The sequence below is a fragment of the Telluria antibiotica genome (assembly GCF_011682055.1).
Taxonomy (GTDB): Bacteria; Pseudomonadota; Gammaproteobacteria; order Burkholderiales; family Burkholderiaceae_D; genus Telluria; species Telluria antibiotica.
Window position 1 is genome coordinate 223,311 of sequence record NZ_JAAQOM010000010.1, and the last position, 43,678, is coordinate 266,988.

Annotated in this window: 44 protein-coding genes, 2 tRNA genes and 1 pseudogene (1 of these 47 running past the window's edge); 23 read left to right on the top strand and 24 right to left on the bottom strand. The window is 67.2% G+C overall.

Annotated features, from left to right (window positions below; all coding sequences use genetic code 11):
• Positions 1-7 carry the end of a DUF885 domain-containing protein gene (locus tag HAV22_RS17735; protein WP_166860818.1) on the top strand. Its footprint begins 1,805 nt before the window's first position, so the window shows 7 of its 1,812 coding nt (coding positions 1,806-1,812); its start codon lies beyond the left edge, outside the window; its stop codon occupies positions 5-7.
• 80 nt (positions 8-87) lie between these two features.
• Entirely contained in the window at positions 88-1,398 is a 1,311-nt protein-coding gene (locus HAV22_RS17740; RefSeq protein ID WP_166860820.1) for an NRAMP family divalent metal transporter, read from the top strand.
• Positions 1,399-1,402: 4 nt separating this feature from the next.
• Here HAV22_RS17740 and HAV22_RS17745 read toward each other — a convergent pair whose 3' ends face one another.
• The 5 genes from HAV22_RS17745 to HAV22_RS17765 form a co-directional block, all read right to left on the bottom strand.
• Positions 1,403-2,518: a TIGR03118 family protein gene (locus HAV22_RS17745; RefSeq protein ID WP_229421290.1), complete on the bottom strand. Its 1,116-nt coding sequence runs from the start codon at positions 2,516-2,518 to the stop codon at positions 1,403-1,405.
• Positions 2,519-2,600: 82 nt separating this feature from the next.
• Positions 2,601-3,308, bottom strand: a complete 708-nt coding sequence (locus tag HAV22_RS17750; RefSeq protein ID WP_166860823.1) for a TorF family putative porin — start codon at positions 3,306-3,308, stop codon at positions 2,601-2,603.
• Positions 3,257-4,579 carry a S8 family peptidase gene (locus tag HAV22_RS17755; protein WP_166860825.1) on the bottom strand — a complete coding sequence of 441 codons (1,323 nt, stop codon included), beginning with the start codon at positions 4,577-4,579 and terminating at the stop codon, positions 3,257-3,259. Before HAV22_RS17755 ends, HAV22_RS17750 begins: the two co-directional genes overlap by 52 nt.
• Positions 4,576-5,307 carry a zf-HC2 domain-containing protein gene (locus HAV22_RS17760; protein ID WP_166860827.1) on the bottom strand — a complete coding sequence of 244 codons (732 nt, stop codon included), beginning with the start codon at positions 5,305-5,307 and terminating at the stop codon, positions 4,576-4,578. The genes HAV22_RS17755 and HAV22_RS17760 overlap by 4 nt, the downstream gene beginning before the upstream one ends.
• On the bottom strand, positions 5,304-5,891 hold the full coding sequence (locus HAV22_RS17765) for an RNA polymerase sigma factor (protein WP_371869675.1): 588 nt from the start codon (positions 5,889-5,891) through the stop codon (positions 5,304-5,306). Before HAV22_RS17765 ends, HAV22_RS17760 begins: the two co-directional genes overlap by 4 nt.
• 183 nt (positions 5,892-6,074) lie before the next feature.
• Here HAV22_RS17765 and HAV22_RS17770 point away from each other — a divergent pair, with 183 nt between their 5' ends.
• Positions 6,075-6,452, top strand: coding sequence for a hypothetical protein (locus tag HAV22_RS17770; protein WP_166860829.1), 378 nt, complete (start codon positions 6,075-6,077; stop codon positions 6,450-6,452).
• 81 nt (positions 6,453-6,533) lie between these two features.
• Here the strand turns inward: HAV22_RS17770 and HAV22_RS17775 are convergent, their stop codons facing one another.
• Complete coding sequence (locus HAV22_RS17775; protein WP_166860831.1) at positions 6,534-7,472, bottom strand: LysR substrate-binding domain-containing protein; 939 nt, start codon at positions 7,470-7,472, stop codon at positions 6,534-6,536.
• A gap of 118 nt (positions 7,473-7,590) precedes the next feature.
• Here HAV22_RS17775 and HAV22_RS17780 point away from each other — a divergent pair, with 118 nt between their 5' ends.
• A complete protein-coding gene (locus HAV22_RS17780) occupies positions 7,591-8,793 on the top strand; it encodes a urate hydroxylase PuuD (RefSeq protein WP_166860833.1) in 1,203 nt (400 codons plus the stop codon).
• 182 nt (positions 8,794-8,975) lie between these two features.
• Here the strand turns inward: HAV22_RS17780 and HAV22_RS17785 are convergent, their stop codons facing one another.
• From HAV22_RS17785 to HAV22_RS17795, 3 genes are all read right to left on the bottom strand, one after another.
• Positions 8,976-11,345, bottom strand: coding sequence for a S9 family peptidase (locus HAV22_RS17785; protein WP_208296244.1), 2,370 nt, complete (start codon positions 11,343-11,345; stop codon positions 8,976-8,978).
• A gap of 161 nt (positions 11,346-11,506) precedes the next feature.
• Positions 11,507-11,677: a hypothetical protein gene (locus HAV22_RS17790; RefSeq protein ID WP_166860837.1), complete on the bottom strand. Its 171-nt coding sequence runs from the start codon at positions 11,675-11,677 to the stop codon at positions 11,507-11,509.
• A 23-nt stretch (positions 11,678-11,700) separates the two neighbouring features.
• Positions 11,701-11,949: a hypothetical protein gene (locus HAV22_RS17795; RefSeq protein WP_166860839.1), complete on the bottom strand. Its 249-nt coding sequence runs from the start codon at positions 11,947-11,949 to the stop codon at positions 11,701-11,703.
• A gap of 221 nt (positions 11,950-12,170) precedes the next feature.
• Here HAV22_RS17795 and HAV22_RS17800 point away from each other — a divergent pair, with 221 nt between their 5' ends.
• The 7 genes from HAV22_RS17800 to HAV22_RS17830 all read left to right on the top strand — a co-directional run bounded on the left by HAV22_RS17800 (position 12,171) and on the right by HAV22_RS17830 (position 22,524).
• Positions 12,171-12,812: an ANTAR domain-containing response regulator gene (locus HAV22_RS17800; RefSeq protein WP_166860841.1), complete on the top strand. Its 642-nt coding sequence runs from the start codon at positions 12,171-12,173 to the stop codon at positions 12,810-12,812.
• A gap of 14 nt (positions 12,813-12,826) precedes the next feature.
• Positions 12,827-14,002 (top strand): CmpA/NrtA family ABC transporter substrate-binding protein, encoded by a 1,176-nt coding sequence (locus HAV22_RS17805; protein ID WP_166860843.1) that lies wholly within the window; start codon positions 12,827-12,829, stop codon positions 14,000-14,002.
• Between the two features lie 301 nt (positions 14,003-14,303).
• A complete protein-coding gene (locus HAV22_RS17810) occupies positions 14,304-15,599 on the top strand; it encodes an MFS transporter (RefSeq protein WP_166860845.1) in 1,296 nt (431 codons plus the stop codon).
• Positions 15,600-15,635: 36 nt separating this feature from the next.
• Entirely contained in the window at positions 15,636-18,173 is a 2,538-nt protein-coding gene (gene nirB, locus HAV22_RS17815; protein ID WP_166860846.1) for a nitrite reductase large subunit NirB, read from the top strand.
• Positions 18,174-18,206: 33 nt separating this feature from the next.
• Positions 18,207-18,554, top strand: coding sequence for a nitrite reductase small subunit NirD (nirD, locus tag HAV22_RS17820; RefSeq protein WP_166860848.1), 348 nt, complete (start codon positions 18,207-18,209; stop codon positions 18,552-18,554).
• A complete protein-coding gene (locus HAV22_RS17825; RefSeq protein WP_166860850.1) occupies positions 18,555-19,796 on the top strand; it encodes an NAD(P)/FAD-dependent oxidoreductase in 1,242 nt (413 codons plus the stop codon). It abuts the gene before it with no gap.
• 13 nt (positions 19,797-19,809) lie between these two features.
• Positions 19,810-22,524 (top strand): nitrate reductase, encoded by a 2,715-nt coding sequence (locus tag HAV22_RS17830; RefSeq protein ID WP_166860852.1) that lies wholly within the window; start codon positions 19,810-19,812, stop codon positions 22,522-22,524.
• Positions 22,525-22,757: 233 nt separating this feature from the next.
• Here HAV22_RS17830 and HAV22_RS17835 read toward each other — a convergent pair whose 3' ends face one another.
• On the bottom strand, positions 22,758-23,666 hold the full coding sequence (locus HAV22_RS17835) for a LysR family transcriptional regulator (RefSeq protein WP_308789223.1): 909 nt from the start codon (positions 23,664-23,666) through the stop codon (positions 22,758-22,760).
• A gap of 140 nt (positions 23,667-23,806) precedes the next feature.
• Here HAV22_RS17835 and HAV22_RS17840 point away from each other — a divergent pair, with 140 nt between their 5' ends.
• Positions 23,807-25,021: an MFS transporter gene (locus HAV22_RS17840; protein WP_208296245.1), complete on the top strand. Its 1,215-nt coding sequence runs from the start codon at positions 23,807-23,809 to the stop codon at positions 25,019-25,021.
• Between the two features lie 82 nt (positions 25,022-25,103).
• Here the strand turns inward: HAV22_RS17840 and aroQ are convergent, their stop codons facing one another.
• The 5 genes and pseudogenes from aroQ to ispB all read right to left on the bottom strand — a co-directional run bounded on the left by aroQ (position 25,104) and on the right by ispB (position 27,691).
• Entirely contained in the window at positions 25,104-25,562 is a 459-nt protein-coding gene (gene aroQ, locus HAV22_RS31220) for a gamma subclass chorismate mutase AroQ (protein WP_229421300.1), read from the bottom strand.
• A gap of 12 nt (positions 25,563-25,574) precedes the next feature.
• Positions 25,575-26,342 (bottom strand): annotated as a pseudogene (locus tag HAV22_RS31225) (transporter substrate-binding domain-containing protein); the annotation flags it as partial.
• 119 nt (positions 26,343-26,461) lie between these two features.
• Positions 26,462-26,538, bottom strand: a tRNA-Pro gene (locus HAV22_RS17850).
• Between the two features lie 34 nt (positions 26,539-26,572).
• A tRNA-Pro gene (locus tag HAV22_RS17855) sits at positions 26,573-26,649 on the bottom strand.
• A 52-nt stretch (positions 26,650-26,701) separates the two neighbouring features.
• Positions 26,702-27,691 (bottom strand): octaprenyl diphosphate synthase, encoded by a 990-nt coding sequence (gene ispB / locus HAV22_RS17860; protein ID WP_166860860.1) that lies wholly within the window; start codon positions 27,689-27,691, stop codon positions 26,702-26,704.
• A gap of 254 nt (positions 27,692-27,945) precedes the next feature.
• Between ispB and rplU the strand changes: the two genes are divergently transcribed.
• The 5 genes from rplU (at position 27,946) to proB (ending at position 31,449) form a co-directional block, all read left to right on the top strand.
• Positions 27,946-28,257: a 50S ribosomal protein L21 gene (gene rplU / locus HAV22_RS17865; RefSeq protein ID WP_036230184.1), complete on the top strand. Its 312-nt coding sequence runs from the start codon at positions 27,946-27,948 to the stop codon at positions 28,255-28,257.
• 41 nt (positions 28,258-28,298) lie between these two features.
• Positions 28,299-28,571, top strand: a complete 273-nt coding sequence (gene rpmA / locus HAV22_RS17870) for a 50S ribosomal protein L27 (RefSeq protein WP_166860862.1) — start codon at positions 28,299-28,301, stop codon at positions 28,569-28,571.
• Positions 28,572-28,777: 206 nt separating this feature from the next.
• A complete protein-coding gene (cgtA, locus tag HAV22_RS17875) occupies positions 28,778-29,890 on the top strand; it encodes an Obg family GTPase CgtA (protein ID WP_166860864.1) in 1,113 nt (370 codons plus the stop codon).
• A gap of 3 nt (positions 29,891-29,893) precedes the next feature.
• Complete coding sequence (locus tag HAV22_RS17880) at positions 29,894-30,334, top strand: hypothetical protein (RefSeq protein WP_208296246.1); 441 nt, start codon at positions 29,894-29,896, stop codon at positions 30,332-30,334.
• Positions 30,331-31,449, top strand: coding sequence for a glutamate 5-kinase (proB, locus tag HAV22_RS17885; RefSeq protein WP_166860866.1), 1,119 nt, complete (start codon positions 30,331-30,333; stop codon positions 31,447-31,449). Before HAV22_RS17880 ends, proB begins: the two co-directional genes overlap by 4 nt.
• A gap of 18 nt (positions 31,450-31,467) precedes the next feature.
• Here proB and HAV22_RS17890 read toward each other — a convergent pair whose 3' ends face one another.
• Together HAV22_RS17890 and HAV22_RS17895 are read right to left on the bottom strand one after the other, a co-directional pair.
• Positions 31,468-32,010 (bottom strand): hypothetical protein, encoded by a 543-nt coding sequence (locus HAV22_RS17890; protein WP_166860868.1) that lies wholly within the window; start codon positions 32,008-32,010, stop codon positions 31,468-31,470.
• Positions 32,011-32,112: 102 nt separating this feature from the next.
• Positions 32,113-32,520: a VOC family protein gene (locus tag HAV22_RS17895; RefSeq protein WP_166860869.1), complete on the bottom strand. Its 408-nt coding sequence runs from the start codon at positions 32,518-32,520 to the stop codon at positions 32,113-32,115.
• Positions 32,521-32,706: 186 nt separating this feature from the next.
• Here HAV22_RS17895 and HAV22_RS17900 point away from each other — a divergent pair, with 186 nt between their 5' ends.
• Genes HAV22_RS17900 through HAV22_RS17910 form a run of 3 tightly spaced genes read left to right on the top strand, consistent with a single transcriptional unit; the run spans position 32,707 to position 35,235 of the window.
• Positions 32,707-33,408 (top strand): MotA/TolQ/ExbB proton channel family protein, encoded by a 702-nt coding sequence (locus tag HAV22_RS17900; protein ID WP_166860871.1) that lies wholly within the window; start codon positions 32,707-32,709, stop codon positions 33,406-33,408.
• A complete protein-coding gene (locus tag HAV22_RS17905) occupies positions 33,398-33,817 on the top strand; it encodes an ExbD/TolR family protein (RefSeq protein ID WP_166860873.1) in 420 nt (139 codons plus the stop codon). Before HAV22_RS17900 ends, HAV22_RS17905 begins: the two co-directional genes overlap by 11 nt.
• 2 nt (positions 33,818-33,819) lie before the next feature.
• Positions 33,820-35,235 carry a hypothetical protein gene (locus HAV22_RS17910; protein ID WP_166860874.1) on the top strand — a complete coding sequence of 472 codons (1,416 nt, stop codon included), beginning with the start codon at positions 33,820-33,822 and terminating at the stop codon, positions 35,233-35,235.
• A gap of 6 nt (positions 35,236-35,241) precedes the next feature.
• Here HAV22_RS17910 and nth read toward each other — a convergent pair whose 3' ends face one another.
• Positions 35,242-35,889 (bottom strand): endonuclease III, encoded by a 648-nt coding sequence (nth, locus tag HAV22_RS17915; protein ID WP_166860877.1) that lies wholly within the window; start codon positions 35,887-35,889, stop codon positions 35,242-35,244.
• A gap of 7 nt (positions 35,890-35,896) precedes the next feature.
• Positions 35,897-36,583, bottom strand: coding sequence for an electron transport complex subunit RsxB (rsxB, locus tag HAV22_RS17920; protein ID WP_166860879.1), 687 nt, complete (start codon positions 36,581-36,583; stop codon positions 35,897-35,899).
• Between the two features lie 244 nt (positions 36,584-36,827).
• On the opposite strand from rsxB, the gene HAV22_RS17925 reads away from it, so the two are divergent.
• Together HAV22_RS17925 and HAV22_RS17930 are read left to right on the top strand one after the other, a co-directional pair.
• Positions 36,828-37,244, top strand: coding sequence for a VOC family protein (locus tag HAV22_RS17925; protein WP_166860881.1), 417 nt, complete (start codon positions 36,828-36,830; stop codon positions 37,242-37,244).
• Between the two features lie 43 nt (positions 37,245-37,287).
• Complete coding sequence (locus HAV22_RS17930; RefSeq protein WP_166860883.1) at positions 37,288-37,671, top strand: YfeK family protein; 384 nt, start codon at positions 37,288-37,290, stop codon at positions 37,669-37,671.
• Positions 37,672-37,750: 79 nt separating this feature from the next.
• Here HAV22_RS17930 and HAV22_RS17935 read toward each other — a convergent pair whose 3' ends face one another.
• The 4 genes from HAV22_RS17935 to HAV22_RS17950 form a co-directional block, all read right to left on the bottom strand.
• Positions 37,751-38,986: a polyhydroxyalkanoate depolymerase gene (locus HAV22_RS17935; RefSeq protein WP_166860885.1), complete on the bottom strand. Its 1,236-nt coding sequence runs from the start codon at positions 38,984-38,986 to the stop codon at positions 37,751-37,753.
• 234 nt (positions 38,987-39,220) lie between these two features.
• Positions 39,221-40,312, bottom strand: coding sequence for an NAD(P)/FAD-dependent oxidoreductase (locus HAV22_RS17940; RefSeq protein WP_166860886.1), 1,092 nt, complete (start codon positions 40,310-40,312; stop codon positions 39,221-39,223).
• 137 nt (positions 40,313-40,449) lie between these two features.
• Positions 40,450-40,773, bottom strand: coding sequence for a ferredoxin FdxA (fdxA, locus tag HAV22_RS17945; protein WP_166860887.1), 324 nt, complete (start codon positions 40,771-40,773; stop codon positions 40,450-40,452).
• A 217-nt stretch (positions 40,774-40,990) separates the two neighbouring features.
• Positions 40,991-42,571, bottom strand: a complete 1,581-nt coding sequence (locus HAV22_RS17950) for a gluzincin family metallopeptidase (RefSeq protein ID WP_229421291.1) — start codon at positions 42,569-42,571, stop codon at positions 40,991-40,993.
• A gap of 160 nt (positions 42,572-42,731) precedes the next feature.
• Between HAV22_RS17950 and HAV22_RS17955 the strand changes: the two genes are divergently transcribed.
• Positions 42,732-43,013: a polyhydroxyalkanoic acid system family protein gene (locus HAV22_RS17955; RefSeq protein ID WP_166860889.1), complete on the top strand. Its 282-nt coding sequence runs from the start codon at positions 42,732-42,734 to the stop codon at positions 43,011-43,013.
• On the opposite strand, the gene HAV22_RS17960 is transcribed toward HAV22_RS17955, so the two are convergent.
• The gene (locus HAV22_RS17960) at positions 43,014-43,271 is read right to left on the bottom strand and encodes an acyl-CoA-binding protein (protein WP_166860890.1); all 258 of its coding nucleotides are present in this window, start codon (positions 43,269-43,271) and stop codon (positions 43,014-43,016) included.
• Positions 43,272-43,678 lie beyond the last annotated feature (407 nt).

Genomic DNA, 43,678 nt, shown 5'->3' on the forward strand with positions numbered 1-43,678 from the left:
GAAGTGATCCTCTGCTGATCATTACGGGCCGTGCACTGTGTGCGCAGGCGTACATATCGTCTGCGTGCACGGGTGCATGATGGCCTCATGGACAAGCATGACAACAAGGATGCCGACGGCACCATCGCCGCGCCGTCGCCGGAAGCCTCGACCTGGCTGTCGAAGCTGGGCCCGGGACTGATCACGGGCGCCGCGGACGACGACCCGAGCGGCATCGCCACCTATTCGCAGGCCGGCGCGCAGTTCGGGTTCAACCTGCTGTGGACCCTGCTGCTGACGTATCCGCTGATGGCCGCGATCCAGGTCATCAGCGCGAACATCGGCCGCGTGACGGGGCGGGGCCTCGCGACGAACCTGCAACGCTACGCGCCGCGCCAGGTCGTGTGGGCGATCGTCGGCCTGCTGCTCGTCGCGAACATCATCAACATCGCGGCCGACGTGGCGGCGATGGGCGAGGCGATGTCGCTCGTCGCGCCCGGCCGCGCGCACTGGTACGCCGTCGGCTTCGGCATGCTGTCCGTGCTGCTGCAGGTGTTCGTGCCTTACCAGCGCTACGTGAACCTGCTCAAGTGGCTCACGCTCGTGTTGCTCGCGTACGTGGCCACCGTGTTCGTCGTCCACGTGCCGTGGCACGACGTGCTGAAGTCCACCGTGTGGCCGCACATCGCGTGGAACAAGGATTATCTGACCACCATCGTCGCCGTGTTCGGCACGACGATCAGCCCTTACCTGTTCTTCTGGCAGGCGTCGCAGGAAGTCGAGGAACTGCGCGCGGACGATGCCGCCCAGCCGCTGCGCAAGGCGCCCGAACAGGCCGTGCGCCAGCTCAAGCGCATCCGCTTCGACACGTGGGTGGGCATGGGCGTGTCGAACGCCGTCGCCTTCTTCATCATGCTGACGACGGCCGCCACCTTGCACACGCAGGGCGTGCGCGACCTGCAGTCGGCCGCGCAGGCCGCATCGGCGCTGAAGCCCGTCGCGGGCGAGTTCGCGTTCATCCTGTTCGCGCTGGGCATCGTCGGCACGGGCCTGCTGGCGATCCCCGTGCTGGCAGGATCGGCCGCGTACGCGATGGCCGGCACGTTCCACTGGAAGAGCAGCCTGGGTGCCGAATTCTCGGCCGCGCGCAAGTTCTACGCGATCATCATCGTCGCCACCCTGGCCGGCGTCGGCATCAACTTCATGCCGCTCGACCCCATCAAGGCACTGTACTGGAGCGCCGTGCTGAACGGCGTCATCGCCGTGCCCGTGATGGCGATCATGATGCTCGTCGCGATGAGCAAGCGCATCATGGGCGACCTCACGATCGTGCCGCGCCTGTCCGTGCTGGGCTGGTTGTGCACGGGCGTGATGGCGGCGGCGACGATCGCGATGTTCGCGTCCTTCCTGCCGGGGTGACCGCTTACTGCAGGTCGATGCGCCCGTACAGCCCGTGCGCCTCGTCGCCCGGCCCGGCCGTGTAGAACAGCGTGTTGGTCGGCTGGTTGTTCACGCCGTTGCCGAACGCGATGCCCCACAGGCCGTCGATGACGATGGGCGTCTTGTCGGCCTTGGACAGGGTGCCGACGAACGCGCCCGTGGTCGGGTTGTATGCATTGATCTTGCCGTCGCCGAAGTTGGCGACGAGGATGTCGTTGCTGAAATCGCCAAAGTTTGCCGGTGCCATCGCGATGCCCCACGGTGCGTTCAGCGCGCCGCCGCTCGTCAGGCGCTTGACCATCGTGCCGCCCGTGTCGTACACGTCGACGACGCCCAGGCCCGCGCCTTTGACTTCGTCGTTCCCGGCCGTTTCACGCTGCGCGTACGCCACGTAGATGCGGTCGCCGATGGCCTGGATGCCGAACGGCGCATAGCCCGTGGGCAGGCCCGGGTCCGTGAAGCTGCCGGGCAGCGTGGCTTTTTGCCAGTTGGCGTCGTAGACGTCGACCTTGTTGTTGTGGAAGTCGGCGGCGTACAGGTAGTTCGCGCCCGCGTAGCTGGCGATCGCGACGCCCTTGTAGACGGCATTCCCGCCCGTGTCCACCGCCGTCACGGCGTTCGTGCGGTTGACGGTGGGCGACCACCCGGACACGGTGCCGGCCTCGCCGACGAAGATGAACGGGCTGGCGCCCGTCACGCCGTTCTGCGTGACCTTGAAGTCGGTGCTGCCGTTGTAGACGATACCCGTCGGGGCAGCGGCGCCGGCGGTGCCGGCCGGAATCGCGACGATGAGCGTCTGTGGCACGCCGTTGCCGTCGTACAGCGTCGACGTCGAGGTACCGTTGTTCGCGACCCAGACGAACGCGGTCGGGTTGAATGCGAGGCCCCAGGCATTCACGAGTTTCGTGTCGGTATGCGCGGCGCCGGCCGTGCTCTGGTCGGAGACGAGGGCCGTCGTCGCAAAGGCACTCGTCATCGTCGGTGGCGGGGTCATCGAATGGTCGCTGCCGCCGCCGCAGGCCGCGACGAAGGCGCCCAGCACGATGCTGGACAGGCCGGCCGCGAGCATGCGCACGGCCGCTTTCGGTTGCAGGTTCATGATTGCTCCTCTATGGACGCGTCGAAGGGACGACGTTAATGCCCCCGTCCGCGTGCAAGGTTCAATCGAATCGCAGGTGTTTTCAGAAGCGCACGCTGGCGCTGGCGAACAGGGCGCGGGCGCGCGGCCGTTCGTAGTCGGACGCGTGCATGAGCGTCTGCCAGCCGGCCTGCAGGCGCCAGTCGGACGTGTCGTACGCGAGCGCGGCGCGCAGGTCGGTGCGGTCGGGGCCGCTGCGGCGGTAATCGGCAAACGGGTGCAGGATGCCGCCGTGCAGCGCCAGCGAGACCCGCTCGCCCAGCGGCACCCCCGTGTTCACGTCGAGATAGGCGGTGCGGCCGGCGCCGAAATAGGCGGGCGAATAGGACAGGCGCGCACTGACGCGGTCGAGGGTCAGGCCGGCGTAGAACTCGTGGTAATCGACCTCGTGGTTGCGCAGGTAGATCGTGCGCGACACGCCCGCGTCCCACGACAGCCGCGACGTCAGCGGCGCCGCGCGTCCGCCGTAGACGATCAGCAGGCCCTGGCCGCGGCCGTACAGCTTGATGGGCGAGGCGAAGGCGCCCGTGTACCAGCCGCCGGCGGCGTCATGGTCGACGCGCAGCTGCAGGGCGGGATCGGGGTTTAGCGACATGCCGCGCATCGCATACCCCGATACGAGGGTGAGGTCGGCGCTGGTCTGGGCACAGGCGCCGCGCGCCAGCATGGCGGCGGCAAGGAAGAGTGTACGCGCGCCCGTCAACGCGGGTGCGGGGCGGGAAGGCTGGCGGTCGTGGCAGTCGAAGGGCATAGGCAGAGACAGGTTCCGGCGGCGCGCGCAACGGCCGCGCAGGCGTCTATGCTACCAGCTTGTCGAGCTCCCGACGCCAGCGCGGCGGGCAGGATGCGTGCGCCGCCCGCGAGGTCGGCCTTCAACCGGGCCGGGGGAGTGTCCGGGCGCAGCTCCAGCATCAGCGCGGCCAGGCCCGCCACGTGGGCCGCCGCGTACGACGAACCGGACACCATCCCCCAACGCGCGCCCGGCAACGACGTGGGCACGTCCGTGCCAGGCGCCCGCAGCGATCCCGGTGGAGGGGCCTGTTGCGTGTCCGACGCGACCGCGATCACGCCCGGGTGCGACGCGGGGAAGCCGCCGTCCGGCTGGTTCGGATCGGCCGCGCCGACGAGCGTCACGCCGCGCGCGAGGGCGGCGTCGAGCAGCGCCTGCAGCAGCCGGTCGCGCGGTCCGCCAAGACTCATGTTGATGACGCGCGCATCGCTCATCAGCGCGAAGTTGATCGCCTTGCCGAGCGTGAAGCTGTTGCAGCGCGCGGGCGGCCCTTCCGTTTCCCAGCAGGCGCGCAGGGCCAGCAGGCGCGCGTCCGGCGCGATGCCCGCGATGCCCAGGCCATTGCCTTCGCGCGCGGCGATGATGCCGGCGACGGCCGTGCCGTGGGCCTCGGCCGCATCGGGGTAGGTGTCGACGAAGTTGCGGCGCAGCTTGACCTGGCCGGCGAGGTCGGGGTGCTTCTCGTCGATGCCGCTGTCGACGACGGCCACCGTCACGCCCCGTCCCGTGCTGGCGCGGTGCAGCGACGTCAGCTGCCAGGCGCGCGCGGCCGGTTGCACGGGGAGCAGCGGGTCGCCGGCGTCGAGGCCCCGGTATTCCTGGATCGCCTGGGCCCATTCGACGCGCGGGTCGTGCGCCAGCGCATCGAGCAGCCGGTCGACGGGGCCGGCCCGTCCCGCCTGCGCTTCCTCCATCACGAAGCAGTCGATGCCGATGGCGGGCATCGGCCAGTCGTCGACGACGCGCAGGCCGTGCGCGGCCGCGAGTTCGCGCGCGACGCGGCGGCGCGCGGCGCGCGTGCCGTCGTCCGTGTAGCCGCCGCCGTAGGCGCCGTCGGGACGGAAGTGCGGCGACGGCATGCGCAGCATGACGAGCACCTGGTGCCCGGACTGTGCGGCCTGGCGGGCGTCGGGGGCGTCCGCGCTCGCGCGCGGCACCACGCACGCGAGCGCGCACAGGGCGGCGCACAGCGCGAAGAGGCGGGCGAAGATGCCGGTATGTCGCTGGTTCACGGCCGGCCGTCCATGGACAAGGGTTCGGCCAGGGTGACGGCCGGTTCCGCGCGCAGCCGGTCCAGCACGGGAGCGGCCTGGCCGTCCGCGCCGACCAGCCACGCATCCGTGACCGTCGGCCCGCCGACGATGCGGCCGCCGCTGGCGCGCACGATGCGGCGCAGTTCGCGCTCCGGCGTGTCGGGGCGGAACGTGACGATGAGCCGCGCCGCGCCGTTCGCGCCGCCGGCGCCGAGCACGCGGTACGCATCCGGCGTTTCAAGGTGGGCGGCCGGTCGTGCCAGCAGCACTGCGAGCACGGCGATCACGCCGCATTGCGCCGCCACGGCCGCGCGCAGCCAGGCGCCGTCGTTGGCGGCGAAGCGTTCGCGCCAGCGCTGCAGCAGGCCGGGTGCGGCGGCAATCGGCTCCGCGCCTGGCGCTGCGGCCGGGGCGCAGGCCGGCAGTGCGCCGTCGTCGTCCACGGCTGCCGCATCGTCGAGACGCGGCAGTAGGCGCGCCAGCGCGCGGTTTGGATCGAAATCGAGGTCAGGGTCGAGTTGGAGCGCGGGGCCAGCGGCGCGCACGGTGCGCAGCGCGGCGAGGTCGGCGCGGCAGTCGGCGCACGTCTCCACGTGGGCCTGCACGTGTTCCAGTTCGGTGCCCGTGAGGGTGCCGTTGGCGAGCCAGGGCAGGACGTCCTGGGCTTCGGCGTGGCGCGCGGTGACGCGGTTGCTGTGCGGGTTCATGACCGGACCTCCAGCTGGTCTTCCAGCAGCGTTGCCAGGCGGCGGCGCGCGTGGAACAGGCGCGTCTTGACGGTGTTGACGGGACATTCCATGATTTCTGCGATTTCTGCGTAACCCATGTCGTGATAGAAGGTCAGCTGGAACGCGGCCCGCTGCGCTAGTGGCAAGGTCGCGACGGCCGCGTCGACGGCATGCGCGAGGCGCTGCTGCTCGAAGCGCCAGTCGGGCCGGCCGGCGTCGTCGCCCGCGTACTCGTCGGCCGTGTCGGCCGTCGGCTCGTCGAGGGCGTGCAGCGCCTTGCAGGCCTTGCGGTACGCGATCGCGAACACCCACGTCGACACCTTGCAGCTGCCGTCGAACGTGGCGGCCTTCTGCCAGACGACGAGCAGCGTGTCGTTGACGATTTCCTCGATCAGCGGCACGCTGCGCGTCATGCGCTGGAGGAAGCGTGCCAGCCGCGGGAAATACATGCGGTACAACGTCTCGAAGGCGTGCCGGTCCCCGGCGGCCACGCGGCCGACCAGGCTGGCTTCGCCCTCGGCCGCGCCGGCCGCAGGCGGCGATCCTTCAGTATGTCTGTCCACCCATGCGCTCTCTGCTGTTTTGCCGTGAATACCTGCCGGCCGCGCGAAGGTTCATGCGCGGCGCAAATATTTTTTGCCGCACGTGATTCTCACACGGATCGACGCCCTCGGGGCCCTGCGAATCGTGTTGCCGCGATCCGCCGCCCGTGTCACGATGCCGCCATGACAACCCGATATTGCCCCATGAAACGATTTGCACTGTCTTTCCTCGCCGCCGCGCTGGTCCTGGCCGGCCACGTCCACGCCCAGGACAAGCCGCGCCCGCTCGGCTACGCGAAGGTCGCCGACGCGCTGGCCGCGCTGGAAAAGAACCCGGACGCGAAGTTCAGCCATCCGGACGGCTGGACCGTCGTCACCGTCCAGAAGCCGGAACTGGCCGTGTGGTCGTTCGTGCCGAAGGGGCACGACGCGTATCCGGCCGTCGTCCGGCGCATCGTCCGCAAGACGGACAAGGGGACGTTCGTCGAGATGAAAGTGCTGTGTGAAGCCAAGCAGGAACCGTGCCGGCGACTGGCGCTGCAATTCCAGCAGTTGACGGCGCAGATGCAGCAGGCCAGGTAGGGTGGGCACCCCGTGCCCACCAAATGCACGCGTTTCGGCAATGCACGGTGGGCACGGGGTGCCCACCCTACGATTTAACCCCTACCGGTTGACGACCACCTTGGCCGCGGCCGTCACCTGATCGCGCAGCCACTTGTGCTCGGGCGACTGGTGCACACGCTGGTGCCACAGCTGGTAGAAGCGCATCGGCGGGAACTTGATCGGTACCGTGAAATTCTTCAGCGGCAGCGTCTTTTCGTAGAAACGGATGAACTGGCGCCCCGTCGTCAGCACGAGGTCCGTCTGCGTGAGCATGTACGGGATCAGGCCGAAATAGGGCGATTCCACGGCCACCTTGCGGTGCAGGCCCTGGCGTTCGAGGAAGGCGTCGATGACGCCGTGGTAGCCCGGCAGCATCGCGGTCGGCGCGATGTGGGGCAGGGTGAGATAGTCCTCGACCGTCATCGCGTCGGACGCCGTGCGCTTGGCGTAGGCGCTGTCGGCCCGCATCGTACAGATGATCGGGTCTTCGAACAACTTGGAGATGTGCAGGTGCGGCGGCGGCTCGTCCCAGTTGGCGATGACGAGGTCCATCTCGCCGTCGGACAGCATGCGCAGGTAGTCCGTGCCCGGCCCGAGGTGGTGGATCGTCACGCGGCTGTTCGGCGCGCCGCGCCGGATCGAGGCGACGACACCGGGCAGGAATTGCGTGTCGAGGTAGTCGGGCGCCGCGATGTGGAACGTGCGGTCGGCCTGTTCCGGTACGAACGGCGTCCTGCGCACGAACAGGCTTTCCGTCTCGTCGAGGATGCGCTTGGCGGGCTTGAGCAGGCTTTCGCCATGCTGCGTGGGCACCATGCCGCGCGCACCGCGCACGAGCAGCGGGTCGCCCGTCAGCTCGCGCAGCTTGCGCAGCGACGCCGAGATCGACGGCTGCGGCTGGTTCAGTTTCAGGGCGACGCGCGAGACGTTCTTCTCGACGAGCAGCAGATACAGGATGCGGATCAGGTGCAGGTCGAGGTGCTGGGGCAGGCTGGACATGGGGCTTGCTTGGTATGATTGTTATATACGTAGTCTGATTTTAAATATACGTTATTTTTCATGTTCCAGAAAATATATCGGCGGTGGTGTCGCCTGCCGGTCACGCTGAGGAGTCCCGATGGAATACCTGGTCCCGTACGTACTCGAATGGATGAACATGCTCGTGCGCTGGCTGCACGTCATCACCGGCATCGCCTGGATCGGCGCCTCGTTCTACTTCGTCTGGCTGGATAATTCGCTGCGCCCGCCCGCGCCCGGCTCCGACCTCGCCAACAAGGGCGTCGCGGGCGAGCTGTGGGCCGTGCACGGCGGCGGCTTCTACAACCCGCAGAAGTATCTCGTCGCACCGGCCGAGCTGCCGGCGGAGCTGCACTGGTTCAAGTGGGAAGCGTATTCGACGTGGCTGTCGGGCTTCGCGCTGCTCGTCATCGTGTACTGGCTCAACGCGCAGGCGATGATGGTCGACCGCGCCGTGGCCGACCTGGCGCCCTGGCAGGCCGTCGGCGTCGGGCTGGGCTGCATCGTCGCGGGCTGGGTCGTGTACGACCTGCTGTGCCGCTCGCCGCTCGGCAAGCACGATCTCGCGTTCGGCATCGTCGTGTTCGCGCTGCTGGTGGGCGCGGCCTGGCTGCTGACGCATGTGCTCAGCGGCCGCGCCGCGTACATCCACGTGGGGGCGATGATCGGCACCATCATGGTCGCGAACGTGGCGATGGTGATCATTCCCGGCCAGCGCAGGATGGTGGAGGCGATGCGCGCCGGGCAGAAGCCCGACCCGGTGTACGGCATCCGCGGCAAGCAGCGCAGCGTCCACAACAACTACTTCACGTTGCCCGTGCTGTTCATCATGATCAGCAACCACTTCGCGATGACCTACCGTCATCCGCACGCGTGGGCCGTGCTGGGCGTGATCATGGCGGCTGGCGTCTTCATCCGCCACTTCTTCAACCTGCGCCACAAGGGACGCGTCGAGTGGGTGTATCCGGCCATCGGCGTGGCGCTGCTGCTGGGGCTCGCGGTGGCGCTGGCGCCGCCGCGGCCTGCCGTCGCGGCGGGGAAGGTCGATTTCTTGCGCGTGCAGGCGATCGTCGCCCAGCGCTGTGTGTCGTGCCATGCGGCGCATCCGACGCAGCCGGGCTTCGCGAGCGCGCCCGCGGGCGTGATGCTGGACGACGCGCACGGCATCGCGCAGAACGCGCCCCGCATCTACCAGCAGGCCGTGCAGTTGAAGGCGATGCCGCTCGCGAACATGACCAATATGACGGAGTCCGAGCGGGCGGAGATCGGCGCGTGGTTCGAGGCGGGAGCAAAAGCGCCGTAGGGTGGGGCATGAAATGCGAGCCCACGCGAACGTTTGCGGCATGTTGGCGTTACGCGTGGGCACGGGGTGCCCACCCTACGTCGTCGATACGTGCGTAGGCATGCGGTCCGCACACGTTTGATTTGTTTCGGCCGTAGGGTGGGCTCCCCGAGCCCACCAAGCGTACGCGCACCGAAAACGGGTTATTTCAACGTGCGCTCGAACAGCTGGAAGATGCGCCGATACTCGTCATACCAGCTCTCCGGCTGCACGAACGAATGCTTCTCGAGCGGATACGGCGCCAGCTCCCAGTGGTCCTTCTTCAATTCGATCAGGCGCTCGGCCATGCGCACTGAGTCCTGGAAGAACACGTTGTCGTCGACCATGCCGTGCGCGATCAGCAGATGGCCCTTGAGGTTCTGCGCGTACTCGATCGGCGATGACGTCTTGTACGCTTCCGGATCGACGTCCGGCGTATTCAGGATGTTCGACGTGTACTCGTGGTTGTACGAGGTCCAGTCGGACACGGGACGCAGCGCGGCGCCGGCCTTGAAGACGTCGGGCGCGCGCAGCATGCCCATCAACGTCATGAAGCCGCCGTAGCTGCCGCCGTAGATGCCCACGCGGGCCGGGTCGCCCTGTTCGTTGGCGACCATCCAGTTCACGCCGTCGAGGTAGTCGTCCAGCTCCGGGTGGCCCATCTGGCGGTAGATCGCCGTGCGCCACTTGACGCCATACCCCTTCGATGCGCGGTAGTCCATGTCGAGGACGACGTAGCCGTTCTGCACGAGCAGGTTGTGGAACATCTGCTCGCGGAAGTACGGCGTGTAGCGCTGCGTGACGTTCTGCAGATAGCCCGCGCCGTGCACGAACATCACGACCGGATATTTTTTTCCGGCCTCCAGCTGCGCGGGGCGGTACAGCTTGGCCCAGATCGGCGCGCCGCCGTGCGTCGACGGCACCGTCACGAATTGCGGCTGGATCCACTCGTGCGCCTTGAATTCCGGCGTGCGCGTGTCGGTCAGGCGGACCGCGTCACCGCCGGACGACGGCAAGGTCGCGATCTGCGCCGGCAGGTACGGGCCGGAATAATGGACGAGCAGCTTCTTCTGGTCCGGCGACAGGCGGAAATCCTGCACGCCGGCCAGGCTGCTCACTTCGCGCGTGGCGCCGGCCGCGGCGTCGACAGCGCAGACTTCGTACGTGTGCGGCGCCTTGCGGTTGCACATCACCCAGGCCGTGCGGCCGTCGGCGGACCACGCCACGTCCGTCGCTTCCCACGCGCCTTGCGTGAGCGCGCGCGTGCGGCCGGCCGCGTCGCGCACGTACAGGTGCGAGTACCCGGTTTCTTCCGACAGATACCACAGCGTGCTGCCGTCCGGCAGCCAGCCGAAGTCGTTGTTGTCGTAGTTGATCCAGGCTTCGTCCGTCAGGCGGTGCACGGGTTTCAGGGCAGCGTGCGGCAGGTCGACGGTGGCGATCCAGCGGTCCTTGTTGTCGACGGCGCGCAGCTGCACGGCCGCGTTGCTGCCGTCCTGGCTCCACACGATGCCTTCGCCTTCGGAGCCGATCGTCACCGGCCGCAGGCCCTTCAGCGGCTCGAGCTTGTGCGCGGCACGCAGCTGCGCCAGCGGGTCCGTCGCGATGCCGGGCAGGACGTCCAGCGCCAGGTCCTTCACGTCGTGCGTCGCCAGGTTGACGAGCTTGAGGCCCTGGCCCGCGGGCGCGTTGCGGCCCACGCGCGTGCGCTCTTCCGAGAATTCCTCGTAGCCGCTTTCCGTCACGTAGCGCGGCATCTTGCCCGCGCGGCCCTTGGGCGCATCCTTCGGACCCGTGACGACGAGCAGCCAGCGCCCGTCCGGCGACAGCGCGCTGTTCACGATGGCGATCCTGTCGCCGAGGTAGATCGGGGCCGGGGCGCGGGTCGGGTCGGCGCGGCGTTCCTGCTCGGCCTGGGCGCGCGCCGCGTCGCGCTCGTCCTTCTGGCGCTTCAGGATCGTGGACAGCCGCAGCTGCATGTCGCGCAGCGCATCCGGTTCCGGCACGTTCGGGTCCTTGGCGGCGCGGGGCAGGGCGATCGGTGCCGGCACGCGCTCGTTGCGGTCCCATCCGAACCAGTCGTCGCCGATGCGGAACTGCACGCTGCGCTCGTCGGCTGAATACTGCACGGCCTGCACGGCCTGCACGGCCCCACCATGGCTGCGCGTGATCTGCACGAGCGCGCCGTTCCTGAGGTCGCGTTCGAACAGGTCGCCGTTGCGCACGACGACGGCGCGGGTGCGCGCACGGTTGTACAGCGTTTCCGGGGTGTCGAGCTTCGGGAGGTCGGCGTCTGCCACCTGCGCCGCGCGGCCGCCCCGGGCCGCATCGAGGCCCCACGTGTCGCGCAGCGGCGAGCCCGTGCGCTTCTGTTTGTAGAACACCTGCTTGCCGTCCCAGCTCCACCACGCCGCTTCGACGGGCGTGCCGATCCAGTCGGGGCTGGCCATCGCGTCGTCGAGGGTCACGGGTGTCGCGGCAAAAACAGGGGGCGCCAGCAGGGCGGCGAGAACGGCAAGAGAGGGAAGTCGCATCATCAGTCGGGTGGATAAATGAGGAACAGTTTGCTTTTCTTGGTCAGAATTGCAAAAAAGCATTCTATCTCAGCCGACAACGGTGCTGGGCGGAATCGCCGCACAAAAGACAACGCCCGGCCAATGCCGGGCGTCGGGAGACGTCGTTGCGCTGCCGTCGATCAGGCGGCGTTTTTCGGGCGGGCGTATTCGCCCATCCACAGTTCGGTCGGCGCGTTCGCCAGCCACAGGTCGGCAGGGGCGGTGACGGTCGGGTTGCGCACGAAGATCACGATGCGGGTGATGACGGCGGCGGCGGCGATGGCGACGGTGAGGTATTCGATCGGGGTCATGATTTTATCCTTGGATGATGGTATTAGTGGGTCGACGATTTGCGTGCCATGTCGGCGGTCAGCGCGGAGGCGCAGAACGGGCCCAGGATCACGCGGTCCGCCACGGTGCGGTTGCGGGCGAAGGCGCCGCTGGCCGGCTGCGCGGCGTCGTGGGCGAACCAGCCGCCGTGTGCCGTATAGAGCTCGATCGCGAAAGCGCGGATCTTGCCGAATGCGTCTGCCAGGTGGTGGCGCAGACCCTTGTCTGCCTGGGTGATCGTTGCGGTCGTCATGGTCATCTCCGGTGAGAAATCTGTCGTGTTGCGATGCAGTATAGGGAGAACCGCGTCATAAATGAACTTTTGATTTGTGATGCTTCCCATTCGTTTTGTGAATATTTCTGTGAGATAACTATTGCGGATGTGCACTCCCGCGATTCGGTCCGTGAATATCTGACGCCGTCCTGATCGCCGCGCTCGGCAGTTATGGCCCGAAACTTGCTTGCCCCAAGGGCATGAAATCGCCTTCCAAGGTCCAGCGCACGTTGCGCATCGTCGTCGTCAACACTGCGACGGATCACGTCACGGACGAGTCCGCGCGTGCCGCGCAGGCTCGGCGCAACACCGCGCTGCGCATCGGCCTGCTGGAATCCGGCTACGACATCGTAGCCATGCTGCCGGCCGACATCTTCCTGCCCGAGCGGATCGCGCAGATCCAGCCGGACATGATCATCATCGACAGCGAATCCGACGCGCGCGACGTGCTCGAGCACATCGTGATCGCCACGCGCGACGAGCCGCGCCCGATCGTGCTGTTCACGGACGACCAGACGCCGTCCAGCATGGACGCCGCGATCGACGCGGGCGTGACCGCGTACATCGTCGATGGCCTGCAGGCCGAGCGCGTGAAACCCGTGCTGGACGTGGCGCTGAAGCGCTTCCAGCGCGAGCAGAAGCTGCTGGACGAGTTGTCGGACACGCGCCGCCAGTTGGCCGACCGCAAGCTGATCGAGCGCGCCAAGGGCGTCCTGATGGCGCGCAACAAGCTGACGGAAGAAGAGGCCTACCAGCGGCTGCGCACGATGGCGATGAACAAGAAACTCAAGCTGGCCGAAGTGGCCCAGCGCATCCTGGATGTCGAGGATCTCCTCGGGTAAGAATAAGGAACAGCATGGCACATGCCTTCGTGTCGGGATCGGACCGCCCGGAAAAGACCGTGATCAGGGCCGGCTTCATGCCTCTGACGGATTGCGCGCCCCTCGTGATGGCGTCCGTGCTGGGGCTGGACGACAAATACGGTATCAAGCTGGACCTGTGCCGCCAGCACTCGTGGTCGGGCATGCGCGACCGCCTGCTGCAGGGCGAGACCGACGTGGCGCACGTCCTGTACGGCATGCTGTACGGCGTGGAGAACGGCATCGGCGGCGTGACCCGGCGCATGGCCGTGCTGATGAATTTGTCGCGCAACGGCCAGTCCATCACCCTCGCGCGCGCGCTCGCGCGCCAGGGCATCGCCGACCTCCCGCAACTGGCCGCCGCCGTCCGCAAGGGCGGGCGCCGCTTCGCCTTTGCCCACACCTTCCCCACGGGGAATCACGCGATGTTCCTCTATTACTGGCTGGCCGCCGGCGGCATCGACCCGCTGCGCGACGTGCAGGCCGTGACCGTGCCGCCCAGCCAGATGGCCGTGAACCTCGCGGCGGGCCACATGGACGGCTTCTGCGCCGGCGAGCCGTGGAGCACCCGCGCGCTGCTGGACGGCAGCGGCTTCACGGCCGCCACGAGCCAGGACATCTGGCCCGACCACCCCGGCAAGGCGCTGGGCGCGACCGCGGCCTTCGTCGACGCCAATCCGCACGCGTGCCGCTCGCTGGTCGCGGCCGTGCTGGAAGCGGCGCGCTGGCTCGACGCGGCGGGCGAGAATCGCGACGCGGCCGCCGAGGTGCTGTCGAGTCCCGGCTACGTGAACGCCGACCGCCACGCCATCGCCGCGCGCCTGCACGGCGAGTACGAGAACGGCCTGGGACGGCGCTGGATCGATCCCGACCCCGTCCGCTTCCACTCGGACGGCGAGGCCAACTTCCCCTACCTGTCCGACGGCATGTGGTTCATGACCCAGCACCGGCGCTGGGGCCTGCTGCGCGACGACGTCGACTACGCGGCCGTGGCCGCGCGCGTGAACCGCGTGGGCCTGTACCGCGAGGCCGCCGTGCTGGCCGGCGTGCCCGCACCTTCGAGCCTGACCCGCCGCTCCGTGCTCATGGACGGCAAGGTATGGGACGGCAGCGCGCCGGCCGCGTATGCGGCCGCCTTTCCCATCCGCCGTGTCGCCCTCGCCGGCGCCTAGCGCCTGCACCATGCCAAACGGGTGCGTCAGCGCGTGCCTCATTTGCGTGCGTTATTACCGTGCATGGTGCACTGCAATGAAGCGGGAGACCCGGGTAAATACGGTCTTATGAGGGAAAACCATCTGGCACGGGTCTTGCACATAGGGAGGTAAGGGGTCAAAGGCGACCTCCCATCACAGCGCTGTCCCAACGGAGGGGCGGCAACAGGACAACGGCGTCCGCTGCACCGCACACGCGATTCCCATTCGCGGCCGCGGTACGCAGCGGGCGCCTTTTCGTTTTTAAGAAGGGAAGAAAAACATGGCCGGCAAAGCAAACAGCATCAAGCTATTCTCCTTTGATACGCCCCCGATGCGCGCGTTCCACCTGACCTGGGTGGCCTTCTTCGTCTGCTTTTTCGCCTGGTTTGCCTGCGCACCGCTGATGCCGGTGATTAAAGGCGAGTTCCACCTGTCCGTCGGCCAGATCGCCGACATCAACATCGCCGCCGTCGCCATCACGATCATCGTGCGCCTGATCGTCGGCCCGCTGTGCGACCGCTTCGGCCCGCGCAAGACCTACACCGGCCTGCTGGCACTGGGCGCGATCCCCGTGCTGGGCGTCGCCATGTCGCAGAGCTATGAGAGCTTCCTGCTGTTCCGCCTCGGCATCGGTGCCGTCGGCGCCAGCTTCGTGATCACCCAGTACCACACCTCGGTGATGTTCGGCCCGAAGGTCGTCGGCACCGCGAACGCGGCGTCGGCCGGCTGGGGCAACAGCGGCGGCGGCGTCGCGCAAGCCACGATGCCGCTGCTGATGGGCGCCGTGATCATGCTGGGCGTGAACGAGACGATGGGCTGGCGCGTCGCGCTGCTGGTGCCGGGCGTGCTGATGCTGATCATGTCCGTCGTCTACTACAAATTCACGCAGGACTGCCCGGAAGGTAACTTCACGGAACTGCGCGCCGCCGGCGTGCCGTTCGAATCGGGCGGCAAGGGCGGCTGGGCGAGCTTCTTCGAAGCCTGCCGCAACTACCGCGCCTGGCTGCTGTTCATCACCTACGGCGCCTGCTTCGGCATCGAACTGTTCATCCACAACGTCGCCGCCACCTATTACGTCGACCACTTCGGCCTGTCGCTGAAAGCGGCCGGGATGGCCGCCGGCAGCTTCGGCCTGCTGGCCCTGTTCGCCCGTGCCCTCGGCGGCTGGATCTCGGACAAGGCGGCCGCGCGCGGCGACCTGAATTCCCGCGTGAACCTGCTGTTCATCCTGATGATCGGCGAGGGCCTTGGCCTGCTGTGGTTCTCGCAGACCACCAGCGTCACGATGGCCATCGTCGCCATGCTGGCTTTCGGCCTGTGCACCCACATGGCCTGCGGTTCGACCTATGCGCTGGTGCCGTTCGTCAGCCGCAAGGCGCTGGGCGGCGTGGCCGGCATCGTCGGCGCGGGCGGCAACGTCGGCGCCGTGCTGGCCGGCTTCCTGATGAAGGCGACCGGAGACGTGCGCCAGACCCTGATGATCCTCGGCGGCGCCGTCCTCGTCGCGGCGCTGTGCGCGATCGGTGTGCGCTTCTCGCTCGCCGCCCCCGAAACGCCGGCACCCGCAGCCGCCTGAACCACATACACGTCGTAGCAAGCAAGGAGTCGCAACATGAAACTGATCGTCATCGGCCACGGCATGGTGGGCCACAAATTCCTCGAAACCCTGTTCGCGGAGGCCGCGCAGTCGACGCACTTCCACGTCACCGTGCTGTGCGAGGAACCGCGTCCTGCCTATGACCGCGTGCACCTGTCGTCGTACTTCTCGGGCACGACGGCCGACCAGCTGTCGCTCGTCGCACCGGGCTTCTTCGAGAAGCATGCCGCCCAGATCGACCTGAAGCTGAACGCGCAGGCCGTGGCGGTCGATCGTGATGCGAAGACCGTGACCCTGGCCGATGGCGCCGTGCTGGCCTACGACAAGCTCGTGTTCGCGACCGGCTCCTATCCGTTCGTGCCGCCCGTCCCGGGCAAGGAGCGCGACGACATCTTCGTCTACCGCACCATCGAAGACCTGGAAAAAATGACGGAATGCGGCGCCCGTTCGAAGTCCGGCGTCGTCGTGGGCGGCGGCCTGCTGGGTCTCGAGTGCGCCAAGGCGCTGCGCGACATGAGCCTCGACACGCACGTCGTCGAATTCGCACCGCGCCTGATGGCCGTGCAGGTCGACGACCTGGGCGGCCGCGTCCTGCGCAACAAGATCGAAGCGCTGGACGTCAAGGTGCACACGCAGAAGAACACGCTGCGCATCGTGGACGGCGAGTCGGCCAGGCACCGCATGGAGTTCGCGGACGGCAGCTTCCTCGAGACGGACATGATCGTGTTCTCGGCCGGCATCCGCCCGCGCGACGAACTCGCGAAGGCCGCCGGCCTGGAACTGGGCCCGCGCGGCGGCGTCGCCATCGACGCTTCTTGCCTCGCGTCGGACCCGAACATCTACGCCATCGGCGAGTGCGCATCGTGGGGCGGCCAGACGTTCGGCCTCGTCGCGCCGGGTTATGAAATGGCCCGCATCGTCGCGCGCGCGCTGATCGGCCAGGAAGCCGAGTTCGCCGGCGCCGACATGAGCACGAAGCTGAAGCTGATGGGCGTGGACGTCGCGTCGATCGGCGACGCCCACGGCAACACGCCGGGCGCGCGCAGCTTCCAGTTCACGGACGAGCGCAAGCAGGTCTACAAGAAGATCGTCGTCTCCGACGACGGCAAGAAGCTGCTGGGCGCCGTGCTGATCGGCGACGCCGCCGAATACGGCAGCCTGCTGCAGATGATGCTCAACGATATGGAGCTGCCGGAGTCGCCGGAATTCCTGATCCTGCCGCAGCTTGACGGTGCCGCGCGTCCGGCGTTGGGCGTGGAGGCGCTGCCGGCATCCGCGCAAGTCTGCTCGTGCAATGCCGTCAGCAAGGGCACCATCGCCGACGCGGTCGCGGGCGGCGCCTGCGATATCGGCGCGATCAAGTCGTGCACGAATGCAGGCACGTCGTGCGGCGGCTGCGTGCCGCTCGTCACGCAGATCATGAAGTCCGAGATGGCGAAGGCCGGCATGGCCGTCAACAACCACCTGTGCGAACACTTCCCGTACTCGCGCCAGGAAATCCACCACCTGGTGCGCGTGGGCGGCATCAAGACCTTCGGCGAGCTGCTGCACAAGCACGGCAAGGGCCTGGGTTGCGACATCTGCAAGCCGGTCGCCGCCAGCGTCCTCGCGTCGACGTGGAACGACTTCGTGCTGAAGCCCGAGCACGCGAGCCTGCAGGACTCGAACGACTACTTCCTCGGCAACATCCAGAAGGACGGCACGTATTCCGTCGTGCCCCGGATGCCGGGCGGCGAAGTGACCCCGGAAGGCCTGATCGCCGTCGGCCAGGTCGCCAAGAAATACGGCCTGTACACGAAGATCACGGGCGGCCAGCGTGTCGACCTGTTCGGCGCCCGCGTGGACCAGCTGCCCGCGATCTGGGAAGAGCTGATCGCGGCCGGCTTCGAGTCGGGCCATGCGTACGGCAAGTCGCTGCGCACGGTGAAATCGTGCGTGGGCTCCACGTGGTGCCGCTACGGCGTGGGCGATTCCGTCGGCTTCGCCATCGCGCTGGAAAATCGCTACAAGGGCCTGCGCGCGCCGCACAAGATCAAGTTCGGCGTGTCGGGCTGCACCCGCGAATGCGCCGAGGCGCAGGGCAAGGACGTGGGCCTGATCGCGACGGAGAAGGGCTGGAACCTGTACGTGTGCGGCAACGGCGGCATGAAGCCCCGTCACGCGGAACTGATCGCGTCGGACCTGGACGAAGCGACCGTCGTCAAACTGGTCGACCGCTTCCTCATGTTCTACGTGCGCACGGCCGACCGCCTGCAGCGCACGAGCACGTGGCGCGAGAACCTCGAAGGCGGCCTGGATTACCTGAAGCAGGTCGTCATCGACGACAAGCTGGGCATCGCCGCGGAACTGGAAGCGGACATGCAGCGCGTCGTCGACACGTATGCCGACGAGTGGAAGAACGCGGTCGAAGACCCGGCCGTGCGCCAGCGCTTCCGCAGCTTCGTCAACACGGACGGCACGGACGACAACGTCGTGTTCATGCCGGAGCGCGGCCAGATCCGTCCGGCCACCGTGGAAGAACGCCGCCGCACCATCCCCATTGCCGTCGCCTGATCGATAGACCCGAACCGAACCAAGGAGAACACCATGCATCGCGATATCCAACTGAACCAGTGGAATGCCGTCTGCTCGCTCGACCAGATCGTCCCGGACACGGGCGTCGCCGCCCTGCTCAACGGACGCCAGGTGGCCGTGTTCCGCGTGGGCGCCGCGGAGCCGCGCCTGTTCGCCATCGATAACTACGATCCGAATTCGGATGCGGCCGTCCTGTCGCGCGGCATCGTCGGCAGCATCGGCGAGCGCGTCGTCGTCGCGTCGCCGATCTACAAGCAGCACTTCGACCTGCAGACGGGTGAATGCCTGGAGGCGCCGCATCACTCGGTGACCAGCTATCCCGTGCGCGTCGAGGACGGCAAGGTCTGGGTGGGGGCGTAAATGAAAGCCTCGCATGCGCATCCGCGGTTGGTCGTCATCGGCAACGGCATGGCGGGCATGCGCACGGTCGAAGAGCTGTTGAAGCTCGCGCCCGACATGTACCGCATCACCGTGTTCGGCGCCGAGCCGCACGGGAATTACAACCGCATCCTGCTGTCGCCCGTGCTCGCCGGCGAAAAGACCGTCGACGACATCATGCTCAACACGCGCGAGTGGTATGACGCCAACGGCATCACGCTGCACGCGGGCGACCCCGTCGTGCGCATCGACCGCAAGAAGCGCGTCGTGCATGCCGCGTCGGGCCTCGCCGTGCCGTACGATCGCCTGTTGATCGCCACCGGCTCGAAGCCATTCATCGTGCCGGTGCCGGGCCACCAGCTGCCGGGCGTGATCGGTTTTCGCGACATCAGCGACGTCGACACGATGCTCGCTGCCGCGCGCGCGGGCGGGAAGGCCGTCGTCATCGGCGGCGGCCTGCTCGGCCTGGAAGCTGCGAACGGCCTGCTGCGCCAGGGGATGGAAGTCGCCGTCGTGCACGTGATGGGCAGCCTGATGAACCAGCAGCTCGATCCGCCCGCCGCGGAACTGCTGCGCGCGAGCCTGGAGCTCCGCGGCCTGCGCATCCTGCTGAACCGCCAGACCGTCGCCATCGAAGGAACGGACCGCGTCGCGTCCGTGCGCTTCGAGGACGGCGAGACCGTCGACGCCGACCTCGTCGTGATGGCGGCCGGCGTGCGCCCGAACGTCGAGCTGGCGAAGGCCGCAGGGTTGCACTGCGAGCGCGCCATCGTTGTCGACGACACGCTGCAGACCTACGACCCGCGCGTGTACGCCGTCGGCGAATGCGTACAGCACCGCCGCGCCACGTTCGGCCTCGTGGCGCCGATCTGGGACCAGGCCCGCGTTGCCGCCGCCCACCTCGCGGGCTCGGGCCACCGCCGCTACGTGCAGCAGGCCACTGCGACGAAGCTGAAGGTGACGGGCGTCGACCTGTACTCGGCCGGCGACATCGTCGGCGGCGAGGGCAGCGAAGACCTCGTGCTGCGCGACCGCCGCAGCGGCATCTACAAGCGCCTCGTCGTCGCGGGCAACCGCCTGACGGGCGCCGTGCTGTACGGGGACGTCGCGGACGGTCCCTGGTATTTCGACCTGATTCAACAGCGGACGGACATTTCGTCCATCCGCGACCAGTTGCTGTTCGGCCGCGCGCATTCGGATGACGTCGCAGCGCAGGCGGCCTGACGAGGAGTTTCACATGGAGTTGTCCGCGCAGTTTCCCATTGCTTCCACTACCGTCCGTACGACGTGCCCGTATTGCGGCGTCGGCTGCGGCGTCAATGCCAAGGTCGGGCAGGACGGCGCGCTCGCGATCGCCGGCGACACGGCGCACCCGGCCAGCCAGGGCCGCTTGTGCGTGAAGGGCTCCGCGCTTGGCGAAACGCTCGGCAACCACGGCCGCCTGCTGTCGCCGATGCTGCGCGAAGAGGGCGCTCTGCGCGCCGCGACCTGGGACGAGGCATTGGACAAGGTCGCGCAAGGCTTTGCGCGCGTCATCGCCGAGCACGGGCCGGACGCCGTCGCGCTGTACGTCTCCGGCCAGCTGCTGACCGAGGACTACTACGTCGCCAACAAGTTCATGAAGGGCTACGTCGGCAGCGCGAACATCGACACCAACTCCCGGCTGTGCATGTCGTCCGCGGTGGCCGGCCACAAGCGCGCGTTCGGCGAGGACGTCGTGCCGGGCAGCTACGAAGACTTCGAGCTGGCCGATCTCGTCGTGCTCGTCGGCTCGAACGCCGCCTGGTGCCACCCCACGTTGTACCAGCGCATCGCGCGCGCGAAGCAGGAACGGCCGGAGATGAAGGTCGTCGTGATCGACCCGCGCCGCACCGCGACGTGCGACATCGCCGACCTGCACCTGCCCGTCAAGCCGGGCACGGACGTGTGGTTGTTCGATGGCCTGCTGGCCCACCTGGCCGAGCATGCGGCCGACGACGGCTTCATCGACGCCCACACGACGGGCCTTGCCGATGCGCTCGACGCGGCCGGCAAGGCGGGTTCGCTGGCCGACGTGGCCAAGGCCTGCCGCCTCGATCCGCACGACCTGGAGCGCTTTTATGAGCTGTTCGCGCAGACGGAAAAGGTCGTGACGGCGTTCACGATGGGCGTGAACCAGTCGACCGCCGGCGCCGACAAGGTCAACGCCATCATCAACTGCCACCTGATCACGGGCCGCATCGGCCGCCCCGGCATGGGACCGTTCTCGCTGACGGGCCAGCCGAACGCGATGGGCGGCCGCGAAGTGGGGGGCCTTGCGAACATGCTGGCCGCGCACATGGACCTCGACGATGCGGCGCAGCGCGCGGCATTGCAGGAATTCTGGGGCTCGCCGCACGTGGCGGACAAGCCGGGCCTGAAGGCCGTCGACCTGTTCCGCGCCATCGAGGACGGCAAGATCAAGGCCGTGTGGATCATGGCGACGAACCCGCTCGTGAGCCTCCCCGACGCCGACCAGGCACGGCGCGCGCTGGAAAAATGCGAGCTGGTGGTGGCAAGCGACATCGTCCTCGGCACCGACACGAACGAGGCGGCGCACGTGCTGCTGCCGGCGCTCGGCTGGGGCGAGAAGGACGGCACCGTCACCAATTCCGAGCGCTGCATCTCGCGCCAGCGCGCGTTCCTGGCCGCGCCGGGCAGCGCGCGCGCCGACTGGGACATCATGTGTGACGTCGCGCGCCGCATGGGCTTCGAAGGCTTCGCGTTCAAGGGCCCGCACGAGATCTTCGACGAGCACGCACGCCTGTCCGGCTGGAAGAACGGCACCGAGGGGCAGCGCCGCCGCGTGTTCGACATCACGGGCCTGGCCGGCATGACGCGCGCCGACTACGATGCCCTCGAGCCGGTCCAGTGGCCCGTGCGTACGCCGGCGGAGCGCACGGCACGTGTATTCGGCGACGGCCATTTCGCCCACGGCGACGGGCGCGCGCGCTTCGTGCCGACGGTGCCGCGCGCGCCCGCGCACCTGCCGGGCGGCGAGTATCCGCTCGTGCTGAACACGGGCCGCGTGCGCGACCAGTGGCACACGATGACGCGCACGGGGCGCTCGCAGAAACTGGCCGAGCACATCCCGGAACCGTATATCGACATGCACCCGCAGGATGCGCTGCTGTCCGGCGTGAAGGCGGGCGAACTGGCGCGCGTGACGAGCGACTGGGGCGCCGTCGTGGCGCGCGTGCAGCACGGCGGCGGCATCGCGCGCGGCAGCGTGTTCATGCCGATCCACTGGAGCGGCCAGACGGCGTCCGACGCGCGCGTGGGGACGGTCGTGAACCCGGCCGTCGATCCGGTGTCGGGCGAGCCGGAATTCAAGCACACGCCCGTGCGCATCGAACCGTTCGGCGTCACGTGGTATGGCTTCATCCTGTCGCGCACGGACCTGCCGCTGCGCGAGGCCGCCAACTGGACGCGCGTGCAGGGCAAGGACTTCGTGCGCTACGAACTGGCGGGCCGCAAGCCGTTCGCCAACGCGGCCGTGTGGGCCCGCGGCCTGCTGGACGTGCATGACGACGACGCCGACTGGATCGAGGTCGAAGACAAGAACGGCGGCATGTACCGCGCCGTGCACCTCGTCGACGGCCGCATCGAGGCGTGCCTGTTCGTCGCGCAGCGCGCCGACCTGCCGGCCCGCGCCTGGCTCGCGAGCATGTTCGGCAAGGAGCAGCTGGAGCCGGCCGACCGCATGAGCCTTCTCGCGGGCCGCGCGAAAGAGCCGGCCTTCGACGCGGGGCCGACCGTGTGCTCGTGCTTCGGCGTGGGCCGCAAGACGATCGAGATCGCGATCCGCCGCGACAACCTGTGCGACGCGGCCGCCGTCACGGCGTGCACGAAGGCGGGCGGCAACTGCGGGTCGTGCATCCCCGAGATCCGCTCGCTGTTGGCCGAGGCGCAGGCGCAGGCGGCGGAAGCCTGAAACAACGCCAACACATCGCCGGCGTCCGCGTTATCCGAACGCCGTAGGGTGGGCACCCCGTGCCCACGCGGACGTTTGCACAATGCCGGCGTCCGCGTGGGCGGAGGCCGCCCACCCAACGCAAGGCAGAATAACGTAGGGTGGGCACCCCGTGCCCACGCGGACGTTTGCACAATGCCGGCGTCCGCGTGGGCGGAGGCCGCCCACCCGACGCAAGGCAATGACGCGGCGGATCAACGGGCCGGCGGCGCCACGACGCCGAACGCCTGCGGCACCGCCACCCGCATGATGTCGATGAAGCGCCGCAGCCGCGCCGGATAGAAGCGCGCGGGCGGATAGATCAGCCAGATCGGCAGCGGCGACGCCTGCCATTCCGGCACCAGTTGCACCAGGCGCCCCGCCTCCAGCTCTTCGCGCAGCGCCCAGCGCGAGCCGATCGCCGCGCCGACACCCAGCACGACGGCATTGCGCATCGCGTACAGATTGTCCGTGTACAGGCGCGGCTGGATGGGCAGCCGCACCGTCTCCCCGCGCGCCGCGTGCGTGAGCGCCACCTCGTCCCGATAGAAATGGCTGACCGCGATCCACGGCAGCCGCGCCAGCTCGTCCGGATGGGCGGGCAGGGGGCCGCCGTCCAGCAGGGCGGGCGAACCGACGACGATGCGCGGCACGTCGCCCAGCCGGATCGCCACGACGGACGGATCGGGAATGTCGCCCACGCGGATCGCGCAATCGATGCCCTCGCCGATGAAGTCCGGCGTGCGGTCGTGCAGGGTCCAGTCCACCGTCATGCGCGGATAGCGCGCCAGGTATTCCGCCAGCGGTGCCACCAGCTGCTGCTGCCCGAACGCGTGCGGCGCGACGACGCGCAGCATGCCCACCGGCTCGTCCACGGCGCCCCGGATCTCGCTCTCGAATTCCTGCCACCCCGCGATGAGTTCCTTCGCGCGGGAATAGCAGCGCATGCCGTCGTCCGTCAGTTTCATCGCGTGTGTGGAGCGCTGCAGCAGCCGCACCCCCAGCGATTTCTCCAGCGCCTTCAGGCGGCGGCTGATCGTCGGCTGCGTGGTTGCCAGTGCGCGCGCCGCGGCGGACAGGCTGCCGGCATCCACGATGCGGACGAACGTCTCGACCAGCATCATACGATCCGCAGATGGATTCATGGATGAAAAATCTGTGTTCATACGCCTATCGTATAACAGTTTGACGCCGGCTGCTGCTACCCGGCCGTGGCGTGCCTCCGCATAATGCGATGCAACAACTCACCACTCAGGAGCCCACCATGGACATTGCAACCACCACGGCGACCGTCATCCCGATCCGGCCGCGGCTGACCTCGCCACTGATCTTCCTACTGGCCGCCAGCACGGGCCTGTCGGTCGCCGCGCTGTACTACAGCCAGCCCATCCTGGGCACGCTCGCGGGCGACCTGCACGCAAGCAACCGGGCGGTCGGCTGGATTCCCACGATGACGCAATTCGGCTACGCCCTCGGCCTACTGTTTCTCGCGCCGCTGGGCGACCGCTTCGACCGCCGCACGATCATCGTCGTGAAGTCGCTGCTGCTGGCCGTCGCGCTGGTCGCGATCGCCGCCGCGCCGAGCTTGTCCGTGCTGCTCGCCGGCAGCCTCGCCGTGGGCCTGCTGGCCACCGTCGCGCAAGACATCGTCCCGGCCGCCGCCACGCTGGCGCCGCCCGAGCACCGTGGCCGCATCGTCGGCACCGTCATGACGGGCCTGCTGCTGGGCATCCTGCTGTCGCGCGTCGTCGGAGGTCTCGTCGCCGAAGCACTTGGGTGGCGCGCCGTGTTCGGCGGCGCGGCCGTCGTCGCCGCGTTCATGACGGCGATCCTCGCCCGCGGCCTGCCGGGCTTCAAGCCGACGAGCACCGTCGCCTATCCGGCGCTGCTGGCATCGCTCGCCGCGCTGTGGAAGCAGCACCGGGCGCTGCGTCTCGCGGCGCTGGCCCAGGGCCTGTTGGCGGTCGGGTTCTCCGCGTTCTGGTCGACGCTGGCCGTGATGCTGCACGGCGCCCCGTTCCACCTCGGCTCGGCCGCCGCCGGTTCGTTCGGCCTGGCCGGTGCCGTCGGCGCGCTGGCCGCCCCGTTCGCCGGGCGCCTGGCCGACCGCCGTGGTCCGCAATGGGTGACCCGTCTTGGCGCCACGTTGAGCGTCGCGTCATTCGCCGTGATGTTCGCGCTGCCGTCGCTGTCGCCGCACGCGCAGCTCGTGTTGCTGGCGCTGGCCACCGTCGGCTTCGACCTGGGCGTGCAGGCAAGCCTGATCGCGCACCAGACCATCGTCTACGGCATAGCGCCGGAAGCCCGCAGCCGCCTCAACGCGATCCTGATGACGACCATGTTCGTTGGCATGGCGGCGGGCGGCGCGCTGGGTGCCCAGGCGCTGGCCGCGTGGGGCTGGAACGGTGTCGTGGCGCTGGCCGTCGTGGCGAGCGTTGCTGCGCTGGCGGTGCGGATGCGGGCGGCAAGCGGCAAGTAATCCGATCGTAGATTCGACCAGCGCCAGGCCACGGCAACGCGGCCTGGCGCTGTGCCGTTATCGCAGCATCGCCGGGCAGGCGTTACGGGTGAGACAGGAAGGGCGCCAGCGCCTGGTCGGCCGCGGTCGGGTCGAGGGTGCGTGCCTGCAGCGCGTGCATGGCGATGGCGACGTCGTCCCGGCGGCCGCCGTCGTGCAGCAAGGCCCGGTTGTCGGCCATGGAGCGAAGCAGCTGGGTGGTCAGGCGGTCCAGCTGCGGACGGATGGTCTTGGCGAGGTCGGGCGCGTCGTCGAAGCGGCCGATGCCTTCCGCTTCCCAGCGGCGGTAGAGCGCGCGCTGCACCGTCTTGGACGCTTCGATCTGTGCGCGGAACACGCTGCGTACCCATGCCTCCGGCAGGCCCAGCGGGCCTCCCTGGCGCACCGCCGCTGCGATGACTTGCTCTTCGCGCGGCAGGTCTTCGATGGCGGCCTTCGCATTCCACTTGGCGCGCGCCACGTCCTGCGCCAGCAGCAGGCGCTGGTCGATCGCCTGGCGCAACGGCTCCAGTCCCCACGGGAACGCAAGCCAGCGGTCCAGGCGCGCTTGCATGCCGCCGCCGTCCAGGCGCGGCCGCAGCCAGTGGTCGACATACGTCTTCAGCGCCGGATCGCGCGGCAGCAGGATGGCCTTGTCGATCGAGTCGAACGGCGCGTCCGGATGCACGGCGCACAGCTGTGGATGCAGGCGCTGCTGCAAACGGGTTTCGATGGCGTCGGTGATCATCAGGTCGGCCGCACCATCGACCAGCTGGCCGAAGATGGTCACGTTGTCCGGGTACACGGTCAGCTGTGCGTGCGGCGCGCGGGCGCGGGCGAAGCGTTCGTTGGTGCCGCCCGGATTGACGATCAGCCGCACCTCGGGGCGGTCGATCTGCGCCAGCGTCTGGAAGCGGGCGACGTTTTCACAGCGTGTGATCGGCGTCTTGCCGTCGTGCAGATAGGGCACCGAAAACAGCGCCTGTTTTTGCCGCTCGGCCGTCACCGACACGCCGCTCAGTGCCACGTCGAACTTGTCCGCGTCCAGGTCGGCCATCAGCGTCGACCAGCTGGTCGGCACCAGTTGCAGCCGCACGCCGAGCGAGTGCGCCAGCTCGCCCGCCAGTTCCACGTCCATGCCGACGAATTCGCCGTCTGCGTACCTGTAGCTGAAGGGCTTGTAGTCGCCGGTCCCGCCCACGCGCAGCACGTCGCGCGCGGCGATGTCGTCGAGGCGGCTCGCGTGCGCCGGCGCCAGTGCGGTTGCCAGCAGGCTGGCCACGGCGACGGGTCGCAGCCAGATTCTGCAAAAGGTCAGTGCGCGCATGTGTTCCCTTCGTCTGTCGATAGCGGCGGGAGCGTAGGATACGAGAGGGTGCCTGTCAAGCAGGCCGGCAATAGCGGAGGGTGCGAAAAGGGGAGTGGTCGGGGTGAGAGGATTCGAACCTCCGGCCTCTACGTCCCGAACGTAGCGCTCTACCGGGCTAAGCTACACCCCGACTGGTATGGGTACTTCTGAGGGAGAAAAACAGATGGTCGGGGTGAGAGGATTCGAACCTCCGGCCTCTACGTCCCGAACGTAGCGCTCTACCGGGCTAAGCTACACCCCGACTGTTTGAGACTTCGTCACCGAAATCTCGGGAAGGCATTACTATAGTTGTCTCAATGGTTTCTGTCAACAGCGAAGGCGCATAACTGCAGCAGGCTGGCCTTGTATTCGCTGTCCGGCAAGTCGGCGATCGACGCTGCCGCGCGGTGTGCCGCGGCCTCCGCTTCGCGGCGCGTATAGTCCAGCGCGCCGCTGTTCGTGACGGCCGCCAGCACGGCATCAAAATGGGTTTCGTCGCCCTGTTCGATGCAGGTGCGGATCAGTTCGCGCTGTTCCGGCGTGCCATTTTCCATCACGTAAATCAGCGGCAACGTGGGCTTGCCTTCGCGCAGGTCGTCGCCCACGTTCTTGCCGATCTCGGCGGCGTCGCCCGCGTAGTCGAGCACGTCGTCGATGAGCTGGAACGCCGTGCCCAGCGAGCGGCCGTATTCGCCGGCCGCGTCGATCTGCGCGTCGTTCGCGCCGGCCACGAGGGCGCCCAGCTGCGCGGCGGCCTCGAACAGCTTCGCCGTCTTGGAGCGGATCACGCGCAGGTAGCTGTCCTGCGTGACGTCCGGATCGTGCATGTTCAAGAGCTGCAGCACTTCGCCTTCCGCGATGACGGTCGTGGCGCGCGACAGGATCTGCATGATCCGCATGTTGTCCAGGCTCGTCATCATCTCGAACGAGCGCGAATACAGGTAGTCGCCGACGAGCACGGAGGCCGCGTTGCCGAACATGGCGTTCGCGGTCTGGCGGCCGCGGCGCATCGACGATTCGTCGACGACGTCGTCGTGCAGCAGGGTGGCCGTGTGGATGAATTCGACGACGGCCGCCAGCTCGTGGTGGCCCGTGCCCTTGTAGCCGTAGGCGTTCGCCAGCAGCAGCACGAGCACAGGACGGATCCGCTTGCCGCCGGCGCTGATGATGTACTCGGCGATCTGGTTCACCAGCGCGACTTCGGACTGCAACCGCTCGCGGATCACCGTGTTGACGGCCTCCATGTCGGCTGCGATCGTGCGGGTGATGGGGTTCTGTTGTGCGTTTTGGGTAGCGGCGGACAAGGCGGACCTGCTGACGTTGGATGCGGATAGGTTTTGTTGAGTCGCGATTATACGACATGCAATCAATTCCCGCCCCCAAATCCCGACCCTTTTCCAGTGGCGCCAGAGGCCAGGCGGCAAGGCCTGCCGCGCCACCACAACCGTTTTGACGCTGCGCACCATTCCATGTATAATCCTCTGTTCCCCGAATCCCCGGCTGTTTACCTCGCCTGGATGCAGGGAATATTTCTTAACAATCAATGAGGTTTCAAATCATGTACGCGGTCATAAAAACCGGTGGCAAGCAATATAAAGTTGTCGCTGGCGAAAAACTCAAAGTAGAACAGATACCGGCAGACATTGGTTCCGAACTCACTATCGATCAGGTTCTCGCCGTCGGCGAGGGCGAGAGCATCAAGTTTGGTGCTCCGCTGGTGGAAGGTGCTTCGGTTCGCGTGACTGTTGTGTCGCATGGTCGTCACGACAAAGTGCGCATTTTCAAGATGCGTCGTCGTAAGCACTACCAGAAGCGTCAGGGCCATCGCCAGAACTACACCGAAATCCAAGTGGTTGCGATCAACGGCTAATCGCCGCGCGTCCCTTCTTCAGTCATCAAGGAGCATTTGAAATGGCACACAAAAAAGGCGGCGGCACTACGCGAAACGGCCGTGACTCAGAAAGCAAACGCCTCGGCGTGAAAGTCTACGGCGGCCAGTCGATCAACGCAGGCGGCATCATCATGCGCCAGCGCGGCACCACGATCCGTCCTGGTACCAACGTCGGCCTCGGCAAGGACCACACCCTGTTCGCCCTGGTGAACGGCACGGTCAAGTTCGTCAAGCAAGGCGTCGGTTCCAAGCAGTACGTGACCGTCATCGCTGCAGAAGCGGCAGCCGCTTAAATCAGGCGGCAGCGGGATCGCGCCACGGCGAGATCCCGCGCAGTAAGGCGTCCAGCCTTGCAATCGATAGGCTCTGCCCTCCGGTAGGGCCTTTTTAATTTTCGGCGTTGTCACCGTTAAGCGCGGATCGTTCCGCGGCCTTCGTCTATCATGGATGCCTGGCCCGTTTAACAGTGACACAGCCTCTCGTTTTTGGTGGTCCCATCATGAAGTTTATCGACGAAGCACGCATCGAAGTCATCGCCGGCGACGGCGGCAACGGCTGCGCCTCGTTCCGGCGCGAGAAATTCCGCCCGTTCGGCGGCCCGGACGGCGGCGACGGCGGTCGCGGCGGCTCGATCTACGCCGTCGCCGACCGCAACATCAACACGCTGGTCGACTTCCGCTTTTCCAAGGTGCACACGGCGCGCAACGGCGAACCGGGCCGCGGCTCCGACTGCTACGGCAAGGGCGCGGAAGACGTCTACCTGCGCATGCCGGTCGGCACCCTGATCGTCGACGACGTCAATGGCGAGATCATCGCCGACCTCACGGAGCACGACCAGGTCGAGCTGCTGGCCAAGGGCGGCGAGGGCGGCTGGGGCAACATCCACTTCAAGACGTCCACCAACCGCGCGCCGCGCCAGAAGACGGACGGCAAGGACGGCGAGCGCCGCGAACTGCGCCTCGAACTGAAGGTGCTGGCCGACGTGGGTCTGCTCGGCATGCCGAATGCCGGCAAGTCGACGTTCATCACGGCCGTCTCGAACGCGCGCCCGAAGATCGCGGACTATCCGTTCACCACCCTGCACCCGAACCTCGGCGTCGTGCGCGTGTCGCATGCGAAGAGCTTCGTCATCGCCGACATTCCCGGCCTGATCGAAGGCGCGGCCGAAGGCGCCGGCCTCGGTCACCAGTTCCTGCGCCACCTGAGCCGCACGGGCCTGCTGCTGCACATCGTCGACCTCGCGCCGATGGACGGCAAGACCGACCCCGTCAAGGAAGCGAAGGCGCTCGTGAAGGAACTCGAGAAGTACGACGAGGAACTGCTCAACAAGCCGCGCTGGCTCGTGCTGAACAAGCTCGACGTCGTGCCGGAAGACGAGCGCAAGAAGGTCGTCAAGGACTTCATCAAGCGCATGGCCTGGAAGGGCCCCGTCTTCGAGATCTCGGCGCTGAACCGCGAAGGCTGCGAAGACCTCGTGCACGCGATCTACAAGCATCTCGAAGCGACGCGCCACAGCGAGCAGCGCTCGGAAGAGACGCAGATGACCGAGGAAGCGCGCGGCATCTCGTCGATCGATCCGGACGATCCCCGCTTCAAGATCCTCGAAGATTAAGCGTTGGCAGTCTCCTTCGCCCACATCGCCAATTCGGCCCTGCGCGCGCGCCTGCGCGGCCGGCTGCTGTCGGTGGCCGCCACCGCGCAGTCGCTGGCCGCGCTCGCGGCGCTGCTGAATCCCGACCGCGTGGCGGATGCGATGGGACTGTTCCTCGTGGGCGTGAACGGCTACAGCCAGTTCTACGCCCTTTACGTCGGAGTGCGCCTCGCCACCGCGGGGCTGGCTCTGCTGGCAGCCAGGCAGGGCGACCAGCCCATCCTCGGCGACCTCGCCGCATTGTCCATCCTGGCGCAGCCGCTCGGCCGCTTCGTCGCGGCCTTCGCGATCGGCCTGCCCCAGGGCTTATTGTTCGTCGTCAGCGGGATCGAGCTGGCGGTCGGCCTGGCGCTGATCGGCCTGCGCCCGCGAGGACGCTTCCTGTCTATCCGACCGTCGCCATGAATTCCGTCCTCCAGTCATCCAGCCGCATCATCGTCAAGGTCGGCTCCTCGCTCGTCACCAACGAAGGCCGCGGCCTCGACCACGACGCCATCGCGCGCTGGGCCGCGCAGATCTCGTCGCTCCGCTCGCTCGGCAAGGAAGTCGTGCTCGTGTCGTCGGGCGCCATCGCCGAAGGCATGCTGCGCCTGGGCTTCACGTCGCGCCCGACCGACATCCACGAACTGCAGGCCTGCGCCGCCTGCGGCCAGATGGGCCTCGCGCAGATCTACGAAACGAGCTTCCGCAGCCACGGCGTCAAAACGGCGCAGGTGCTGCTCACGCACGCCGACCTCGCCGACCGCGAACGCTACCTGAACGCGCGCTCCACGCTCACCACCTTGCTGGGCCTCGGCGTCGTCCCGATCATCAACGAGAACGACACCGTCGTCACCGACGAGATCAAGTTCGGCGACAACGACACGCTGGGCGCGCTCGTCGCGAACCTGATCGAGGCGGACGTCCTCGTGATCCTGACGGACCAGAAGGGCCTGTATTCGGCCGATCCGCGCAAGGACCCGGCCGCACGCCTGATCGAAGAGGCGCAGGCCGGCGACACGTCGCTCGAAGCGATGGCCGGCGGCGCCGGCAGCAGCATCGGCCGCGGCGGCATGCTGACGAAGGTCTTGGCCGCGAAGCGCGCAGCGCGCTCCGGTGCCCACACGGTGATCGCCTGGGGCCGCGAAGACAACGTCCTCACGCGCCTCGCGCACGGCGAAGCGATCGGCACGCAGCTGACGGCACCGACCGCGCGCCTGACGGCACGCCGCCAGTGGATGGTCGACCACCTGCACACGGTTGGGCAGCTCGTGCTGGACGCCGGCGCCGTGCAGAAGCTGGCGAAGGAAGGCAAGTCGCTGCTGCCGATCGGCGTCACCGCGGTGCGCGGCGAATTCGGGCGCGGCGCCCTCGTGGGCTGCGTGGACGAAGCGGGCCACGAGATCGCGCGCGGCCTCACCAACTACACGAGCGGCGAAGTCAAACGCATCATGCGCCACGCGTCCAGCGAGATCGAAGGCATCCTCGGCTACGTCGAGGCGCCCGAGCTCGTGCACCGGGATAACCTCGTCCTGCTCTGATGTTCTCCGGGCCGACGTTCAGTCGGCCTTCAGCAGGCGCGCATCGGCGACGGTGACATTTTCACGGACGCGACGGATCGTGATGCGCAGCGCGGCGACGTCGCGCTCGCCCGTCGCGAACCGTTGCGCCACTTTCACGAATTCGCAGTCGGTCGGGGCGCCCGCCGGTGCGCCCGTCGAGGCCTCGGTCCACGTGCCCGCGGCGTCGCGGGTTTCCACTTTCTCCAGGTTCTGCAGGGCGGTCGCATTCAACGCGACGCCGAAGGCACGGCTCCGGACGGGGGACTCGAACGTGAAAACGTACGTGTAGGCACTGCCCGGCGCGCCCGCCGCAGTGCGCGACTCGATCCACTGGCCCGGTGCGCCGGCGGTATCGCCGACCGCGCACCGGGCAGGCAGCGCTGCGAGCTTGGTGCCGACGACCTGCAGTTCGCGCCGTGCGTTCTCGAGGGTTTGCTCGGTGTCCGACCTGCGGTTGCAGGCCGACAGCGCGGCGCAGGCGCCGAACAGTGCGATCAGGACGACCGGGAGCGCGACGGCGCGCGGGACGGAACGGGGCATGGCATCTCGCTGTGATGGTTGGTCGGTCGTGACTGTAGCACGCCCCATGCCGCAATAAATACGCGCATTCTCACCGCGGCGGCAGGTGCATGGTGCGATTCTTCAGGTTGGATTGTCGGGCGGCGCATCATGGCACACCACGCACAGCTTGTTGCCGTCCGGGTCGCGCACATAGGCCCCGTAGTAATGGGCGTGGTACTCCGGGCGCAGCGCCGGCGCCCCTGCGTCGCTGCCGCCGTGCGCCAGCGCGAGGGCGTGGGCCAGGTCGACGGCCGCGCGGTCGGGGGCGAGGAAGGCCGTCATCTGGCCGTTGCCCGGCGCCTGGGGCGCGCCGTCGTACGGGGCGCCGATCAGGAACAGCGGACGCGCCTGGCCCGGCACCTCCCAGCCGGCCCACGGGCGCGACCGGTCACAGAAGCGCTGCTCCATGCCGAGCGCCGCCATCAGCGGTCCGTAGAACGCGAGCGCCCGGTCGAAATCGGTAATGCCGATGAATACGTGGGAATACATCGTCGTCGCCTCCGCTATGTGTCGTCGGAAATTTTATAACGTTTTAGCAATATTCCTTTTTGTGGTATCCATATATTCCATGGCGTGGTAGTAAAAATTGCCATTAAAAGGAATAAGCCATTGTCATTTTGCGAATTTCTTGTGCTACATTGACGAGCACTAACACGTTTCCACGAGAGGAAGACGATGTCCCGACTTTCACGCTTCGGCCTGCTTTGCCTGACCCTGTCCACATTGCCGGCCCATGCCCAGGACCTGCATCTCGGTGCCGAACTGGCCCACGGCGGCGTGGGCATCGTCGCGATCGGCTTGCTGTCCGTGCTGGCGCTGGCGGTGACGCTCGAACGGCTCGTGAACTTGCGGCTGGCGAAGGTGGCGCCGCCCGCCCTGGCCGAGGAGGCGGAAAACCTGTGGCGCACCGGGCGCTTCGACCAGTTGCGCGCACGTGTGGCGGACGGCGACAGCAGCCTCGCGCGCATCCTCGGCTGGATGGTCGAGCAGCGCCACCTGCCCGCCGAGAAACTGGCCGTACGCGTGGCCGAGATGGCGGGCGTCGAATTGCGCCTGCAACAGCACAAGGCGTATGCGCTGAACGTCGTGGCGACCGTCGCGCCCATCGTCGGCCTGCTGGGCACCGTCGTCGGCATGATCGAATCGTTCCACGTGATCGCCTTCAACGGCATGGGCGATCCGACCTTGCTGGCGGGCGGCATCTCGAAAGCCCTCGTCAACACGGCGGCCGGCCTGTCGGTGGCGCTGCCGTCGCTGGCCATGCACCACGTCTTCCGCAATCGCATGGTCGGCATCGGCATTGCGCTGGAGCGCCAGCTGAACCGCGTGCTGGACGGCATGCCGGCGCGCACCCTGGAGGTCGTCCATGCGCATTGATCTCGGTGACGACGAGCAGCCGGAAATCGGCCTGATCGCGCTGATCGATTGCATCTTCTTCCTGCTGATGTACTTCATGGTGGCGACGTCGTTCCGGCACCCGGACGGCGAGAAGCCGGAGAAGGACATGCCCATCGTGCTGCCGACGTCGCAGGTCACCCTCGACCGCGCGATGGCGAGCCCGGCGCCGCTCGTCATCGGCGTGGACGTCAAGGGTGCGCTCTACGTCGACCGCAAGGAAGTGTCCACGCAGGCGTTGCACGACCTGCTCAAGCGCGAAGCGGCGCGCGACCCGGCGCGTCCGGTGCGCATCGACGGCGACCAGTCCACGCGCTACCAGGACATCGTGCACGTGCTCGAGCTGTGCCAGTTCGAGGGCCTCACCCACGTGTCGATGCACACGCGTTGACGATGGTCCTCGACGACGCCCCGGCTCCCCGCACGCCGCTGCTCGCGCACGTGCGGCGGCATCCGTTCCTGCTCTCGTCGATCGTGCTGCATGCGGTGCCGCTCGCCGTGCTGCTCCACCTGGGCAGCCGGCACATCGAACATGTGCGTCTCGAGCGGCAGCAACGGCAGGTCGAAGCGGGCGCGCGCCTGACGGCACAGGCCCGCCTCGACAAGCGCGTGCACGACATGGAGCGGATCAAGTCGCTGCTCGAACAAAGCGCGGCCGCGCATCCCGCGCCGGGCAAGGAGGACGAGGTGCAATTCAGCGCGCAGCCGAAAGCGCCGGGCGAGTTGCTGAAACAGGCGAAGGAATTGTCGCGCAAGATCGATGCACTGGAGCGCGACGCGAAGGCCGAACGGCTGGCGCAACTGCTCGACATCCCGAAGGACAAGGCGCTGGAACAGATCGCGACGGCGCCCGCGGCAGACGAGCCGCCCGCGCCTGAACCGAAGGATGCCGCCGACCCGGCCGCCCAGATCGAGAAGCTCGAAGCGAAGGCGCGCGACGTGCTGGAACAGCGCCGCCAGCAGCTGGAACAGCAGCAGAACGGCGTGCAGGTCGCGGCGGGCGTAGCGGGGGCGGCGCAGCGCGGTGTCGGCAAAGGCAACGGCAACCCCAATGGCAATCCCGATGGCCGCGGCAAGCTTGGAAAAGGCATCGGGAACGGGACCGCCAGCGGCGCGGGCACCATCATGCTGGACCGGATCGCCGCATTCAAAAATCCCGACCTGCCGGACCGCGTGACGAAGGCCTACGCCGGCGACGGCCTGCGTCCCTTCCTGGACGACGGCGTCGGCCACGTTCCCGAGGTCGACGCGGCCACCATGGTCAAGGGCGCGGGCCGGATCATCGGTCCCGGCGGCACGTACGCGAACCGCGTCTGGGTCAACCGCTGGTACGTGATCGGGCCATTCGATGGCCGCCACGGCGCAGGGCTGTTCGCCAACTACCGCCATCCGCCCGAGCAGGGCGTCGTGCTGGACGCCGCCTACCGCGGCAAGGGCGGGCGCCTCGTCTCATGGGATTACGTCGACATGGCGCGCTATCCGTTGATGCCGCCCGTGCACGCCGAAGACGCCGTGTACTACGGCTATACGGAGCTGATGATGGACGCGGACCGCGACCTGACGATCTGGGTCGGCGCCGACGACGATGCGCAGCTGTGGCTCAACGACAGGCTGGTCTGGGCAGGCGGGAACGTCCACAAGGACTGGTTCTTCAACCAGGTCTACGAGACGCGGAATACCTTCGTGCGCGACTACAACCTGAGTGAAGGGAAGCGCACGGTGCACTTCCGGAAGGGCCGCAACAAGCTGTTCTTCAAGCTGTCGAACGGGCCGACGCGGATATTCTTTTCGCTGGTCCTGACGAAGTGACGGGCGTCACGCGTCGGCCGGTGCCGGCGTCTTGTCCTTGTACTCGCACAGGTCGTTGATGATGCAGTTCCAGCACTTGGGCTTGCGCGCCACGCACGTGTAGCGGCCGTGCAGGATCAGCCAGTGGTGGGCGTCGTGCAGGAATTCCTTCGGCACGAATTTCAGCAGCTTCATCTCCACCTCGTCGACGTTCTTGCCGGGCGCGATCTTCGTGCGGTTCGCGACGCGGAAGATGTGCGTGTCGACGGCCATCGTCGGTTCGCCGAACGCCGTGTTCAGCACGACGTTCGCCGTCTTGCGGCCCACGCCGGGCAGCGCTTCCAGCGCCTCGCGCGAGCGTGGCACTTCGCCGCCGTACTGGTTCACGAGGATCTCGCACGTGGCGATGACGTTCTTGGCCTTGTTGTTGTACAGGCCGATCGTCGAGATGTACGTCTTGAGTTCGTCGAGGCCCAGGTCGAGGATCGCCTGCGGCGTGTTCGCCACCGGGTACAGCTTGCGCGTGGCCTTGTTGACGCCGACGTCCGTCGACTGCGCGGACAGCAGCACGGCGATCAGCAGTTCGAACGGTGTCGTGTATTCGAGTTCGGTGGTGGGATGCGGATTGGCGTCGCGAAAGCGCGTGAAGATGGCGAGGCGTTTGGCGGGATTCATCGATGCGTCAGTCTTTCTTGTCCGAGGCGGCTTTCTGTTTCGCGCGTTCGATGGCGGCGGCGATGATCGCGCGCTTGCGTTCCTTTTCCGCCAGCTCTTCCGCCGTATTCGTCTCTTCCGCCGTCACGGCGCGCATCTTCTCGACGGCCTTGGCGGCCAGGCGCGCGTCGTTCTCTTCCTTTTCGCGGCGCAGGCGCTCGGTGCGGAAATCGTGGCGGGCGCGCGCCGCGTCGGCCTGTTCCTGCGACCAGGCGTCCCAGCCGGTGGGCTCGCTAGCGGGGTCGTCCGTGCGCGGGATCATCGCGATGCAGTCGACAGGGCAGGGCGCCACGCACAGGTCGCAGCCCGTGCACAGGCTGGGCAGGATCGTGTGCATCTGCTTGGCCGCGCCGAGGATCGCGTCGACGGGGCATGCCTGGATGCACAGGGTGCAGCCGATGCACAGGCTTTCGTCGATGAACGCGACGGGGCGCGGGCGCTCGACGCCGTTCGCCGGATTGATCGGGATGACGGGGCGGCCCGTCGCGCGCGCGAGCCGCGCCACGCCTTCCAGGCCGCCGGGCGGGCACTGGTTGATCTCGGCCTCGCCGCGCGCGATCGCTTCCGCGTACGGGCGGCAGGCGGGATAGCCGCATTTGGTGCACTGGGTCTGCGGCAGCAGGTCTTCGATCTGGTCGGCGAGCGTCTTGGTCACGGCAGTGCTGCTTCGAATCTGGATAAACCGTCATTATCCGCTAAAAGCCGGGCCTCGTCGAAAGGCCACCGGACATCTTGAACCCGGCGGCCATCTGGTCTAGACTTGACTGGCATTCAACCGAAGAAAGGAGGGCCATCGTGAACACCGCATTCCCGCCGAGCGCACACGAGGCCCGACTGTCGTCATGTTGACCGCATGATGCCGCTCGGTGGGCCGTTGACCCATCATCGAGCGAGCAACCATGCAAGCGATACCTACCTTGTACTTCCCGGGCGCGTGCGAAGCGGCCCTGTCCTTCTACCGCGACGCCATCGGCGCCGACATCCTGTTCCATCACCGCGTCGGCGACATCGTCGACGCTGCCCACGTCAAGCCCGGCACGGCGCATCGCACGTTGCGCGCGGGCGTCGTCATCGGCGGCGTCCGTTTTTGTCTTGCCGACGGCCACGGCGTCAGTCCCGGCTTCCAGGGCGTCTCGTTGACGCTGTCCTGCGCGTCGGCGCTTGATGCCGAGCGGACGCTTGCTGCCCTGGCCGACGGCGGCACCGTGCAGATCCCGTTGCGCGCGACCGCGTGGGCCGAGGTGTTCGGCACTGTCGTCGACCGCTTCGGCCTGCACTGGACGATCGAGGCCGGCAAGCGGCACGACGCGGCCTGATCGCTTACACTGGGCGGGTGAACAACCCGCCCATTTTCATGCGATGACATCGAAGCTGCTGAACCTTGCCCTTCTCGCGGCGCTGGCCGCCGGCCCGTCCGCGTTCGCGGCCGAAGACGCGCGCACGCGCGACGAAGTCGCCCACCTGCTCGACTACCTGGGCCATTCCGGCTGCCAGTTCAACCGCAACGGCACTTGGTACGACGCGCAGAAGGCCCGCGCCCACCTCGAGGAAAAATACACCTACCTGCAGAAGCGCGACCTCGTGCCGGACACCCAGGCGTTCATCACGCGGGCGGCCACCGGGAGCAGCATGAGCGGCAAGGCCTACGAGGTGCGTTGCGGAACGGTCCAGCCGGTGCCCAGCGCCCGGTGGCTGAGTGACGAGTTGCAGCGGTATCGCACCGCGCACATGGCCGCCAAATAAAAAAAGCCGCGCACACCGCGGCTACACAAAAAAATGCCGCGGCACGGGCCGCGGCATCGTCGGAGATGCGCCGGAAGGATCAGGCGTTCTTGCGGATGAACTGGCCGATCATCGGACAGATGATCTCGCGCCAGCGGCGGCCGGAGAAGATGCCGTAGTGGCCACACTTCGGCGCCGTGAACAGTTGCTGCTTGTCGGCCGGGATGCCCGAGCACAGGTCGTGCGCGGCATGGGTCTGGCCGGCGCCGGAGATGTCGTCCAGTTCACCTTCGATGGTAAACAGCGCCACGTCCTTGATGTCCTGCGGACGTACGAGCTGGCCGCCGACTTCCCACGTGCCTTTCGGCAGGCGGGTTTCCTGGAATACGGTTTTAATCGTTTCCAGATAGTACTCGGCCGGCATGTCGAGGACGGCGTTGTACTCGTCGTAGAACTTGCGGTGCGCTTCCGCCGAATCGTCGTCGCCGCGCACGAGGTGCTGGTAGAACTCGCGGTGGCTCTGGGCGTGGCGGCCCGGGTTCATCGCGATGAAGCCGGCGTGCTGCAGGAAGCCCGGGTACACCTTGCGGCCGAAGCCCGGGTAATTGCCTGGCACGGCGTAGATCACCGTGTTCTCGAACCACGAGTACGGCTTTTCGACGGCCAGGTCGTTGACGGCCGTCGGCGATTTGCGCGGGTCGATCGGGCCGCCCATCATGACCATCGACTTCGGCAGCTTCGGATCCTTGTTCGTCGCCATCAGCGAAATTGCGGCCAGCACGGGCACGGTCGGCTGGCACACGGAGATCACGTGCACGTCCGGGCCGAGGTGGCGGATGAAGTCCTGCACGTAGTAGATATAGTCGTCCAGGTGGAAAGGACCGTCCGACAGCGGCACCATGCGCGCGTCGACCCAGTCGGTGATGAAGACGTCCTGGTCCGGCAGCAGCGCCCGGACGGTGTCGCGCAACAAGGTCGCATGGTGGCCCGACAGTGGAGCCACGACGAGCACCGTCGGCTGCTTGAGGGCGGCGAACTCGCCGTCGCTCATGTCTTTCTTGAAATGCATCAGCTTGCAGAACGGCTTGCTGACGACAGCGCGTTCCATGATGCCGACCGTCTTCCCGTCGATGATGGTCGAAGTCAGGCCGAAAGCAGGTTTCTCATAGTCCTTGCCGAGGCGGTACATCAACTCGTAGCCGGCAGCGATGCGCTGCGAGAACGGGGTGTGCGCGAACGGCGAGACTGGATTCGAAAACAGTTTGGCAGAGGCATCGGCCCACTGCATCAGCGGGTTCAGGAAGGAGCGTTGCATCTCGTGCAGTTGGTAAAGCATAATTATTTTCCTTCATGACTCTGGGCGCAATTGCAAACGTTTGCGCTACATTTTCGGTCAATTATAGGCTCATTCCGCTTGGCTTGGGGCAACAAAGATTTGAGTCGCAATTGTTCATTTACCGTATTGCACAATATGTATCACAGTTGTACGAGCCGGTTCGTTAAGTGCAGTACATAAGAAAAATGCCCCGCATCGGCGGGGCATTTTCGTCGTACTAGCGTTACGGAACGGTCAGTCGAACACAGGCGTTTCAACGCCGAGGATCTTGTGCAGTTTCGGCGACGTGGTCGTGTACTGCATGTGGATCTTCTTGTCCGGGAAGATGTACGGCGCGGCGCCGAAGGCGGCCAGCGCGGCTTCGTGGAAGCCCGACAGGATCAGCTTCTTCTTGCCCGGGTAGGTGTTGATGTCGCCCACGGCGAAGATGCCCGGCACGTTGGTCTCGAACTTTTCAGTGTCCATGACCTTCAGCTGGCGGCGCTCGATGTCCAGGCCCCACTCGGCGATCGGGCCCAGCTTCGGCGACAGGCCGAAGAACACCATCAGCATGTCCAGCGGGACGCGGCGCGTGACGCCGTCGGCGCCGGTGACCTTGACTTCGGACAGCTGGCCGTCCTTCTCGTCGAAGCCGGTGACCTGGCCGGTGATCAGCTGCATTTCATAGTCTTCGCACAGCTGCTTCATCTTGGCGACGGAAGCCGGTGCGGCGCGGAAGTCTTCGCGACGGTGCACGAGCACGACCGACTCGGCCTTGCCGACGAAGTTCAGCGCCCAGTCCAGCGCGGAGTCGCCGCCGCCGCAGATGACGAGGTTCTTGCCTTCGAACAGGCTCGGGTCCTTGACGCGGTAGAACAGCTGGCTGTTTTCGAACTTCTCGATGCCGTCGACCTTGATCGTGCGCGCCTGGAACGAGCCGACGCCGGCCGCGATGAAGATCGTCTTGGTGATGAAGCGGGTGCCGGTCGACGTCTCGACGTTGAAGCGGTGGTCTTCACGGCGCTGGACGGTGGTGACTTCCTGGCCCAGGTGGAAGGTCGGTTCGAACGGCTCGATCTGCTTGAGCAGGTTGTCGGTCAGTTCCTGGCCCGTGCAGACGGGCACGGCCGGGATGTCGTAGATCGGCTTGTCCGGATACAGCTCCACGCACTGGCCGCCGACGGCCGGCAGCGAATCGATCACGTGGGCTTTGATCTCCAGCAGGCCCAGCTCGAACACCTGGAACAGGCCGACCGGGCCCGCGCCGATGATCACGGCATCGGCTTCGATGGCGCCGGCAAAGGAGCTGTTGGGAGCGATGGTGCCCGCTTCGGGGGTCGTAGTCATGCTGTTTTCCTGAAAATTATGTGCTGTAGGTAAGGCGAGGGCGAATAGTGTGCCATGAACGGCGCACGCCTGCAGGGGCCGGCAAAAAACGCCGGCCGTGGCGGCCGGCGCTCCGGAGGCCGGCGCTCACGAACGTATTAGCGGGCCAGCTGGTCCAGCTTGCTCTTGACGTCTTTCCACTCGTCCGCGTCGGGCAGGGCCGGCTTCGTCTTGGTGATCGACGGCCAGTTGCGCGACAGGTCGGCGTTGATCTTGATGAATTGCTGCTGGTCCGACGGCACGTCCTCTTCCGCGTAGATCGCGTTGACCGGGCATTCCGCCACGCACACGGCGCAGTCGATGCACTCGTCCGGGTCAATCGCGAGGAAATTCGGGCCTTCCCGGAAACAATCTACCGGGCATACATCCACGCAATCGGTATAGCGACAACGGATGCACGATTCGGTGACAACGTGGGTCATAACAGTCCTATCAATGAGTGGAAGCGGCGGCGTGTGATTTTCTACAGAGCGTTCGCCGGACGCGGCAAAGCACTGTATTTTAGGGCAATTCTGCTTCTACGACAAATCAGGCTTATACACAATACACATAAGCAAATGTGCCCGGCGCCCCCGTGCCGGCCGCGGAATCCGGCCTCTGCGGGGCCGTCCGGGCAGGCGCCGGCACCAACGCGCGAGGTTACGGCGTGGCCGGCTGGGGACCGTCCGGCAGCGGCAGCGCCGGGGGCGCGGCACGCTTGTCCGGCGCCGGCAGGTGCACAACGGCCGTGGTGCCGACAGCGGCACCGGAGTCGTCCGTCACCGTGACCGTCGCCAGCGCAAGGGGCGCGGCAAGGGGGGCGCCGGGACGGCCGTGCTCCGCGCACCAGCGCGCCAGCGCATCCGCTTCGGCCTGCAGCACCCGTTCGACGTCGTAGTATTCGGCCAGGTTCATGGTGCCGCAGCAGGCGCGCCGATCCTGGCGGGCGCCTGGCGCGTCCGTCACGAGCGGCGCCAGCCGGAGGCCGGCCGGGTGGTCGCTCGCGAAGCCGGCAGGGACGCCGAACACTTCGCGCTGGGCGAAGCGGTCGCGGATGGCGTTGACGACGGCCTGCGGCTTGCCGTCTTCAGCGGCGATGCGCAGCATCTCGTTGGCCACGTCGGCGAAACTCGCGGCCGCATCCGGCGCGGCGATCAGCGCGCGCAGCAGGAGCCCGCGCAGCCAGCCGGCCACGCGGTGCAGCACGCTGGCGCAATCCTCCAGCGCCGGATCGCGCTCGAGGGCAAACACGTCGGCGAGGATGTCGTAGACGGCGCCCGTGAACACCTGCGAGATCGCGTGCACCTCGGTGCCCGCCTGCGACAAGGTAAGGTCGTTGTCGGCGTTGCGCAGACCCGTCGTGCTGCCGAGGGCGAGGCCGAACTGCTCCGCGATGTCGGCCAGGAACGTCTTGTCGTGCAGGCGCGCCTTCGTCTGGGCGATGACGGCCTCGCACTGGTCGAGCTGGGACAGCGCGAGGAAGATCGCCGTCAGGTCGCCGAACGATTCGTGCAGGCCGCCCGTCTGCGGCGGATTGCCGGCATGCAACCATTGCGGCTTGAGGCCATCCAGCACGGCGTGGCCCGTCTCGTGCGACACGATGTCGAACGAGCGGCATGTATAGACGCGCGCCGTCGCGCCGTTCGGCACGAAGTCGCCGAATTTCAGGCAGGCCTGGGTGCGGCTGTAATAAGCGTTCATCACGTTCGGCAGGCCGTACGGCCAGACCTGCAGCGGCGCCGTGTCCGTGGCGCTGTTCCAGTGCCAGGGCAGGGGCATCGGGTTGCCCGCCGTGGACAGCGCACGCTGGTACATCGTCAACGTCTGGCGCACGACGGCGAACGTGTGGACGGCGTCGAACTGCGGCGTGTCCGGCATCGTCACGAAGTCGCCGAACGCATTCGGTTCGACCGGCGGTATGCCGGGCTCGCTCGACGCCAGCACGATGCGGGCGTCGCGCGGCCCCGCCAGCACGACGCCGGGCAGGAAGGCCTTGCGCGTGCCGATCTCGTCCACCGACGGGTCCTGCTTCCACATCAGCACGCGCGCGCCCGACGCGTAGGGCTCGGCCGGCATGCGCGCCTCGGACGGCGACGCGCTGCCGGGGCCGGCCAGCGGCCGCGGGTGGCCTGGCTGGTCAAGCAGTTGCGCGGCCTTGCGGTGCTGGCGGTAACGGGCGCTGGGCGTCGGCACGAAACCGACGGGGGGCTGTGGGTGTTTGGCGGGGGCGGATGAGTCCATGGTCGCTTCCTCCTTGGGTGGTACGAGGAATGGTCGTCCCTGCCCCGATGTGGGCATTGAGACTCATCAATTGATTATTCTCCAGGCAAGCGCTGGCCTTTGCGTCCGCCAACTGGCATCATGGCGGGCTTGTTTGTTTTGAATCAGTAAGGAAAGCCGAATGCCGGACATCAGCATCACCCAGCCGCACAGCCTGAGCCAGACCGACGCGCGCGTCGCCGCCCAGAAGGTCGCCGACAAGCTGGCCCGCGAATATGGATTGCAGTGCAAGTGGGAAGGGGACGTGCTGCGTTTCGCACGCAGCGGCGTGGAGGGGGCGCTCACCCTCGGCGAGCGCCAGGCCGCCTTGCGCATCCAGCTGGGCTTCCTGATGAGCGCTTTCGCATCCACCATCGAGCAGAAGGTGGCGGAAAGCATGCGCAAGACGTTTACGGTTGCCTGATCAGGCGCCCTTCAATTCTTCGATCAGGTCGACGTACTGCTGCATCGCGTCGTCCTGCGAGGTGCCTTTCAGCGCGGCCCACGCGTCGTACTTGGCGCGGCCGACCATGTCGGTGAAGCCGGGACGCTCGCCCGTGACGTCGCCGCTCGAACCCTGCTTGAACAGGGCGTAGATCTTCAGCAGGGTCATGTTGTCCGGGCGCTCGGGCAGGTTCTTCGAATCGAGCTGTGCCTGGGCGAATTGGTCTTGCAAAGTCATGGTGATTCCTTTCGACGGATGCGTGTTCTTGCCGTGTGTGGAAGGCAATACTTCGCGCATCTTAGCGCATCGTGCGTGGAATCGCCCTTGATTTGGCGGGACTTTAGAGGAATTGTTCGGTCGGCACGGTGGGCTCGGGGAGCCCACCCTACGGATTGCTTCGCGTAGGGTGGGCACCCCGTGCCCACCACATCACCGGCGACATTGATACGTCGAGCAGTCGCGTAGGGTGGGCACCCGTGCCCACCACATCACCGGCGACATTGATACGTCGAGCAGTCGCGTAACGTGAAAGAACGTATCCAAAAGACGTGCGGATGCCTGGCCGGGGTAGGCCATCAAAAATTGTGCAGCTCGCGACTCAGGCAGGTTGGTCGATCAGACCGAATTTCTTGAGAGCCTTGATC

Bases quoted from the DNA above. Each gene is read 5' to 3' on its own strand.
- HAV22_RS17900 (WP_166860871.1), top strand. From the start codon at position 32,707: ATGTCCCGACTTTCACGCTTCGGCCTGCTTTGCCTGACCCTGTCCACA.
- HAV22_RS17805 (WP_166860843.1), top strand. From the start codon at position 12,827: ATGGCACATGCCTTCGTGTCGGGATCGGACCGCCCGGAAAAGACCGTG.
- HAV22_RS17895 (WP_166860869.1), bottom strand. From the start codon at position 32,520: ATGTATTCCCACGTATTCATCGGCATTACCGATTTCGACCGGGCGCTC.
- HAV22_RS17750 (WP_166860823.1), bottom strand. From the start codon at position 3,308: ATGCCCTTCGACTGCCACGACCGCCAGCCTTCCCGCCCCGCACCCGCG.
- HAV22_RS17930 (WP_166860883.1), top strand. From the start codon at position 37,288: ATGACATCGAAGCTGCTGAACCTTGCCCTTCTCGCGGCGCTGGCCGCC.
- HAV22_RS17890 (WP_166860868.1), bottom strand. From the start codon at position 32,010: ATGCCCCGTTCCGTCCCGCGCGCCGTCGCGCTCCCGGTCGTCCTGATC.
- HAV22_RS17760 (WP_166860827.1), bottom strand. From the start codon at position 5,307: ATGAACCCGCACAGCAACCGCGTCACCGCGCGCCACGCCGAAGCCCAG.
- HAV22_RS17780 (WP_166860833.1), top strand. From the start codon at position 7,591: ATGGAATACCTGGTCCCGTACGTACTCGAATGGATGAACATGCTCGTG.
- rplU (WP_036230184.1), top strand. From the start codon at position 27,946: ATGTACGCGGTCATAAAAACCGGTGGCAAGCAATATAAAGTTGTCGCT.
- HAV22_RS17810 (WP_166860845.1), top strand. From the start codon at position 14,304: ATGGCCGGCAAAGCAAACAGCATCAAGCTATTCTCCTTTGATACGCCC.
- cgtA (WP_166860864.1), top strand. From the start codon at position 28,778: ATGAAGTTTATCGACGAAGCACGCATCGAAGTCATCGCCGGCGACGGC.
- HAV22_RS17825 (WP_166860850.1), top strand. From the start codon at position 18,555: ATGAAAGCCTCGCATGCGCATCCGCGGTTGGTCGTCATCGGCAACGGC.
- HAV22_RS17950 (WP_229421291.1), bottom strand. From the start codon at position 42,571: ATGGACTCATCCGCCCCCGCCAAACACCCACAGCCCCCCGTCGGTTTC.
- HAV22_RS17835 (WP_308789223.1), bottom strand. From the start codon at position 23,666: ATGATGCTGGTCGAGACGTTCGTCCGCATCGTGGATGCCGGCAGCCTG.
- HAV22_RS17830 (WP_166860852.1), top strand. From the start codon at position 19,810: ATGGAGTTGTCCGCGCAGTTTCCCATTGCTTCCACTACCGTCCGTACG.
- HAV22_RS17775 (WP_166860831.1), bottom strand. From the start codon at position 7,472: ATGTCCAGCCTGCCCCAGCACCTCGACCTGCACCTGATCCGCATCCTG.
- HAV22_RS17840 (WP_208296245.1), top strand. From the start codon at position 23,807: ATGGACATTGCAACCACCACGGCGACCGTCATCCCGATCCGGCCGCGG.
- HAV22_RS17910 (WP_166860874.1), top strand. From the start codon at position 33,820: ATGGTCCTCGACGACGCCCCGGCTCCCCGCACGCCGCTGCTCGCGCAC.
- HAV22_RS17925 (WP_166860881.1), top strand. From the start codon at position 36,828: ATGCAAGCGATACCTACCTTGTACTTCCCGGGCGCGTGCGAAGCGGCC.
- HAV22_RS17770 (WP_166860829.1), top strand. From the start codon at position 6,075: ATGAAACGATTTGCACTGTCTTTCCTCGCCGCCGCGCTGGTCCTGGCC.
- HAV22_RS17800 (WP_166860841.1), top strand. From the start codon at position 12,171: ATGAAATCGCCTTCCAAGGTCCAGCGCACGTTGCGCATCGTCGTCGTC.
- nirD (WP_166860848.1), top strand. From the start codon at position 18,207: ATGCATCGCGATATCCAACTGAACCAGTGGAATGCCGTCTGCTCGCTC.
- proB (WP_166860866.1), top strand. From the start codon at position 30,331: ATGAATTCCGTCCTCCAGTCATCCAGCCGCATCATCGTCAAGGTCGGC.
- HAV22_RS17960 (WP_166860890.1), bottom strand. From the start codon at position 43,271: ATGACTTTGCAAGACCAATTCGCCCAGGCACAGCTCGATTCGAAGAAC.
- HAV22_RS17940 (WP_166860886.1), bottom strand. From the start codon at position 40,312: ATGACTACGACCCCCGAAGCGGGCACCATCGCTCCCAACAGCTCCTTT.
- HAV22_RS17935 (WP_166860885.1), bottom strand. From the start codon at position 38,986: ATGCTTTACCAACTGCACGAGATGCAACGCTCCTTCCTGAACCCGCTG.
- HAV22_RS17905 (WP_166860873.1), top strand. From the start codon at position 33,398: ATGCGCATTGATCTCGGTGACGACGAGCAGCCGGAAATCGGCCTGATC.
- HAV22_RS17740 (WP_166860820.1), top strand. From the start codon at position 88: ATGGACAAGCATGACAACAAGGATGCCGACGGCACCATCGCCGCGCCG.
- HAV22_RS17785 (WP_208296244.1), bottom strand. From the start codon at position 11,345: ATGCGACTTCCCTCTCTTGCCGTTCTCGCCGCCCTGCTGGCGCCCCCT.
- nirB (WP_166860846.1), top strand. From the start codon at position 15,636: ATGAAACTGATCGTCATCGGCCACGGCATGGTGGGCCACAAATTCCTC.
- nth (WP_166860877.1), bottom strand. From the start codon at position 35,889: ATGAATCCCGCCAAACGCCTCGCCATCTTCACGCGCTTTCGCGACGCC.
- HAV22_RS17790 (WP_166860837.1), bottom strand. From the start codon at position 11,677: ATGACCCCGATCGAATACCTCACCGTCGCCATCGCCGCCGCCGCCGTC.
- rpmA (WP_166860862.1), top strand. From the start codon at position 28,299: ATGGCACACAAAAAAGGCGGCGGCACTACGCGAAACGGCCGTGACTCA.
- HAV22_RS17955 (WP_166860889.1), top strand. From the start codon at position 42,732: ATGCCGGACATCAGCATCACCCAGCCGCACAGCCTGAGCCAGACCGAC.
- HAV22_RS17745 (WP_229421290.1), bottom strand. From the start codon at position 2,518: ATGAACCTGCAACCGAAAGCGGCCGTGCGCATGCTCGCGGCCGGCCTG.
- fdxA (WP_166860887.1), bottom strand. From the start codon at position 40,773: ATGACCCACGTTGTCACCGAATCGTGCATCCGTTGTCGCTATACCGAT.
- HAV22_RS17795 (WP_166860839.1), bottom strand. From the start codon at position 11,949: ATGACGACCGCAACGATCACCCAGGCAGACAAGGGTCTGCGCCACCAC.